General features: G+C 69.8%; 52 protein-coding genes (1 of these 52 running past the window's edge). 28 read left to right on the top strand and 24 right to left on the bottom strand.

What is annotated here, in order from left to right; all coding sequences use genetic code 11:
• The 5 genes from AC3EO4_RS42650 to AC3EO4_RS42630 form a co-directional block, all read left to right on the top strand.
• Window positions 1–1,504, top strand: partial view of a glycoside hydrolase family 3 C-terminal domain-containing protein gene (locus AC3EO4_RS42650; protein ID WP_431901354.1) — the 3' portion only. 815 nt of this gene lie to the left of the window's left edge; 1,504 of the gene's 2,319 nt are visible here — the last part of the coding sequence; its start codon lies beyond the left edge, outside the window; it ends in the stop codon at window positions 1,502–1,504.
• Window positions 1,491–3,557, top strand: a complete 2,067-nt coding sequence (locus tag AC3EO4_RS42645) for a hypothetical protein (protein WP_379577799.1) — start codon at window positions 1,491–1,493, stop codon at window positions 3,555–3,557. Before AC3EO4_RS42650 ends, AC3EO4_RS42645 begins: the two co-directional genes overlap by 14 nt.
• A gap of 10 nt (window positions 3,558–3,567) precedes the next feature.
• Window positions 3,568–4,677 (top strand): PucR family transcriptional regulator, encoded by a 1,110-nt coding sequence (locus tag AC3EO4_RS42640; protein ID WP_431901352.1) that lies wholly within the window; start codon window positions 3,568–3,570, stop codon window positions 4,675–4,677.
• 95 nt (window positions 4,678–4,772) lie between these two features.
• Window positions 4,773–6,173, top strand: coding sequence for a carboxylesterase/lipase family protein (locus AC3EO4_RS42635; RefSeq protein ID WP_431901349.1), 1,401 nt, complete (start codon window positions 4,773–4,775; stop codon window positions 6,171–6,173).
• 1 nt (window position 6,174) lies between these two features.
• Entirely contained in the window at window positions 6,175–7,887 is a 1,713-nt protein-coding gene (locus AC3EO4_RS42630; protein WP_431901347.1) for a glycoside hydrolase family 3 protein, read from the top strand.
• A 41-nt stretch (window positions 7,888–7,928) separates the two neighbouring features.
• Here the strand turns inward: AC3EO4_RS42630 and AC3EO4_RS42625 are convergent, their stop codons facing one another.
• The gene (locus AC3EO4_RS42625; RefSeq protein WP_379577791.1) at window positions 7,929–8,888 is read right to left on the bottom strand and encodes an alpha/beta hydrolase; all 960 of its coding nucleotides are present in this window, start codon (window positions 8,886–8,888) and stop codon (window positions 7,929–7,931) included.
• A 20-nt stretch (window positions 8,889–8,908) separates the two neighbouring features.
• Window positions 8,909–9,517, bottom strand: a complete 609-nt coding sequence (locus tag AC3EO4_RS42620) for a TetR/AcrR family transcriptional regulator (RefSeq protein ID WP_431901345.1) — start codon at window positions 9,515–9,517, stop codon at window positions 8,909–8,911.
• A 50-nt stretch (window positions 9,518–9,567) separates the two neighbouring features.
• Here AC3EO4_RS42620 and AC3EO4_RS42615 point away from each other — a divergent pair, with 50 nt between their 5' ends.
• Window positions 9,568–12,027 carry a family 78 glycoside hydrolase catalytic domain gene (locus tag AC3EO4_RS42615; protein WP_431901343.1) on the top strand — a complete coding sequence of 820 codons (2,460 nt, stop codon included), beginning with the start codon at window positions 9,568–9,570 and terminating at the stop codon, window positions 12,025–12,027.
• A gap of 24 nt (window positions 12,028–12,051) precedes the next feature.
• Here AC3EO4_RS42615 and AC3EO4_RS42610 read toward each other — a convergent pair whose 3' ends face one another.
• Together AC3EO4_RS42610 and AC3EO4_RS42605 are read right to left on the bottom strand one after the other, a co-directional pair.
• Window positions 12,052–12,429 (bottom strand): hypothetical protein, encoded by a 378-nt coding sequence (locus tag AC3EO4_RS42610; protein ID WP_379577786.1) that lies wholly within the window; start codon window positions 12,427–12,429, stop codon window positions 12,052–12,054.
• A 38-nt stretch (window positions 12,430–12,467) separates the two neighbouring features.
• The gene (locus tag AC3EO4_RS42605; protein ID WP_379577784.1) at window positions 12,468–12,866 is read right to left on the bottom strand and encodes a winged helix-turn-helix transcriptional regulator; all 399 of its coding nucleotides are present in this window, start codon (window positions 12,864–12,866) and stop codon (window positions 12,468–12,470) included.
• A 121-nt stretch (window positions 12,867–12,987) separates the two neighbouring features.
• Between AC3EO4_RS42605 and AC3EO4_RS42600 the strand changes: the two genes are divergently transcribed.
• Window positions 12,988–14,373 carry an MFS transporter gene (locus AC3EO4_RS42600; protein ID WP_379577783.1) on the top strand — a complete coding sequence of 462 codons (1,386 nt, stop codon included), beginning with the start codon at window positions 12,988–12,990 and terminating at the stop codon, window positions 14,371–14,373.
• Complete coding sequence (locus tag AC3EO4_RS42595; RefSeq protein ID WP_431901340.1) at window positions 14,370–14,849, top strand: pyridoxamine 5'-phosphate oxidase family protein; 480 nt, start codon at window positions 14,370–14,372, stop codon at window positions 14,847–14,849. The genes AC3EO4_RS42600 and AC3EO4_RS42595 overlap by 4 nt, the downstream gene beginning before the upstream one ends.
• A gap of 169 nt (window positions 14,850–15,018) precedes the next feature.
• Here AC3EO4_RS42595 and AC3EO4_RS42590 read toward each other — a convergent pair whose 3' ends face one another.
• Complete coding sequence (locus tag AC3EO4_RS42590) at window positions 15,019–15,750, bottom strand: hypothetical protein (RefSeq protein WP_431901339.1); 732 nt, start codon at window positions 15,748–15,750, stop codon at window positions 15,019–15,021.
• A gap of 161 nt (window positions 15,751–15,911) precedes the next feature.
• On the opposite strand from AC3EO4_RS42590, the gene AC3EO4_RS42585 reads away from it, so the two are divergent.
• A complete protein-coding gene (locus tag AC3EO4_RS42585; protein ID WP_431901336.1) occupies window positions 15,912–16,736 on the top strand; it encodes an NAD(P)H-binding protein in 825 nt (274 codons plus the stop codon).
• Here AC3EO4_RS42585 and AC3EO4_RS42580 read toward each other — a convergent pair.
• Genes AC3EO4_RS42580 through AC3EO4_RS42560 form a run of 5 tightly spaced genes read right to left on the bottom strand, consistent with a single transcriptional unit; the run spans window position 16,733 to window position 21,065 of the window.
• Window positions 16,733–17,329, bottom strand: coding sequence for an energy-coupling factor transporter transmembrane component T family protein (locus AC3EO4_RS42580; protein WP_379577776.1), 597 nt, complete (start codon window positions 17,327–17,329; stop codon window positions 16,733–16,735). The two genes, AC3EO4_RS42585 and AC3EO4_RS42580, sit on opposite strands and share 4 nt — an antisense overlap.
• Entirely contained in the window at window positions 17,326–18,000 is a 675-nt protein-coding gene (locus AC3EO4_RS42575; RefSeq protein ID WP_379577775.1) for an energy-coupling factor ABC transporter ATP-binding protein, read from the bottom strand. Before AC3EO4_RS42575 ends, AC3EO4_RS42580 begins: the two co-directional genes overlap by 4 nt.
• Window positions 18,001–19,104: a thiolase family protein gene (locus AC3EO4_RS42570; RefSeq protein ID WP_379577773.1), complete on the bottom strand. Its 1,104-nt coding sequence runs from the start codon at window positions 19,102–19,104 to the stop codon at window positions 18,001–18,003. It abuts the gene before it with no gap.
• Window position 19,105: 1 nt separating this feature from the next.
• Window positions 19,106–20,455 carry a class I adenylate-forming enzyme family protein gene (locus tag AC3EO4_RS42565; RefSeq protein WP_379577772.1) on the bottom strand — a complete coding sequence of 450 codons (1,350 nt, stop codon included), beginning with the start codon at window positions 20,453–20,455 and terminating at the stop codon, window positions 19,106–19,108.
• Between the two features lie 7 nt (window positions 20,456–20,462).
• Complete coding sequence (locus AC3EO4_RS42560) at window positions 20,463–21,065, bottom strand: biotin transporter BioY (RefSeq protein WP_379577770.1); 603 nt, start codon at window positions 21,063–21,065, stop codon at window positions 20,463–20,465.
• A 171-nt stretch (window positions 21,066–21,236) separates the two neighbouring features.
• Between AC3EO4_RS42560 and AC3EO4_RS42555 the strand changes: the two genes are divergently transcribed.
• A complete protein-coding gene (locus tag AC3EO4_RS42555; RefSeq protein ID WP_379577768.1) occupies window positions 21,237–21,596 on the top strand; it encodes a hypothetical protein in 360 nt (119 codons plus the stop codon).
• Window positions 21,597–21,839: 243 nt separating this feature from the next.
• Here AC3EO4_RS42555 and AC3EO4_RS42550 read toward each other — a convergent pair whose 3' ends face one another.
• The 3 genes from AC3EO4_RS42550 to AC3EO4_RS42540 all read right to left on the bottom strand — a co-directional run bounded on the left by AC3EO4_RS42550 (window position 21,840) and on the right by AC3EO4_RS42540 (window position 23,329).
• A complete protein-coding gene (locus tag AC3EO4_RS42550) occupies window positions 21,840–22,226 on the bottom strand; it encodes a hypothetical protein (RefSeq protein WP_431901331.1) in 387 nt (128 codons plus the stop codon).
• A 102-nt stretch (window positions 22,227–22,328) separates the two neighbouring features.
• Window positions 22,329–22,733 (bottom strand): DUF4267 domain-containing protein, encoded by a 405-nt coding sequence (locus tag AC3EO4_RS42545; protein WP_431901328.1) that lies wholly within the window; start codon window positions 22,731–22,733, stop codon window positions 22,329–22,331.
• An 80-nt stretch (window positions 22,734–22,813) separates the two neighbouring features.
• On the bottom strand, window positions 22,814–23,329 hold the full coding sequence (locus AC3EO4_RS42540; protein WP_379577762.1) for a TetR/AcrR family transcriptional regulator: 516 nt from the start codon (window positions 23,327–23,329) through the stop codon (window positions 22,814–22,816).
• Between the two features lie 74 nt (window positions 23,330–23,403).
• Here AC3EO4_RS42540 and lpdA point away from each other — a divergent pair, with 74 nt between their 5' ends.
• The 6 genes from lpdA to AC3EO4_RS42510 all read left to right on the top strand — a co-directional run bounded on the left by lpdA (window position 23,404) and on the right by AC3EO4_RS42510 (window position 27,952).
• Window positions 23,404–24,783 (top strand): dihydrolipoyl dehydrogenase, encoded by a 1,380-nt coding sequence (gene lpdA / locus AC3EO4_RS42535; RefSeq protein ID WP_379577760.1) that lies wholly within the window; start codon window positions 23,404–23,406, stop codon window positions 24,781–24,783.
• Window positions 24,784–24,897: 114 nt separating this feature from the next.
• Window positions 24,898–25,230, top strand: a complete 333-nt coding sequence (locus tag AC3EO4_RS42530; protein WP_379577758.1) for an MmcQ/YjbR family DNA-binding protein — start codon at window positions 24,898–24,900, stop codon at window positions 25,228–25,230.
• A gap of 179 nt (window positions 25,231–25,409) precedes the next feature.
• Window positions 25,410–26,207, top strand: coding sequence for a phosphotransferase (locus tag AC3EO4_RS42525; RefSeq protein ID WP_379577756.1), 798 nt, complete (start codon window positions 25,410–25,412; stop codon window positions 26,205–26,207).
• Window positions 26,204–27,064, top strand: a complete 861-nt coding sequence (locus tag AC3EO4_RS42520) for a phosphotransferase enzyme family protein (protein ID WP_379577754.1) — start codon at window positions 26,204–26,206, stop codon at window positions 27,062–27,064. The genes AC3EO4_RS42525 and AC3EO4_RS42520 overlap by 4 nt, the downstream gene beginning before the upstream one ends.
• On the top strand, window positions 27,061–27,537 hold the full coding sequence (locus AC3EO4_RS42515; protein ID WP_431901323.1) for a GNAT family N-acetyltransferase: 477 nt from the start codon (window positions 27,061–27,063) through the stop codon (window positions 27,535–27,537). The genes AC3EO4_RS42520 and AC3EO4_RS42515 overlap by 4 nt, the downstream gene beginning before the upstream one ends.
• 22 nt (window positions 27,538–27,559) lie before the next feature.
• On the top strand, window positions 27,560–27,952 hold the full coding sequence (locus AC3EO4_RS42510; protein WP_379577750.1) for a hypothetical protein: 393 nt from the start codon (window positions 27,560–27,562) through the stop codon (window positions 27,950–27,952).
• A 36-nt stretch (window positions 27,953–27,988) separates the two neighbouring features.
• Here the strand turns inward: AC3EO4_RS42510 and AC3EO4_RS42505 are convergent, their stop codons facing one another.
• The 3 genes from AC3EO4_RS42505 to AC3EO4_RS42495 all read right to left on the bottom strand — a co-directional run bounded on the left by AC3EO4_RS42505 (window position 27,989) and on the right by AC3EO4_RS42495 (window position 29,123).
• Window positions 27,989–28,315, bottom strand: coding sequence for a DUF742 domain-containing protein (locus AC3EO4_RS42505; protein WP_379577748.1), 327 nt, complete (start codon window positions 28,313–28,315; stop codon window positions 27,989–27,991).
• An 89-nt stretch (window positions 28,316–28,404) separates the two neighbouring features.
• The gene (locus AC3EO4_RS42500) at window positions 28,405–28,707 is read right to left on the bottom strand and encodes a barstar family protein (protein ID WP_379577746.1); all 303 of its coding nucleotides are present in this window, start codon (window positions 28,705–28,707) and stop codon (window positions 28,405–28,407) included.
• Complete coding sequence (locus AC3EO4_RS42495; protein ID WP_379577745.1) at window positions 28,704–29,123, bottom strand: guanyl-specific ribonuclease; 420 nt, start codon at window positions 29,121–29,123, stop codon at window positions 28,704–28,706. The genes AC3EO4_RS42500 and AC3EO4_RS42495 overlap by 4 nt, the downstream gene beginning before the upstream one ends.
• A gap of 51 nt (window positions 29,124–29,174) precedes the next feature.
• On the opposite strand from AC3EO4_RS42495, the gene AC3EO4_RS42490 reads away from it, so the two are divergent.
• The gene (locus tag AC3EO4_RS42490; RefSeq protein ID WP_431901318.1) at window positions 29,175–30,062 is read left to right on the top strand and encodes an EamA family transporter; all 888 of its coding nucleotides are present in this window, start codon (window positions 29,175–29,177) and stop codon (window positions 30,060–30,062) included.
• A complete protein-coding gene (locus tag AC3EO4_RS42485; RefSeq protein WP_431901316.1) occupies window positions 30,025–30,636 on the top strand; it encodes a GntR family transcriptional regulator in 612 nt (203 codons plus the stop codon). Before AC3EO4_RS42490 ends, AC3EO4_RS42485 begins: the two co-directional genes overlap by 38 nt.
• On the opposite strand, the gene AC3EO4_RS42480 is transcribed toward AC3EO4_RS42485, so the two are convergent.
• On the bottom strand, window positions 30,633–32,807 hold the full coding sequence (locus AC3EO4_RS42480; protein ID WP_488186376.1) for a right-handed parallel beta-helix repeat-containing protein: 2,175 nt from the start codon (window positions 32,805–32,807) through the stop codon (window positions 30,633–30,635). The genes AC3EO4_RS42485 and AC3EO4_RS42480 overlap by 4 nt on opposite strands.
• Window positions 32,808–33,066: 259 nt before the next feature.
• On the opposite strand from AC3EO4_RS42480, the gene AC3EO4_RS42475 reads away from it, so the two are divergent.
• The 5 genes from AC3EO4_RS42475 (at window position 33,067) to rfbD (ending at window position 38,083) form a co-directional block, all read left to right on the top strand.
• A complete protein-coding gene (locus AC3EO4_RS42475) occupies window positions 33,067–33,417 on the top strand; it encodes a hypothetical protein (RefSeq protein WP_379577738.1) in 351 nt (116 codons plus the stop codon).
• 331 nt (window positions 33,418–33,748) lie between these two features.
• Window positions 33,749–35,197 (top strand): sugar transferase, encoded by a 1,449-nt coding sequence (locus AC3EO4_RS42470; RefSeq protein ID WP_431901310.1) that lies wholly within the window; start codon window positions 33,749–33,751, stop codon window positions 35,195–35,197.
• Complete coding sequence (locus AC3EO4_RS42465) at window positions 35,197–36,264, top strand: glucose-1-phosphate thymidylyltransferase (RefSeq protein WP_431901307.1); 1,068 nt, start codon at window positions 35,197–35,199, stop codon at window positions 36,262–36,264. The genes AC3EO4_RS42470 and AC3EO4_RS42465 overlap by 1 nt, the downstream gene beginning before the upstream one ends.
• Window positions 36,261–37,229: a dTDP-glucose 4,6-dehydratase gene (rfbB, locus tag AC3EO4_RS42460; protein WP_379577733.1), complete on the top strand. Its 969-nt coding sequence runs from the start codon at window positions 36,261–36,263 to the stop codon at window positions 37,227–37,229. Before AC3EO4_RS42465 ends, rfbB begins: the two co-directional genes overlap by 4 nt.
• Window positions 37,226–38,083 (top strand): dTDP-4-dehydrorhamnose reductase, encoded by an 858-nt coding sequence (gene rfbD, locus AC3EO4_RS42455; RefSeq protein ID WP_379577731.1) that lies wholly within the window; start codon window positions 37,226–37,228, stop codon window positions 38,081–38,083. The genes rfbB and rfbD overlap by 4 nt, the downstream gene beginning before the upstream one ends.
• Here rfbD and AC3EO4_RS42450 read toward each other — a convergent pair.
• The 6 genes from AC3EO4_RS42450 to AC3EO4_RS42425 all read right to left on the bottom strand — a co-directional run bounded on the left by AC3EO4_RS42450 (window position 38,073) and on the right by AC3EO4_RS42425 (window position 45,398).
• Window positions 38,073–38,819, bottom strand: a complete 747-nt coding sequence (locus AC3EO4_RS42450) for an FkbM family methyltransferase (RefSeq protein WP_431901304.1) — start codon at window positions 38,817–38,819, stop codon at window positions 38,073–38,075. The genes rfbD and AC3EO4_RS42450 overlap by 11 nt on opposite strands.
• A gap of 316 nt (window positions 38,820–39,135) precedes the next feature.
• On the bottom strand, window positions 39,136–40,770 hold the full coding sequence (locus AC3EO4_RS42445) for an outer membrane protein assembly factor BamB family protein (RefSeq protein ID WP_431901301.1): 1,635 nt from the start codon (window positions 40,768–40,770) through the stop codon (window positions 39,136–39,138).
• Window positions 40,771–40,831: 61 nt separating this feature from the next.
• Window positions 40,832–41,884: a hypothetical protein gene (locus AC3EO4_RS42440; RefSeq protein ID WP_431901299.1), complete on the bottom strand. Its 1,053-nt coding sequence runs from the start codon at window positions 41,882–41,884 to the stop codon at window positions 40,832–40,834.
• Window positions 41,885–41,912: 28 nt separating this feature from the next.
• The gene (locus AC3EO4_RS42435) at window positions 41,913–43,202 is read right to left on the bottom strand and encodes an MATE family efflux transporter (RefSeq protein WP_431901297.1); all 1,290 of its coding nucleotides are present in this window, start codon (window positions 43,200–43,202) and stop codon (window positions 41,913–41,915) included.
• Between the two features lie 2 nt (window positions 43,203–43,204).
• On the bottom strand, window positions 43,205–44,227 hold the full coding sequence (locus tag AC3EO4_RS42430) for a hypothetical protein (RefSeq protein ID WP_379577721.1): 1,023 nt from the start codon (window positions 44,225–44,227) through the stop codon (window positions 43,205–43,207).
• Window positions 44,228–44,288: 61 nt separating this feature from the next.
• Window positions 44,289–45,398, bottom strand: a complete 1,110-nt coding sequence (locus AC3EO4_RS42425; RefSeq protein WP_431901294.1) for a glycosyltransferase family 4 protein — start codon at window positions 45,396–45,398, stop codon at window positions 44,289–44,291.
• 94 nt (window positions 45,399–45,492) lie between these two features.
• On the opposite strand from AC3EO4_RS42425, the gene AC3EO4_RS42420 reads away from it, so the two are divergent.
• Both AC3EO4_RS42420 and AC3EO4_RS42415 read left to right on the top strand, forming a co-directional pair.
• Window positions 45,493–46,578, top strand: a complete 1,086-nt coding sequence (locus tag AC3EO4_RS42420) for a DUF1972 domain-containing protein (protein ID WP_379577717.1) — start codon at window positions 45,493–45,495, stop codon at window positions 46,576–46,578.
• A gap of 86 nt (window positions 46,579–46,664) precedes the next feature.
• The gene (locus tag AC3EO4_RS42415; protein ID WP_431901291.1) at window positions 46,665–47,450 is read left to right on the top strand and encodes a phosphotransferase; all 786 of its coding nucleotides are present in this window, start codon (window positions 46,665–46,667) and stop codon (window positions 47,448–47,450) included.
• Here AC3EO4_RS42415 and AC3EO4_RS42410 read toward each other — a convergent pair whose 3' ends face one another.
• Window positions 47,451–48,359 carry a sulfotransferase gene (locus AC3EO4_RS42410; RefSeq protein ID WP_379577714.1) on the bottom strand — a complete coding sequence of 303 codons (909 nt, stop codon included), beginning with the start codon at window positions 48,357–48,359 and terminating at the stop codon, window positions 47,451–47,453. It lies immediately after the preceding gene.
• 143 nt (window positions 48,360–48,502) lie between these two features.
• On the opposite strand from AC3EO4_RS42410, the gene AC3EO4_RS42405 reads away from it, so the two are divergent.
• The 3 genes from AC3EO4_RS42405 to AC3EO4_RS42395 all read left to right on the top strand — a co-directional run bounded on the left by AC3EO4_RS42405 (window position 48,503) and on the right by AC3EO4_RS42395 (window position 55,900).
• On the top strand, window positions 48,503–49,726 hold the full coding sequence (locus AC3EO4_RS42405; RefSeq protein WP_431901288.1) for an O-antigen ligase family protein: 1,224 nt from the start codon (window positions 48,503–48,505) through the stop codon (window positions 49,724–49,726).
• Between the two features lie 148 nt (window positions 49,727–49,874).
• Entirely contained in the window at window positions 49,875–51,443 is a 1,569-nt protein-coding gene (locus tag AC3EO4_RS42400) for a PQQ-binding-like beta-propeller repeat protein (protein WP_379577710.1), read from the top strand.
• Between the two features lie 320 nt (window positions 51,444–51,763).
• A complete protein-coding gene (locus AC3EO4_RS42395; RefSeq protein ID WP_431901285.1) occupies window positions 51,764–55,900 on the top strand; it encodes a LamG-like jellyroll fold domain-containing protein in 4,137 nt (1,378 codons plus the stop codon).
• Window positions 55,901–55,934 lie beyond the last annotated feature (34 nt).

The raw sequence follows: 55,934 nt of genomic DNA, 5'->3' as shown, positions 1-55,934 counted from the left end.
GCGGGTGATCGCCCTCGTCGAGCGGGCACGCGAAGCCCAGCCCGACGCGGTACGGCCGGCACCCGCGGGCGACTCCCGGTTCCCGCACGCGGGCACGCCGGCCTTCACGAAGGCCTACGCTGACGCGCAGGCGGGAGGCGGCGTCGCGATCGCCGTCGAAGGCGCGGAGGAGCATCACCGGCTGGCGCGCGAGGTCGCGGGACAGTGCGCGGTCCTGCTGAAGAACGACGGCGTGCTGCCGCTCACCCCCTCCGCCTCCGTGGCGGTCGTCGGCGAGCTCGCCCGCACCCCCCGCTACCAGGGCGCGGGCAGCTCGCAGATCATCCCCACCAGGCTCGACGACGCGCTGACCGAGCTGCGCGCCCTCGCCCGGACCGACCTCCCCTTCGCCCCCGGCTACCGCCTCGACGGGGGCGAACCCGACCAGGCGCTCCTGGACGAGGCGCGTGCTGTGGCGGAGGCGGCCGACGTCACCGTGGTCTTCCTCGGCCTGCCCGAGGGCGAGGAGTCGGAAGGCTACGACCGCACCCACCTCGACCTGCCCGCGGGCCAGCGCGCGGTGCTCGACGCGGTGACCGCCACGGCCACCAGGACGGTCGTCGTGCTGTCCAACGGCGGCGTGGTGGCGGTGTCGGAGTGGGACGCGAACGTGGCCGCGATCCTGGAGGGCTGGCTGCTCGGCCAGGCGGGCGGCGGTGCCGTCGCCGACATCCTGTTCGGCGTCGTCAACCCGTCGGGACGGCTCGCCGAGACGATCCCGCTGCGCCTGGAGGACACTCCCAGCTATCTGAACTTCCCCGGCGACCCAGACGAGGTGAGGTACGGCGAAGGCGTCTTCGTCGGCTACCGCTACCACGACGCCGTCAACGGCGAGGTCAGCTACCCGTTCGGCCACGGCCTGTCCTACACGAGCTTCGCCTACTCCGATCTCGCGGTCTCGGTGCGGGGAACCGACGAGGAGATCGAGGTCGAGGTCGCGGCGCTCGTCACCAACACGGGCGGCAGGCACGGGCGCGAGGTGGCGCAGCTGTACGTGTCGGCGCCGAGCGCGACGGTGCGGCGACCGGTGCGCGAGCTGCGCGGGTTCACGAAGGTCGCCCTTGAGCCGGGGGAGAGCGCAGAGGTCCGCTTCACCCTGACGTACCGTGACTTCTCCTTCTTCGACGTCGTCGGGGGCCGGTGGGTGGCCGAGCCGGGCACGGCGCGCGTCCACGTGGGCGCCTCCTCCAGGGACCTGCGGCTGTCGGCCGAGGTCACGCTGGACGTGGCGGGCAGGCGCCCGGTGCTCACGCCCGACTCGCCCCTCGGCGACTGGTTCGCCGACGCGGCCGGCCGTACGGCGCTGCTGGGCTGGATGCGGGAGCCCTCGCGCTTCCTCACCGACGACTACGTCAAGACGATCGGCTCGATCCCGCTGAACCGGCTGGCCAGGTTCCCCGGCTCGAAGATCGACCCCGACGGCCTCGACGAGCTGGCGGCGAGGGTGCGCGATGATCGACCGTGAACGCCTGGTGCGCGGACACAACGTCGTCGTGACCGCGTGGCACCCCTCGTCCACGCTCAGCGTGGGCAACGGCGACTTCGCCTTCAACGTGGACGTCACGGGGTTGCAGACCTTTCCCCGCGAGCACGAGCTGCTGCCGAGGCCGGCCATGGTGACCGACGAGCAGGGGGTCAGGCGGCTGCCGGTGCGGGAGTTCGATCTGGACGACTTCCCCGTTCCGCTGGGCACCCGGTCCACCTGGGGCTGGTACTCCACGGAGCCCGGCGGGCCGTACACGCTGGAGGAGGCTTCCACCGGCTACCGGACCAGGCGCGGCGAGGTGCGCTACCCCGATGGCCTCGGGCCGCGGCCGGAGGCGGCGGCCTGGCTGTACGCCAACCCGCGCAGGCTCGACCTCGGCAGGCTGGGCCTCGACTTCGCCGGCAGGCGAGTGGGGCTCGAGGATCTGGAGGCCACGCGGGTCGAGCTCGACCTGTGGACGGGGTGCGTGCACGCCCGCTTCGAGGTCTTCGGCAGCCCTGTCGAGGTGTGGACGGTCGTCCACCCCGGCCGTGACGTGGTGGCCACCAGGGTGGAGTCGCCGCTGCTGCGTGACGGGGGGCTACGGCTCAGGGTGTCCTTCCCCGAGCAGGGCGACCCGCTGGTGAAGGGCGAGCGGCTGGTCGAGAAGACCGTGTACGGCCGGGCGTCGGCCGAGCGGACGGTCGGCGACGCCCGCTACGTCGTGCGGGTGGCGACGGACGGCGAGGTCGGGCCCGAGCTCGTGATCGGCGCCCAGGGCCCCGCGCTCACCGCCACGGTCGCCTTCGGCACCACGCGCGCCGGCCGTCCGCCCGCCTTCGAGGAGGTCCGGGAGTCGGCCGCCGCGCACTGGCGCGACTTCTGGTCCCGCGGCGCCGCCGTCACCTTCGAGGGCAGCGCCGACCCACGCGCGCACGAGCTGGAGCGCAGGATCATCCTGTCGAGGTACCTCACCGCCGTCCACTGCGCGGGAGTGATGCCGCCGCAGGAGTCGGGGCTGGTCCACAACTCGTGGGGCGGCAAGTTCCACCTGGAGATGCACTGGTGGCACGCCGCGCACTTCGCCGTGTGGGGCAGGCCCGACCTGCTCGAAAGGAGCCTCGGCTGGTACGGGGAGATCCTGGGCGCGGCCCGTGGGACCGCGCGGCGGCAGGGTTACGCGGGAGCCAGATGGCCCAAGCAGGTCGGTCCGGACGGCCGCGAGTCGCCGAGCGACATCGGCGCGTTCATCATCTGGCAGCAGCCGCACCCCATCTACTACGCCGAGCTGCTCAGGCTGAACGGCGACGACCCCGGCGTGCTCGAGCGGTACAAGGAGATCGTCTTCGAGACCGCCGCTTTCATGGCCGACTTCGCCGAGGAGGACGGCGGCGCCTACCATCTGGGCCCTCCGGTCGTGCCCGCGCAGGAGACCTACTACCCGGGCAGGGCCCGCACCGCCGACCCGACGTTCGAGCTGGCCTACTGGCACTGGGCGCTGGGCGTCGCGCAGCGCTGGAGGGAGCGGCTCGGCATGGACAGAAGCCCCGAGTGGGACGCCGTCATCAACGACCTGGCCAGGCCGACGGTGCGCGACGGGGTCTACGCGGCGGTGGCCGTCGAGCCGTACACGGTCACCGACGACCATCCCTCGATGCTGATGGCGCTCGGCTTCGTGCCGTGGACCCCGCTGATCGATCGGGAGACGATGGCCGCGACCTACGACGACGTGCTCGCGCGCTGGGACTTCTCCAGCACCTGGGGCTGGGACTACCCGGTGCTCGCCATGTGCGCCGCCAAGCTCGGACGGCCCGCGGCGGCGGTCGACGCCCTGCTCATGGACACCTACAAGAACCACACGCCGGCCGGCGGGCACGTGCCGCAGTTCCCCGGAGGGCTGAGCGTCTACCTGCCCGCCAACGGCGGCCTGCTCGCCGCCGTGGCGATGATGGTGAAGGAGGACGGCTTTCCACGCGACGGCACCTGGCGGGTGCTCCACGAGGGGTTCGGCGGCTTCCCCGCCGACGCGGCGCCCTGTGCCCCCGCACAGTAGGCTCCCCGCCATGGCGTACCCGTTGATGGCACGGCTCGCCACCGAGCTGTTGCGGGACGTGCCTGGACTGACCGACAGGGTCTTCGCCGCCATCGTGGCCGAGGACGAGACCTACGCCACCCTCGCGCCCGAACGGCTGGCCGAGGTCAAGGAGCACAACAGGCGCAACATCCTGGCGCAGCTCACGGACCTGATCGAGCAGCGCCCGCCGTGCACGGAGGCGTCGAGGGAGACCGCCCGGCTGCGCGCGGCGCAGGGCTTCCCGCTCGGCGCGCTGCTGCACGCCTACAGGATCGGGTTCAGGGTGCTCTGGGAGAGCCTGGTCGAGCGGGCCACGGCCGACCCCGGCTACCCGGTGGACACGCTGGCCACCTCGATGACCACGATCTGGACGCTCGTCGACGCCTACTCGGTGGCCGTGACCGAGAGCTACAGAGAGACCATGGTCGAGCTGACCAGGCACGACGAGAGGCAGCGGCTCGTCCTGCTCGACGTGCTCATCGAGGGAAGGGTGAACGACTGGACGGCGCTCGACGGCAGCGCGCAGGCGCTCGGCCTGCCGGCCAGGGGCCCCTACCTGTGCGTGGTGGCCGACCTGGGCACCACGATGCCGAGGGGGAGCGCGTGGCGGCTGCGCACCGACGACCAGGTGGGCGTGCTGTCGGCGCGCTCGTTCGAGGGGCTGAAGGGCAGGGTGGGGGTCAGCCCGCCGTACGAGCGGCTGACCGAGACGGCGGCGGCGCTGCGGCTGGCCATGCTGGCGCGGGCCAGCCTGCCCGAGGGCGTCGCGGGCGTGGCGACCGTGGACGCACGGCCCGTCGGCGCGCTCCTTGCCGCCAGCCCTGACCTGGCCGAACGGCTGGCCGGCACCGTCCTGGGGCCGCTGCTCGGCAGGCGTGACACCACCCGGCTGCTGGAGGCGCTCGAGACGTGGCTGGAGACCGGCGAGTCCACCGCCGACCTCGCCAGGCGCCTGTACTGCCACCGCAACACCGTGCGCAACAGGCTGGACAGGGTCGAGCAGCTCACCGGCAGGTCGCTGGAGCGTCCCGAAGACGTGGCGGCCCTGTACACGGGCGTGCTCGCGCTGCGGCTGAGCGGTTGTGCCGCCGCACAATAGGGCGGCCGGAAGCGGCGTCGCGCGCCTAGTGACTCCAGAACATCATTTCAGCAGGATCTGGGGCATACCCACGTCCACCGACCGAGGCGCGTCTGATGATCGTTGACACCAGGTACGGCAAGCTGCGCGGGCGGATCGAGGGCGACGTCGCGGTCTTCCGCGGCGTGCCGTACGCGGCGCCGCCCTTCGGCGACCTGCGCTTTCGCGCGCCCCAGCGGCCCGAGCCCTGGGAGGGGGTGCGGGACGCGCTGGAGGACGGCCCGACCGCGCCCAAGCGCCCCTACCCGCCGCCGCTCGACGCGATCCTCCCCGAGGTCCGGATCGAGGGCGAGGACTGCCTCAACCTGAACGTCTGGACCCCCGACCTTTCCGGGCGGCGGCCGGTCATGGTGTGGGTGCACGGCGGGTCCAACCGCAACGGCTCCAACTCCGTGCCCGTCTACGACGGCGGCGCGTTCGCCCGCAGCGGCGTCGTGCTGGTGTCGATCAACTACCGGCTGGGCGTGGAGGGGTTCTGCAGCTTTCCCGACGCGCCGGAGAACCGCGGCCTGCTCGACCAGGTGGCGGCGCTGGAGTGGGTGCGCGACAACATCGCGGCGTTCGGCGGGGACCCCGGCAACGTGACGCTGTTCGGCGAGTCGGCGGGGGCGATCGACATCGCGGCGCTGCTGGCCGCGCCGTCGGTCGCCGGGCTGTTCAGCCGCGCGATTCTGCAGAGCGGCCCGCCCGCGGCCGGCACCCGGGAGGAGGCCAGGAAGACCACCGCGATGATCGCCAAACGGCTCGGCGTGCCTGCCACGGCCGCCGCCTTCGCCGCCGTCGACCCCGAGCGGCTGCTCGACGCGCAGGTGGAGGTGGCGCGCAAGAGCTCGCTGATGGGCGGGCCAGGGTTCGGCCCCGTGCTGGACGGCGAGCTGCTCACCGGGCTCGACCTCGACCCGGACAAGCCAGTGATCTTCGGGCAGACCAGCGAGGAGTACCGGCTCTGGTTCGTGCCGACGGGCCTGGCCGCCCGGCTCAAGCCGTACATGGTGCGATTGGCGCTGCTGAAGCTGCGGGTGCGCGGCGGGGTGCTCAAGGGCTACCGGGCGCTGCACCCGCGGCTGTCGCCCGGCGAGGCCTTCGGCCTGCTCCTGACCGACCACCTGCTGCGCGTGCCGCTCAGGAAGCTGGCCGAGACCCGGCCCGAGGGCCGCACCTGGCTGTACGAGTTCGCCTGGCGCTCGCCGGCCCACGAGCTCGGGGCCGCGCACGCGATGGAGCTGCCCTTCGTGTTCGCCACGACGGACACGCCCGAGGCGCAGCTCATGACCGGACGCGAGACGCCGTCCTCGCTGACCGACGCCATGCACGGGGCGTGGGTGCGCTTCGCCGAGACCGGCGACCCCGGATGGCCCTCCTGGTCCGAGCCGGCCAGGCCGACGATGGTGTTCGACGAGGACAGCCGCGTGGTCGGGGACCACGCGGCCGACGTGCACGCGCTGTGGAGGCGATGAGATGCGTTACAGGGACCCCGACCTCTCGGTCGAGGAGCGGGTCGCCGACCTCCTGCCCAGGATGACGCTGGAGGAGAAGGCAGGGCTCATGTTCCACACGCTCGCGGTCATCGGCGACTATCCCGACGGCGCCCACTTCCCCTCGCTGGAGGAGATGGTCGGCGAGCGGCACATGAACCACTTCAACCTGTACGGCACGCACGCCGCCGGTGACATCGCCCGCTGGCACAACCTGCTGCAGGAACGGGCAAGGGCCACCAGGCTCGGCATCCCCGTGACGCTGTCGACCGACCCCAGGCACGCCTTCACCCAGAGCGCGGCCGCGTCGATGCGGGCGGGCGCGTTCTCGCAGTGGCCCGAGCCGCTCGGCCTGGCCGCGATCGGCGACGCCGCCCTGGTGCGCAGGCACGCCGACATCGTGCGCAGGGAGTACTGCGCGGTGGGCATCAGGGTCGCTCTGCACCCGCAGATCGACCTGGCCACCGAGCCTCGCTGGTCGCGCATCTCCGGCACGTTCGGTGAGGACGCCGCGCTCACCTCCACACTGGTCACCGCCTACCTGGAGGGTCTGCGCGGCGGGCCGCACCTCGGCCCGCGCAGCGTGGCGGCGATGGTGAAGCACTTCCCCGGCGGCGGCCCGCAGAAGGCCGGTCTCGACCCGCACTACGCCGACGGCCGCGAGCAGGTGTATCCGGGTGGCAGGTTCGACCACCACCTGGAGCCGTTCCGCGCCGCGCTGGCGGCGGGCGCGACCCAGGTCATGCCCTACTACGGCATGCCGGTCGGCACCGACTACGAGGAGGTCGGCTTCGGCTTCAACCGCGGCGTCGTCACCGGGCTGCTCAGGGAGCGGCTCGGGTTCGACGGCATCGTCTGCACCGACTGGACGCTGGTCACCGACAGGGTCGTCTTCGGCGAGGCGGTGCCGGCGCGGGCCTGGGGCGTGGAACACCTGAGTCCCGCGGAGCGCGCGCTGAAGATCATCGAAGCGGGCGCCGACCAGCTCGGCGGCGAGCACTGCACAGAGCTGGTCGTCGAGCTGGTCAGGAGCGGCAGGGTCGGCGAGGACAGGATCGACGCCTCGGTACGGCGGTTGCTGCGCGAGAAGTTCACGCTCGGCCTGTTCGACCACCCCTACGTGGACCCGGACGCGGCCGAGGAGATCGTCGGCAACGCCGTCTACCGGGCGGAGGGCGCGGAGGCGCAGCGCGCCGCCGCGACGCTGCTCAAGGGGCCGCTCCCGACCGGCGGGGCGAGCAAGGTCTACGCCGAGGGGCTGGCGGCCGACCTCGCGTCATGGGGTGTGGAGGCGGCCGGGAGTCCCGGCGCGGCCGACCTGGCGGTGCTCAGGCTCGACGCACCGTACGAGCGGCGCTCCGGCTGGTACGAGTCGCTGTTCCGCGGCGGCCGGCTGGACTTCCCCGCGGAGCGGCTGGCCGAGATCCTGGCGCTGCTCGACGCGGTGCCGACCGTGGTCGTGATCGACCTGGACCGGCCCGCGGTCATCCCCGAGATCGCCGAGCGGGCGGCCGCGCTGGTGGCGGTCTACGGAGCAGGCGACGACGCCGTGCTCGACGTCGTCTTCGGGCGGGCCACACCGAGGGGGCGCCTGCCGTTCCAGCTTCCGCGCTCGATGGCGGAGGTGGAGGCGGGCCGCCCTGACGTGCCCCAGGAGAGCACGGATCCGCTGTTCCCCTTCGGCGCGGGCCTGTAGAGGTACCGGAGAGGGACGCCCCGCCCTCCCCGGTACCGGTCCTAACCGGGGACGGGCGCGATCAGCGTGCCCGCGAACGCCCTCCTGAGCACCCCCGCCCGCATCTCGTGCACCAGCGTGGCGGACACGGTGCCGGGCGCCATCCAGCCGCCGTGCGGATGGGCGAGCAGCCGTACGGCGGCCGCCGCCACGCCCGCCTTGTGCAGCCTGGCCAGGTACCGCTCCCCGTGCGCCCGCACCGGGTCGTGCTCGCACACCACCAGGACGGCGGGCGGCAGCCCCGACAGGTCGGGGGCGTGCAGCGGTGAGACGTAGGGATCGCGCGGATCGCCGTCGGCGCCCAGGTAGTAGGCGGCGAACCGCAGCAGGTCCTCGCTCGTCAGGTTCGCGAGCCCGCCGTCCTCCTTGTTGCCCTCGGGCGTGAGGTCGAGCGCGGGCGCGTCGAGCTGCTGGAAGATCGGCAGGGGCAGCCCCCTGTCCCTGAGCAGGAGGCAGAGCGCGGCCGTCAGGTTGCCGCCCGCGCTGGCGCCGCCGAGCGCGACCCTGCGCGCGTCGAGCCCGAGCTCGCTCGCGTGGTCGAGCAGCCACAGGTAGGCCGCCAGGCAGTCCTCCAGCGGGATCGGGTAGGGGTGCTCGGGAGCCAGCCGGTAGTCCACCGACGCCACCGCGCACGGCACCAGGCTCGCCAGCGGGCCGCACTCGACCTCACCGGTGTCGATGTCGCCCTTGAACCAGCCGCCGCCGTGCAGGAACACCAGCAGCGGAGCGGGCTCGGCCAGGCCCTTCGGCCTGGTCAGCCTGACGGTGATCTCGCCGCCCTCGACCGGCACCCTGTGCTCGTCCACCAGGAGCGAGGGGTCGTGCGGCGGCGCGAGCAGCATCATCGTCGCGTTGGACCCGCGGCGCTGCGCGTCGAGGTCGTCGGGAGCGGCGGGTGGTAGACCGGCCGCGAGCGCGGCCAGCCTGGCGTAGACGTGGAGAAGCGGCGGATCGAGGTGCATGGGGGTGCTCCCGTCGTGGTTCACCGGCCGAGGGGGGTTCCCACGGCCGCCAGGTCGCTCTCCAGCGACCTGGCGTAGGACTCGATGGCGTCGACCAGATCGACCTCGTCGGGGTCGAGCAGCCACTGGGTGGCCAGCCCGTCGAGGGTGGCCAGGATCTCCGCCGCCTTGCGGGCGGGCACGATGTCGGCCCTGATCTCGCCGCGCTCCTGGCCGACCGCGAGCGCGTCGGCGAGAAGCGCGCGCATCTCCCTGTAGCGGTCGCGGAAGAATGCGTGGGCGGGGTCGCCCTCGTCCAGGTTCTCGGCGAGCAGCACGGCGAAGAGTTTGGTCAGCCCGCGTTCCGCCCTGTTCCTGTGGGCGTAGGCGGGCATCTCACGGATGGTGCCGAGCCCCCCGATCGAGGTCACCTCGCGCGCGTAGTCCATGCTGCGCGAGTCACGCCACTCGATCACCGCTCTGAGCAGGCCTTCCTTGTTGCGGAAATGGTAAAGGAGGCCGGGCTCCGTGATGCCGACGCGGGCCGCGATCTCCGTCATGCCGGTGCCGCGGAAGCCTTTTCTCGCGAACATCTCGGCGGCGACTCCCGCGATTTCCTCGCGTCGCCCCGAACCTCTTCTCTGTGCCATGTACGGCATCCTAGATTAATCACTTACTAAGTTGTAAGTAAGGAGCAGGTATGAGGGTTTCCCGCATCCGCGCCGAGCATCTCGACGAGCCGTTCGGGATCGGCGTGCCCGACCCGAGGCTGTCGTGGGCCACCGAGGTGGAGGGTCCGTGGCGGCAGACCGCCTACGAGGTCGAGGCGCGGGGCGAGCGGGTGGCGGTCGAGTCTGACGCGTCGGTGCTCGTGCCGTGGCCGTTCGCGCCGCTGGCGTCGAGGGAGCGGGTGACCGTACGGGTGCGCGTGCGCGGAGGGCACGGCTGGTCGGCGTGGAGCGATCCCCAGGTCGTGGAGGCAGGACTGCTGTCCGCGCGGGACTGGTCGGCGCGGTTCGTCGCTCCCGGAGCGGGGCGGGACCTGCTGAGGTGCGAGTTCGACGCCCGGCCTGGCCTGACGCGTGCCCGCCTCTACGTCACCGCGCTCGGCGTCTACGAGGTGGAGCTCAACGGCGAGCGGGTCGGCGCCGACGTGCTCGCGCCCGGCTGGACCAGCTACGGGCACCGGCTGCGCTACCAGACCTTCGACGTGACGGACCTGCTGGCGGAGGGGCGCAACGCGATCGGCGCGATGCTCGGCGAGGGCTGGTACAAGGGCCGTATCGGCTTCGCAGGAGGGAAGGCCGGCTACGGCGACACGGTGGCGCTGCTGGCCCAGCTCGAGCTCGTCCACCCCGGCGGAGAGGTCGAGCGGGTGGTGACGGGCGCGGACTGGCTGGCCGCGAGCGGGCCGATCACCTTCAGCGGCATCTACGACGGGGAGGTCCACGATGCCAGGCGGGAGCGCGACGGCTGGTCGAAGCCGGGGCACGACACCGAGGGCTGGGCCCCCGCCGAGCTCGTCGAGCGCGACCTGGCCACCCTGACCGCGCCCACGGGCCCCGCCGTCCGCCGCGTCGAGACGCTCGCCGGCGAGCGCGACGGCGTGATCGTCGACTTCGGCCAGAACCTCGTCGGCCGCCTCAGGATCACCGCCGAGGGACGCGCGGGCGAGCGGGTCGTGCTCAGGCACGCCGAGGTGCTGGAGAACGGCGAGCTGTGCACGCGCCCGCTGCGGACCGCCGCGTCCGTCGACACCTACACGCTGCGCGGCGGCGGCCAGGAGACGTGGGAGCCGCGCTTCACCTTCCACGGCTTCCGCTACGCCTCCGTCGAAGGCCCCGTCACCGACGTGCGCGCGGCCGTCTGCCACACCGACATGGCGCGCACGGGCTGGTTCGAGTGCTCGGACCCGCTGCTCAACCGCCTGCACGAGAACGTCGTGTGGAGCATGCGCGGCAACTTCCTCGACCTGCCGACCGACTGCCCGCAGCGCGACGAACGCCTCGGCTGGACCGGTGACCTGCAGGTCTTCGCGCCCACCGCGGCCTTCCTCTACGACTGCGCGGGACCGCTCACCTCGTGGCTCGCCGACCTGGCCGCCGAGCAGGCCGAGGACGGCGCGCTGCCGGTCGTCGTGCCGAACGCGCTCGGCCCGAAGGCCGTCTTCGCCGCCGCGGGCTGGTGCGACGCCGCCGTCATCGTGCCGTGGACGCTGTACGAGAGGTACGGCGACGCCGGCATCCTCCAGACCCGGTTCGACAGCATGCGCCGCTGGGTCGACCACGTGGCGGCCCTGGGCGAGGACTACACGAACGGCTACCAGTTCGGCGACTGGCTCGACCCCTCCGCGCCGCCCGACAGGCCCGGCGACGGCAGGACACCCAAGCGGCTGGTCGCCGCTGCCTACCACGTCCGCTCCGCCGATCTGGTCGCCATGGCCGCCGACGTGCTCGGCCGCGACGCCGAGCAGGACCGCTTCGCCACCATGGCGGCCAGGGCGCGCGAGGCCTTCGTCCAGGAGTTCGTCACCGAGGAGGGGCGTATCCTCGGCGACTCGGCCACGGGCTACGCGCTGGCCATCCGCTTCGGCCTGCTGCCCACCAGGGGGCAGCGCGACCGGGCCGGGGCGCGGCTCGCCGCGCTCGTCGAGCGGGAAGGGCACAGGATCCCCACCGGCTTCCTCGGCACGCCGCTGCTGTGCGACGCGCTCGCCGACACCGGCCATCTGGACACCGCCTACCGGCTGCTCACCCAGCGGGAGTGCCCGTCGTGGCTGTACCCCGTCACCATGGGGGCCACCACCGTATGGGAGCGCTGGGACAGCATGCTCCCCGACGGGTCGGTCAACCCAGGCGAGATGACCTCCTTCAACCACTACGCGCTCGGGGCGGTCGCCGACTGGATGCACAGGACCGTCGCGGGGCTGGCCCCCGCGGCGCCCGGCTACCGTAGGCTCGCGGTGGCCCCGCGGCCAGGGGGCGGGCTGACGTGGGCGAGGGCCCGGCTGCGCACGCCGTACGGCATGGCGGAGACGGGCTGGTCGCTGGACGGCGGGCGGCTGGTCGTGGAGGCCGTGGTCCCGCCGAACACGACGGCGCTGGTCACCCTGCCGGGCCGGGCGCCCGTCGAGGTCGGCTCGGGACACCACCGCTGGTGAGCGGGCGCGGGGTGCTCCGCGTGGTCAGGAGGAGGCGCGCTTGTCCTCGACGTGGACGATCGTCAGCTCGTGCCCGTCCTGGTCGCGCTTGCCCCGCCCGAACAGCCCGACCGTGAGGTCGTCGCGGGCGTCGAGCTCGTCCTCCGCGACGTAGGTGAGGATGTCGGGGTGGTGGCTCGTCACGGCCCACCCCGGCGCGTCGTCGAGGTCGATCGTGGTGAAGTTGCCCGCGGGTGTGCCCGCCTGCACGGGGCCGTACCGGCTCAGCAGCTCCTTCGCCTGCTCGGCGAGGTCGTCGGCGGGCTCCATCAGGATCACGCAGGTGCCGTTGGCGAACAGCGCCCAGGACTTGGCGGGGTGCAGGAGCTGCCGCCAGGTCGTGATCACGCTCTCGTGGGTCATGGCGAGCCACACTAGCGATCACCTCCGACAGATTTGATCTAGGAGGCGCCGAGCAGCCGCTCCTCGGCGGCGACCTTCGCGTCGTAGGCGGACCGGGCGGCCGCGATGTGGTTCTGGTGCTCCTCGGTCCAGACGACCAGCGTCTTGATCGCCTCGTGCAGGGTGGTGCCGAGCGGGGTGAGGGCGTAGTCGACGCGCGGCGGGACCACGGGATGGACCGTCCGCTGGACGAGGCCGTCGCGTTCGAGCTGCCGCAGCGTCACGGTCAGCATGCGCTGGCTCACGCCGTCGATCTCGCGGCGGAGCTCGGTGAAGCGCATGGTGCGGCGTTCCAGAAGGGCGATCACGAGCAGCGACCACTTGTCGGCGATCCTGTCGAGGATCTGACGGACCTCGCAGTCGGCCCGCGTGTCCCACTGGATCACCTCGTCGTCCATGGTTCCGCAGCAGTAACTCGGTGCCTTTGAAGTGCCGTCTTCCATGGTTTCCCATGGTGACGCATGATGCTCTCGGTTACAAGAAGGAACCGACATACCTTTCCATACCTAGGGGTTCGTCATGTCTGCCGTCATTCCGTCGCCTCCGCTCGAGCGGATGACACCGCGCGCGTGGGGCATGCTCTTCGTCCTGTGCGGCGCGATCTTCCTTGAAGGCATCAACGTCGCCATGCTCAACGTGGCCCTGCCCGCGATCAGGACCGACCTCGGCCTGTCCACCGGCGAGCTGCAGTGGGTGATGAGCGCCTACGTGCTCGGCTACGGCGGGTTCATGCTGCTGGGCGGGAGAGCCGCCGACCTGTTCGGGCGGCGCAGGATGTTCCTGTCGTGGCTCGCGGTCTTCCTCGTGGTCTCCGCGGTGGGCGGCATGGCCGCCGAGGGGTGGATGCTCATCGCGGCCCGGTTCGTCGCGGGGGTAGCGGCGGCGGTGATGACGCCGGCCGGCTTGTCGATCATCACGACCAGCTTCGAGGAGGGCAGGCAGCGCAACCAGGCGCTGCTGGTCTACTCGGGCACCGCGGCCGGCGGGTTCTCGCTCGGGCTGGTGCTCGGCGGCCTGCTCGCCGAGGTCGACTGGCGGTGGGTGCTGTTCGCGCCTGCCCTGCTGGCGCTGGTGATCCTCGTGGCGGCGGTGCCGATGATCCCGAAGGCCGACCAGCGCAGGCCGCAGGGGCAGCGGGTCGACCTGGCTGGAGCGGTCACGGTCACCGGCGCGATCATGCTGCTGGTCGTCGGCGTCGAGCGCGCCACCCACGTGGGTCCCGGCATGACGGCGGCCACGATCGCCGCGGGGCTGGCGCTGTTCGCGGCCTTCATCGTGATCGAGCGCAGATCCCCCCACCCTCTCGTACGGCTCGGTATCTTCCGCTCGGGGCCGCTGCTGCGCGCCAACCTCGCCGGGCTGCTGTTCTCGGCCGGGTTCTTCGGCTTCCAGTTCGTCGCCGTGCTCTACCTGCAGGAGCTGCGCGGCTGGACCTCGCTCGAGACGAGCCTGGCCATGCTGGCCATCGGCGCCGACGCCGTCCTCGCGCCGACCCTGACGCCCAGGCTGGTCAACCGCTTCGGCAACGCCAAGGTCATCCTGTACGGCCTGCTGCTCGCCGCGCTGTCCTACGCGCTGTTCCTGCCCGTCGGCATGGACTGGACCTACGCCGCCATGTTCCCCACGATGATCATCCTCGGTGTGGCGTTCGCGCTCGCCTACGGCCCGCTGACGATCGTCGCCACCGACGGCATCGACGAGAGCGAGCAGGGACTCGCCGGCGGCCTGCTCTACACCTCCTTCCAGTTCGGGGCCGCGCTCGGCCTGGCCGCCACCACCGCCGTCATCGTCACCTCGCAGGACCTCGCCGACAGCTACAGATCCGCCCTCGTCGTGCCGCTCGTCGCGGCAGGGCTGGCCGCCGCGGTCAGCGCCTTCGGACTCAGGAAGGGAAGCACCCGATGACCACCGCCTTCACCGACATCGAGCAGGAGTTCAACGCCTTCGTCGGCTCGATCGTGTACTCCACCATGGTCACGGTCGACGCCGCCAACCGGCCGCGCACCCGCGTGCTCATCCCCGTCTGGGAGAACGTCGACGGTCAGCCCCTCGGCTGGCTGGCCACCCACAAGACGCCCGTCAAGGCCGCCCACCTGGCGGGGAACCCGAACACGAGCTTCTCCTACTGGTCGCGAGGCAACGACTCCGTCGCCGTCGACGCCGTCGCCGCGTGGGCCGACGACCTGGAGACCAAACGTCACGTGTGGGATCTGTACCGCAGGACCAGTCCCAGGGGAGCGGGCTACGACCTGGGGAACTTCTGGCGCTCGCCGTCCGACCCGAAGCTGCACGTCCTGCGGCTGGAGCCGTACAGAATCCAGGTCATCCGCGGCATGGACCTGCGCGGCAGGATCTGGCGGAAGAGCCCCGCGCTGACCTAGCGCGCGGGTCCTCCACGACCGCCCGGGCCCCGTGGTGCGGGCCGCGGGCCTGGGTTCCTCGGGCACGTCGACCCGAGCCCCGTGCGCCCGGGCCGGGGGCCTGGGTTCCTCGGGATCCCAGGGGATGCGGGCCGGAGCCCTGGTGCACGTCGCGCGGGCCGCGTGGGCGTCAGCCCGAGACGCCCACGAGGAAGGCGACGGGAACCAGCGCGACGGTCAGCACGAGGGCCCACCACTTCGGGGCGGAGGCCTCCCTGAGGACCGTGACGCCGAGAGGGACCAGCGCGACGGCCAGGCCGAGCAGGGCGACCAGGGAGATCGGGTCGCTGCTGCCCTTGAGGACGCCCAGCGGCAGCCCGGCCGCCAGGGCGAGGGCCACGCAGCGGACGACGCCCGCCGCGCCCGCGCCGAACGCCTTCGCCCGGAAGGCGCCGACGGCCAGCACGATCCAGCCGGTCATGATGCAGACGTTGACGGCCTTGAAGACGTGGAAGGCGCCGTAGGTGGTCGCGACCGCCTTCTGGGCGGCGGGCAGGCCCAGCGCGTCGACCAGCTGAAAGGCGAGGTGGCTGACACCGGCGTGGAAGACCCGGCCGAACAGGCCGAGGATCACCAGGGCGGCCCCCCAGCGGGCCCAGCCGGGGTGGGCCGTGCCGATCCTGCGGGCCACGGAGGTGACCGCGGGCCACAGCAGCACGGTCCCTGCGGAGAACAGGCTGTAGGAGAGGACCATCCGGCCCGGCTCGGCGGCGTAGGCGGCGAGCTGGCCGGGGAAGAAATCGGTCTCGCCGAGCCGCGCGAGCACGCCGGCGATGAGCAGCGCCGGCCCGAGCAGGAGGCCGGCGGCCTCGACCCAGGGACCGGGGAGCGTCGGACGGGCGGTGTGGTCGGTCGTCGTCATGGTGGATATTGAATCGGCGCAGGCAGCGGGGCACAGGGGCGCTAGGACGAGAGTCGGGGGTAGACCTGGCACTACCCCGCGGTCCTAGGCCGAAAGTCCGACGGCGGGATCGGTCCGGTGGCCAATGCCCTGGCGGGCGCGGGCACGTAGCGTCCACGGCTATGACGTTTCTCGTAACAGGCGCGACCGGCAAGGCCGGCCGGCACGTGGTCGGCCACCTGCTGCGGGAGGGCGTGCGGGTCAGGGCGCTGACCCGCGACCCTTCGAGGGCGAACCTGCCCGAGCAGGTGGAGGTGGTCCGCGGTGACCTCACCGACCCCGCCACCCTCGGGCCCGCGCTGGACGGCGTGACCGGTGTGCACCTGCTGACCGTGGGCGGCGACGACTACGCCACCCTGACGACCGGCCCCGAGATCGTCGAGCTGGTCAGGAAGGCGGGCGTCCGGCGGGTCGCGCTGCTGTGGAACGGGCAGGTGGGCCCGGTGGAGAAGGCGTTCGAGTCGAGCGACCTTGAGTGGACCAGGCTGGAGGCCGTCGACTTCATGAGCAACACGCTCGGCTGGGCCGAGCACATCAGGACAGAGGGCGTCGTGCGGGAGCCGTTCGCGGACGTGCCCGGCGCCATCGTGCACGAGGCGGACGTCGGCGCGGTCTCCGCGAGGGTGCTGGTCGACGGCGGGCACGGCGGCAGGTCCTACACGCTGACGGGCCCCGAGACGTTCACGGCCCGCCAGCGGCTGCGGGCCATAGCCGACGCGCTCGGCAGGGACCTGGAGTTCGTCGAGCTGACCGAGGAGCAGGCGCGCGAACGCTGGCGGCAGGCGGGCTACGGCGAGGAGCTCATCGAACTGCTGGCGAACTGGCAGGGCAATCCGCCGCCGCAGTCGTACACGGTGGTGCCGACGGTCGAGGAGATCACCGGGCGCCCGCCGCGCACGTTCGCCACGTGGGTGGCCGAGCACGCGGCCCGATTCCGGCCGAACTAGTCGTCCAGGCCGCGGGCGCTCAGGGCCTCGCCCAGGGCGTCCGCGTGCCGCAGGGCGCTGACCACCAGGGGGACGGCGAACGCGCGCATGCTCCACGAGACGCCGCGCGCCCGCTGCGCCTCCCGCACCCTGGTGGCGAGCTCCGAGATGACAGGAACGCTGCGCACGGTCAGCGACAGCAGCAGCGAGACGCGGAACGGGTCGATCCCGAGGGCGCGCAGCGGGCCGAAGCAGCGCTCCAGGAAGGACATCATGTCCGCGAACCTGGTGGTGAGCGTGATCAGCCCCGCCAGGGCCACGGCGAGGACGACGCGCAGCGTGGAGGAGACCGCCCCGTAGAGGTCGACCAGCACGAACTGCATCACGAACAGCACCGCCGCGAACCAGCGCAGCGGTTTGATCTGCGCCCACGCGGCCGCGGGGCCCACCCCCGCGACGGCGTAGAGCAGCACGACCAGCGTCGTGAAGGCGCCGAGCGCGACGGGCGCGCCGAGCAGGAGCAGCGTCGTGCACAGCACGGCCAGGCCCAGCAGCTTCGCGCCCGCGGGCAGCCGGTGCAGAAGGGAATCGCCCGGCACGTAGAGCCCGATCAAGACATGAGCTTCCTGTAGTGGTCGATCGCCGCCTGCGGCGGAGAGTCGGCGACGACGCGGCCCTGGTCCAGCACGATGACGCGATCGAAGGAGTCCAGCAGGCCCAGGTCGTGGGTGACGACGACGACCTGCTGGGGAAGGCGGCCCAGCAGGTCGGCGACCTGGCGGGAGTGGCGCAGGTCCAGCAGCGTGGTCGGCTCGTCCATGATCAGAATCTGCGGGTCGAGCACCAGGACCGCGCACAGGGCCAGCAGCTGCTTCTGCCCGCCGGACAGCTGGTGGGCGGGATGGTCGGCGTGGTCGGCCAGGCCGTACCTGGCCAGGACCTCGCGCACCCGCTCCTCGACCTCGGCGCGGGACAGGCCCTTGCGGCGCAGCGAGAACGCGACGTCCTCCGCGACGGTCGGCATCACGATCTGCGCGTCGGGGTCGGTGAACAGGAACCCCACGTCGCGCCTGATGCGGGCGGCGTGGCGGCGCGTGTCGAGGCCGAGGACGGTGACCTCGCCCGAGGAGGGCAGGGCCAGGCCGTTGATCAGGCGGGCGAGCGTGCTCTTGCCCGAGCCGTTCGCGCCGACGACGCCGATCCTGCGCTCAGGCAGCGTCAGCGTCAGGTCGGACAGCACCTCGCGCTCGCCGAGCGTGACGTTGACACCGGTGAACTGGATCATTCACACCACCTCGAACAGGGCCGCGACGCCCATCCCGCCGCCGACCGCCGCGGTCGCCAGTCCCAGAGTCCCCGAGGGCGCGCCCGAACGCACGAGCCTGGTGAACAGCCTGGTCACCACCACCGCGCCGGTCGCGCCCCACGGGTGGCCGAGAGCGAGGGCGCCGCCGTCGGCGCAGACACGGTCCAGGTCGGCCTCCAGAGCGTCGGTCACCGCGAGGACCTGCGCGGCGAACGCCTCCACGATCTCCACTGCGGCGATCTCCTCCATGGTCACTCCGGTACGGCTGAGCACCCGCCGTACGGCGGGCACCGGACCCCAGCCGGGCAGCGCGGGGTCGCACCCGGTGACCGCGCCTGCCTTCAGCCGCAGCCCCGGCATCCCGGCACGCAGCCGCTCCGGCACGACGGCGACGGCCGCCGCGCCGTCGCTGATGGGCGAGGAGTTGCCCGCGGTGACCGTGCCGCCGGGCACGAAGGCGGCCGGCAGCCGCGCGAGCGTCTCCCTGCGCAGGGCGCGGGGCCGCTGGTCGGCGAGCCTGCCGTCGATCTCGACGAGCTCCTGGTCGAAGCGGGCGGCGACGGCTCTGGCGTGGCTGCGGTGGGCGTAGTCGTCCTGCCGCTCCCTCGGCACGCCGCGCGCGGTGGCGAGGGCTTCCGCGGCAGGCCCCATGTCGGGGTCGGGGTGGCCCGCCGGCGCGAACGGCGCCCGCTGGTACGGCTCGGCCGCGCCGCGCATCGTGCGCAGCGGCGCCGTCGACGCGCTCTCCACGCCACCGGCGATGACCAGGTCCGCCTCGCCCGCGCGTACCGCCTGCCCCGCCAGCAGGATCGCGGCCAGGCCGCTGCCGCACTGGCGGTCCACGGTGACACCGGGCACCTCGTGTCCCAGGCCCGCGGCGAGCGCCGACACGCGGGCGAGATTGCCGCCCGCGCCCATGCAGTTGCCGAGCACGACGTCGTCGACCCGCAGGTGCGGGACCTCTCCCGCGACCGCCGCGATCACGGGCGCGGCGAGCTGGTCGGCCGTCAACGACTTGTAGGCGTGTCCCGCGGTGCCGATGGGGGTACGGCGGGCCGCCACGACGACAGGCTGTTCGATCATCTCAGACGAGCCGCCTGATCTGGGGATCGCCGCCGGCCAGCCGGGCGGCGACCAGGCCGCGCGCGGGCTTGCCCGTGGGGGTGCGAGGCAGATCGCCCACCGCGTACCAGCGTCTCGGCCGCTGCGCCGCGTCGAGCCGGCCGCGCGCGACCGCTTCGAGCGCCGCACGCGGGGGCGGCGACCCCTCCAGCACCGCGGTCACGACCGAGCCGAGCTGGGGGTGTGGCGAACCGATGACCACGATGTCCCTGACGCCGGGCACGTCGCGCAGCACGGCCTCCACATCCTCGGGAACCACGGTCGCGCCACCGGTCTGGATCGCGCCGTCGCCGCGCCCGCGCAGCCGCAGCGGCCGCCCAGGCTCGTACGGCTCGGCGAGGTCGCCGACGCTCATCCAGCCCGCGCCGTCCGTCTTCATCGGGCCCTTCGCCCCCGCCACGTACCCTTCGGCCAGCCACGGCGACCGGGCCCACACCTCGCCGTCGCGTACCTGGATCTCGACCTCGGGAAAGGGCCGCAACCCTGTGCCGTCGGCGTCGGCGGCGACGAACGACATCTCCGTCGCGCCGTAGTACGACACGACCCTGACACCGGCGCGCGCGGCCATCTCGCGCGCGTGGGGAGGCAGCGCCGCGCCGCCGACCATCGCGGTGCGCAGCGGGCCGCCGACCTCCTCCAGCACGTCGAGCACGGCGGGCAGCCGGTGGGGGACGAGATGGACGACCGTGGCCCGCCTGAGCTGGACGGTCAGCGAGCCGGGTGACCACCGTCCTGGGACGACGACCGTCGCCCCGGCCGCCAGCGCGTGGACGGCGGCGAAGCCGTACAGAGAGGAGACCAGCGGGCCGGGCACCAGCACCACGTCGTCGGCGCCGATGCCCGCCAGGGCGCTGACGTGCGGGAAAGAACCCGCCCACGACCTGCGGGTACGCACCACGGCGCGGGGGCTTCCTGTGCTGCCCGAGGTCAGGCACGCCCACACCAGGTCGTCGCCGTCGGGCTCCACGGTGATCCCCGGGGTGATTTCCGCGGTGCCCCCCGCGGCCCCGGTGGCCGGCAGGGGCGTGTCGACGTGCAGGTCGACGGGGAGCGTGGCCGCCACCCTCGCGCGCTGGTCCCCGTCGCACAGCAACGGCGTGGCGCCCGCCAGGTCGGCGGCGAGCACGGCGACGAGCTGGTCGACGGGGTCGCTCAGGGTGATCGCGACCAGTCCCTTGCCCTTGACAGGAAGGGGCCTGGCGAGCACTTCCCGCCAGAGCTCGGCGTAGGTGAGGGAACCTCCTGGGCCGCACAGCGCCGGCTGGTGAGGGCGTTCGAGAGCATGGCGCTGGACCTGTGCGGCGACGGGCATGCTGAGCTCAACCGGCCTTGACGCGCTCGCGGTGGACGGCGGGGATCGCGTCGGGGTAGGCCCGCTGTGTGCCGCGTGTCACGATCGACGCGAGAATCGCCTTGGCCACGTCGCCGGGCACGAACGTCAGGCTGAGCAGCGCCGCCTTGCTGAGCGGCAGCCCCGTGATGGCGGCCTGGACCGGGATGCCGAACAGGTAGATCACGCCGACGCCGCCCGCGAGGCACGCGACGAGCAGCCGGAAGATGCCGGGCGACCTGCCGCCGCGCTCGACGATCCACCCGGTGAGGGCCGCCCCTGGAATCCACCCGAGCAGGAAGCCCACCGAGGGGCTGGTGAACACGCCGAGCCCGCCGCGACCGCCCGCCAGCAGCGGCAGGCCCGCGGCCACCAGCAGGATCAGCACCGCGACCGCGAGAGCGCCGCGCCACGACCCGAGGATCGCTCCCGCGAGCATCACGCCGAACGTCTGCAGCGTGATGGGGACGGCGTTGCCGAAGACGTTGAGCGCGCCCGGCAGACCGAGGACGGCGATCAGCGCGGCGAACACGCTGATCCTGGCGAGGTCCCCGGTCGGGAACCTGCGGCGGCTGGGGGATTCATTCATCATGCGTCTGATCCCACACCAGGACGTCTGGGTTCAAGCATGGAGAGATCCCACAACATTCTTGGTGTTCGTCTGAGCAACAAGGACGTGACAACGGTACCTGGCCCACTGACATGCGTGGTTTCCTCCGGCGTGGGTAGTTGCAGGGTCCCGTCGTCTGGAGGTGTCGCCGTCATGTCCGAACCGAACGGACTCGTCGAGTCCCTCAGGGAGCGCATTGGCAAGGAAGCGGACTCCCAGGCGCACCGGGCCGCGCGGGGCATCCGCCAGTGGGCCGACGAACTGGCCGCGGCGACCGCCGACGGCGAGCCCGGCTCGCCCGTGGACGCGGCGGTCCAGGAGATCGCGGACGCGGGGCAGCGGGCGGCCGACTATCTGGATCGGCGGGGATTCGCCGGAATCGCACAGGATGTGGGGGAGTTCGCCAGGAAGCGCCCCGTGCTCTTCGTGGCCGGGGCGGTCGCCCTGGGCTTCCTCGTCCGGAAGCTGCTCAAGCCCTCCCGGGAGAAGACCACGCCTCCCGAGGAGCCCTGAGAGAGCCCCGGGGCGGACCGCGGCGAGAGCAGCGAGGGAGGCGTTCCTCGCCGGGGCGGACCAGTGCGGCGAGCGGTGGGGGAGGCCTTCTTCCGAGGTCGGTTGGTGCGCGAGAGCGGTGAGGGAGGGTTTCCTGCCGAGGTCGACCGGTGCGGCGAGAGGGTTCTCGCTCGCGGAGATCGGTTCTTCCCCGTCGCCTGCCTGCCCGACGACCTGGAGAACGGCCACGCGAAGCTGATCAGGTCAGCGGTCGAACCAGCCCCTGACGCCCCGCAGCGCTAGGAGCACGAGCACCGCGACCGCCATGAACAGGTGAGGGTTCACCACGTCGCTCGCCCGCACGCCGTACAGGAACGGCGGGAGGACCTGCGCGCCGACGGTGAGCACCTCGACGGTGATCGCGGCGATCCACACCCATTTACGCTGGGAGCGCCACTTCGCCACGAGAAGGATCAGCGTGGCGGTCATCACGAGTGACGGGAGGAAGAGGATCAGCCCGATGCCGGTGCCGAGGAGCCCCGCCAGGAACAGCAGGCCGATGCAGCCCAGGGCGGACTGGACGGCCACGATCGCTCTGGTGACGGCCGCCACGGCGGGCATCCGGTCGGCTAACTGATCGGAGTCGGTCACCTCGACAGCTAAGCATGCCGCCGCCCAGTGGGAAACCCGGTGATCTCAGGCGTCGCGCGGCTGGGTGGGACTGTCAGGTGTTGCGCTGGGCGGGAGCGGGCGTCAGGCGCCACGCGGCTGGGCGGGAGCGGGCTGGGGGCGGGTGGCGCGGAGGAGGAGGGCGCCGGTCAGGGCGACGATCACGGCGGTGCCGCCGTGCATGAGGTACGCCAGGGCGGGCACCCCGTGCCGGCTGAGGACCACGACGGCGTCGCCGAGGGGGATGAAGGCCATCGCGAGCATCGTGAAGCCGAGACCGCGACGCTGGCCGGCGATGAGGAGAGTGAAGATCACGAGCCCGCTGCCCAGGTCGCGGACGCCCTTGACCAGGAGGAACGCGCTGTCCGACGGGACGAGGGGGAGGCCGAAGCCGGCGGCGATGGACTGCGGGTCGATGAGGTAGTTGACGCCGATGTAGCTGATGAACAGGCCGCCGAGGATGGCGAGGACGGTGGCGAGACGCGACATGACGGCACTCCGGTTGTTAGTTATTGGTCACTAAGTTTTATGGGCATGTGCCGGCCCTCCCGTGGGAGGCGGACAGGCGATCAGGGGGCGAAGTCGGACCAGACGCGATGGTCGGGGGGGAAGCCGAGCGACACGAGCGTGTTGATGAGCATGCCGTACGACATGAAGAAGGTGGTCTCGTGCACGTCGGCGCCGAGCAGCAGGTGCATGGAGTCCCACCAGTCCTCCCACACCTTGCGGATCTCCGCGCCGAACTCGTCCTCCATCGAGGCGACGGCCACGTAGACCTGCATCTGCATGAGCAGCATGTCGCGGTCCTTGATGAGCTCCTTGTAGGCGCCGGCCATCGACATGTGCGGGTCGCCGGATTCGCCGGCCTCCTCCAGTGTCCTGCGGGTCTCCGACAGGCAGCGGGTGGCGGCGGCCAGGAAGATGGCCTGCTTGCCGGGGAAGAGCCGGAAGAGGTACGGCTGGCTGACCCCGACGCGGCGGGCGATCGCCTCGGTGGAGGTGCCGTGGTAGCCGCCGCGCGCGAACTCGGAGATCGCGGCGCGGATGACGCTCTCTCGCCGTTCCTCGGCGCTCATCCTGACCATGAGAGAAAGTTAGTGGCCAATCACTAACGGGGTCAAGTTCGGCTCATCCCGTGCCGTCCAATAGTGTCCGGGTCATGAGCACTCACTTCGACGTTGTCGTCCTCGGCGCGGGGCCCGGGGGATACACGGCGGCGGTCCGCGCCGCCCAGCTCGGCCTTCGCACGGCCGTCATCGAGGAGAAGTACTGGGGCGGCGTCTGCCTGAACGTGGGCTGCATCCCCTCCAAGGCGCTGCTGCGCAACGCGGAGCTGGCGCACATCTTCACCAAGGAAGCCAAGACCTTCGGCATCAACGGCGAGGTGACCTTCGACTACGGCGCCGCCTTCGACCGCAGCCGCAAGGTCGCCGACGGCCGCGTCAAGGGCGTCCACTTCCTGATGAAGAAGAACGCGATCACCGAGTTCGACGGTCGTGGCACCTTCAGGGACGCCAGCACCATCGAGGTGAACGGCGAGACTGTCACCTTCGACCACTGCATCATCGCCGCCGGCACCACGACCAAGCTCATCCCCGGCACCACCCTGTCGGAGCGCGTGGTCACCTACGAGGAGCAGATCCTCACCGAGGAACTGCCCGGCAGCATCATCATCGCGGGCGCGGGCGCCATCGGCGTCGAGTTCGCCTACGTGCTGCACAACTACGGCGTCCAGGTGACGATCGTGGAGTTCCTCGACCGGATGGTCCCCCTGGAGGACGAGGAGGTGTCGAAGGAGCTGGCCAAGCGCTACCGCAAGCTCGGCATCGACGTGCTCACCTCGACCAGGGTCGACAGCATCGAGGACACCGGCTCCTCCGTGAAGGTGACGGTCACCAAGGACGGCGCGCAGCAGGTGCTCGAGGCCGACAAGGTGCTGCAGGCGATCGGCTTCCAGCCGCGGGTCGAGGGCTACGGCCTGGAGAACACCGGCGTCAAGCTCACCGACCGCGGCGCCATCGAGGTGGACGGGCGCGGCCGTACCAACGTGCCGCACATCTTCGCCATCGGCGACGTGACGGCCAAGCTGATGCTGGCGCACGCGGCCGAGTCCATGGGCGTCATCGCGGCCGAGACGATCGGCGGCGCGGAGACCATGGAGCTCGACTTCGTGATGATCCCGCGCGCGACCTACTGCCAGCCGCAGATCGCCAGCTTCGGCTTCACCGAAGCGCAGGCGCGCGACCTGGGCTACGACGTGAAGGTCGTCAAGTTCCCCTTCACCGCGAACGGCAAGGCCCACGGGCTCGGCGACCCCCAGGGCTTCGTGAAGATCGTCGCCGACGACACGCACGGCGAGCTGCTCGGCGCCCACCTGATCGGGCCCGAGGTCACCGAGCTGCTGCCCGAGCTGACCCTGGCCCAGCAGTGGGACCTCACCGTCCACGAGGTCGCGCGCAACGTCCACGCGCACCCGACGCTGGGCGAGGCGGTCAAGGAGGCGATCCACGGCCTCGCGGGCCACATGATCAACATGTGACGACCGCGCCGGACGCGTCCCGGGGCTCCGAGGGGCGCGTCTCGCGCTTCGAGGGCGCGCCCCTGGCTTTGAGGGCGCGCCCGAACTGTCGGTGCTGTCTGGTTACATCGGAGCATGGGTGTGAGCGTCGAGGAGTTCCTGCGGATCGTCATGCGGCTGCCCGAGGTGTCGCAGTACGAGAGCGCCGGCTACAGCGGCTTCAAGGTGGCGGGCAAGGGGTTCGGCTACCTGTGGGAGGAGACCGAGACGGTCGGGCTCAAGGCCCTCGTGGAGGAGCAGCTCGCGCTGGTGGCCGAGCGGCCCGAAGTGTTCGAGGTCCAGTTCACCGCGGGTCGGTTCGGCTGGGTCGTGGTGCGGCTGGCCGGCATCGAGGCCGACGAGCTGGCCGAGATGGTCCTCGAGGCCTGGTCGCTGTCGGCCCCCAAGCGCCTGCTGACGTCCGTCTGACGAGCACGGCCATGTGAAGGCCGGAGCTCAGGATCCTGTGGCGCCGGCACGGATGTCGAACGCGCGCCCGCAGGCCACGCCGGTCGTAGCGGGGTCGCGTGGGCACCGCGATGCTGGGGGAGCGTGGACATCGGGTGGCGGCACGGCCCCCTAAACCATTCGCCCCGGTTCCTGATCTCGTGATCTACTTCGAGGCCGTGGAAGTGACGCAGGGCTGGGACAGCGTGGCGGCGTTGGTCGACGACAGGTGGATCGAGCGGCGGCCGCGCAGGCCCGAGGTGGTCGAGCTGCTGATGATGGAGACCGCCGTGATGCCGTGGCTGGCTCCACAGCTCCCGATGAAGGTCCCCGTCCCGTGGGTGGTCTCCGCGGATCCGCTGGTCGTCAGGCACGAGGCGGTTTCCGGCGGCCCGGTGGGCGAGCTGACGGCCGCCCATGGCCGCGCGATCGGCGGGTTCCTGAGGGCCCTCCACCGGGTGGACGTGGCGGAGGCGATCGCACGCGGCCTGCCGGGCAGGGCGACGGTGGAGCGTGAGGCCTTCATGGCGCGCTTTCGCGAGGTGGTGCTGCCGATGGTCGCCGACCGGGACCTGGCGACGGCGTTGCTCGACAGTGTCGGCGGGTTGCCCGCCGACACCGTGGTCCACGGGGACCTCGGCCCTGAGCATCTGCTGGCGGAGGAAGGCGAGCTGACCGGCGTGATCGACTTCTCCGACGCCCATGTGGGGGACAGGGCGCTGGACCTGTCCTGGATCCTGTACGGCACGTCCCGCGTCTTCGCCGACGCCGTCGCCGACGAGTACGGCGTGAGCGAGCAGGAGCGTGACCGCGCGCTCGTCTGGCACCGGCTGGGCCCGTGGCACGAGGTCCTGCACGGCCTCGACACCGGCGATCCTTCGAGCGTCGAGGCCGGGTTGAAGGGAGTGGCGGAGCGTCTCGCGCTCGGATCCCGGTCGGCGGGGCGGGGCGCCCTGTGACGGCCGACCACGCCGCGGTCTTCGAGCGGTTCGGCATCCCGGCGCAGGAGTCGGTCTATCCCTACGCGCCGGTCTTCCAGGGCGTGGTCGGCGGGCGTCCCGTGGCGGTGAAGCGCACCCATGACGCCGAGGCGATGGGCCGGTGGGTGCGCAGGCTCAGGGAGCTGGGGGTGCCCGTGGTGACGCCGGTCGCGGGGCCGTACGAGATCGGGGACGCCACGTGGGTGGCCTACCCGTGGGTGGAGGGCCGCGGCTACGAGGGGACGCGGGCCGATGTGGCTGCGGCGGGCGACCTGCTCGGGCGGCTCCACGCGGCGGGCACCAGGGAGGGGCTCAAGGACTTCGAGTGGCCGGACCATGACGCCGCCTCGGTCCAGGAGGACGTCGACGGGCTCGCGCCGTACACGGACCGGTTCGAGCAACTGCTGCGGGACTTCATGACGACGACGCTGCCCGCCGTCCGGGACGCGGACCTGCCGGTGGCCGAGGTCAGCATGGACTTCAAGGCCGCGAACCTCGTCTACTCCGGCGACGGCCCGGTGCTGGTCGACCCGGACAACGGTGAGCGCGCCCCGCGGCTGCTCGACCTGGCGCTGGCGGCGCTGCTATTCCACAACGACCTGGAGGGCGAGCCCGCCCGGCTGTTCACGGAGCAGGAGTGGGCGGTCTTCCGCGACGCCTACCTGGCCAGGGTGGAGCTCACCGAGCGGGAGCGCGCGGTGTGGCCGACGGCGCTGCTGTACATGATGCTGGAGTGGGGCGTGTGGACGGCGATCAACGGTGAGTGGCAGGTCGGCAGGCATGCGCGCTTCCTCGCCGATCTGCTGAGCACGGATCTGGGGAGGTTCACGCTGTGAGGTTGCGCGGGTGGACGAGCGGTGACGCCGCCGCGGTGCTGGAGGCCTTCAGGGCGGAGGACATGCGTACCCAGTCCGCCGAGCCGATCGCGACGGAGGACGACGCGGTCCGCTGGATGGAGAGCTGGGCGGCAAGAGGTCACGCCTTCGCCGTCGTCCTGGACGACGAGGTGGTGGGCAACGTCGCCGTCACCAGGATCGACGGGCACGGCAACGGGTGGGTCTCCTACTGGACCACCGCCCGCGCCCGTGGCAGGGGTGTGGCCGCGCGGGCCGCGAACCTGCTGGCGGAGTGGGCGTTCGAGGAGCGCGGCCTGTACCGGCTGGAGCTGGGGCACCGGGTGAACAACCCCGCCTCGTGCAGGGTCGCGGTCAAGGCGGGCTTCCTGCCCGAGGGGGTGGAGCGCGGAAAGCTCGTCTACGACGGGGTTCGTCACGACGTCGAGCGGCACGCTCGGCTGGCCACCGACTGATCCGCTCCTCTACCCTCAGGCTGTGGACAGCGAGAGCCGGGCGGCGGCCGGCCTGCTGGCGGCCATGAGCCGGGCGGCGGCCGCGTTCGACGAGCTGCGCCATCCCTTCGTCAGGCGCGAGCCGCTGACCTACTTCCAGCCGGGCGGGTGGACGACGGGCGTGCTGTTCACGCTGCCCGACGGGAGAGCGGTGCGTTTCTCGGTGTCCTTCGCCCACTCCGAGACGTTCTTCCACGTCAGCGGCGAGGCGATGGTGGAGGAGCGGGCGCTGGTCGAGCTGCCGACCAGGAGCGCGGAGAACGTCCACGAGGCGTTGGCGATGCTGGAGGAGCAGGTGGGGGAGGTCGTCTCGCCGGCTCGGTGGCTGCTCGAGCAGCTCATGGAGGAGATCGCGGAAGAGGTCACCGAGTTCTGATGGCGGCGGGCGCGTCTCGGCGGATCGCGGAGGTGGTCACAGGGATCTGAGGCCCTGCAGCACGTCACGCAGCACGTCGACGTCCTCGGCGGCGTGCCGTACGGTGACCAGCTGGCGCTCGCGGAGATCGCCGAGCAGGACGCGGACCACGCCGACCGACAGCCCGGTGGCGGAGGCGACCTCGGCGACGGAGACGGGGTTGCGGCAGGCGGCGAGCACTCTGAGGTATTCGGGGGTGAGGCCCGCCGACGGCGAGGGCACACCGGTGGCGGCCACGATGGCGATGAGGTCGAAATCCTCGCCGGTAGGGCGGGTGCGGCCGCGCGTCATCATGTACGGCCGGACTAACCAGTCTTCACTCATTCCTCGCCTCCGGGAAGCGGTCAACAGTAGCAACCTCTGACCCGTCGGTGACAGTATCGGCGGGCCGTCCGCTCGCCGACAAGCAGGGGTCAGCGGGACCGCAGGACGACGGAGAGATGGGCGTCGCCTTCGGCTCCGTCGGCCACCGCGTCGGCCAGCACGACGGCGATGGCGTCGTAGGCGGTGGCGTCGGCGGCGCGCAACGCGCCGGGGTTCGACCAGATGAGCACGTGCTCGCCGGGGGGAAGCCACGACAGGTCGGTGAGGCTGTCGTAGAGCGCGTCGAGGTTGTAGCCGAAGTAGGAGGGGAACTCCAGGGCGGAGGCGATCGCGGTCATCACCCCGTCGGAGCTGTCGAGTCGCGCTCCGTCGATCCGGTGCTCGAATCTCATCGCTTCACGTCCACGGCGACGAAGGACCGGTAGTGGTCGCCCGTGTAGTAGAGCTCGTCGACCCCGGCTCCGGTGACGAGCCGCCGCGCGCCCCTGCCGGGCGAGCCTGGGGTCGGCACCGTGTACTCGTGGTAGTAGCCGCGTTTCTGCTGCGGCAGGATGCGCTCGCGGTTCTGGAAGACCACGCCGTCGCGCCGGTAGGGGAACGGCCCGTCGCTCTGGATGAGCCGCCAGGTCTTGGTCGCCTCAGGGGGGAGCGAGGAGAGCGCCTTCTCGGGCAGCGCCGCCGGGGCGAGCGAGGGCAGGGACTCCTCGGGCGGTGCCGTGGGTGCGGAGGCGGCGCCGCAGCTCCCGATGAACGTTCCGATGGCGAGCGGGACCGCCGCGATGCCCCTGAGATTCACCTCACGTGACATACCCGGACAAATGACTGGACGAACCTTGTCTAGTTGTCAGACAATCATCCTATGAAGAACGTCCTCGCCGCCGCGGTCCTCTGGGGCACGGCCGGCACGGCAGGATTGCTGATCACCGCCGATCCGATCTCCGTCGCCGCGGCTCGCCTCGTCTTCGGCGGGCTCGTGCTGGCCTTCATGGTCAGAGGAGTGCGGATCACGCCCGCCCTGCTGCTGGGCGCGGTCGCCGTGGCCGCCTACCAGCTGTGCTTCTTCGCCGCGGTCAGCCGTACGGGAGTGGCCATCGGCACGGTCGTCGCGATCGGCAGCGGCCCCGTCTTCACCGGGCTGCTGTCCCGGCAGTTCTCCGCGCGCTGGGCCGCGGCGACGGCCGCCGCCATCGCGGGATGCGCCGCGTTGATCGCCGGCAGCGGTGCCCGGGCGGGTGACCAGGTCGTCGAAGGCGTGCTCCTCGCCCTGCTCGGCGGCCTGATCTACGCCTTCTACGCGGTCACCGCGGCCCGCGCGATCAACGCGGGCGCCCCGTCCGACGGCGTGATGGGCGTCATGTTCGGCGGCGCCGCCGCCGTCATGCTGCCGATCCTGATCGCGACGGGTCCCGGCTGGCTGGCCGAGCCGCGCAGCCTGCTCGCCGCGCTCTACCTCGGCCTCGGCACCACGGCCCTGGCCTACTTCCTGTACGGCAGGGGCCTGCGCACCACCCCCGTCTCCACCGCGGCCACCCTCGCCCTCGCCGAACCCGCGGTGGCCGCGCTGCTCGGCCTGGTCGTGCTGCACGAGACGCTGAGCCCTGTGTCATGGGGCGGGCTGGTGCTCCTGGGCGTTAGCCTCGTGGCGGTGGCCGTCCCGGCGCGTAAGCCGACCAGGGAAGGACGGCCGGTGTCAGAAGGGGAGCCGATCAGTGCTGAGGCCGGTGTCGACGGTCAGCGCGCTCGCTGACGCGCTGCGGCAGCGGGTGCTGTCGGGCGAGATCGATCCGGGCACGCCGCTGCCCGAGCAGGAGCTCGCCGCCCTCTACGGCGTCGCCAGGCCCACGGTCAGGGAGGCGCTGGCCGTGCTCGTGCACGAAGGGCTGCTCAGGCGCGAGCGCAACCGCAGCGCCTACGTCCCCGAGGTGACGATCGACGACCTCGACGACCTGATGTTCGTCCGCAGGCCGCTGGAGGACCTGATGGCGCGCTCGCTCGCCGGTCGCCGGGTGCCCGAGGCGGAGGCGGCGCTGGAGCGGATGGCCGCCCTGCCGGACGACGCGCCGTGGTCGGACGTGGTGGCCGAGCACATGTCACTGCACGCGGCGCTGATCGACGCGGTCGGCAGCCCGCGGCTGGTCAGGCTGTACGGAGCCCTGGCCGCGGAGACGCGGCTGGGGCTCGTCAGGCTGCGCAGGGTGTACGAGGACCGCGACCGGCTGGTGGCCGAGCACCGCGCACTTCTTGACGCGATAGCGGGCGGCGACGCACAGTCTGTTGTCAAGGAGCATCTCGGACATTCCTGGGGCGCCACGACGGACTAGGCGGCGGGTCTCACGTAGAAGGCGATGTCCTCGTAGCGCCAGCCGTCGGCGATCGCGGCGTCGCGAGCGGACGTGTCGGTCGTGTAGTGGTGGTAGGCGCGTTTCTGCAGGCGGTGGACGGCCACGAGTCCGGGTCCTGGCGCGGCCGCGGCGTAGAAGGCGACAGCTCCCGCGTGGTAGCCCCACTGCGCAACCGCGCTCTCACGCTCGGTCGCGCTCGTGGTGAAGAGCAGGTCGCCTGTCGTCGGATGGACGAGGCGGTAGACCGGAGCGAGCGCGGGTCCGCGCCGGTGGGAGGCGAGGAACCCGACGCCGAGGTCTTCGAACCCCTGGAACGTCGCGGCCTGTTCGGCCTCCTTCCTGTCGAGCGTCATCAGCACGCGGCCATCGTCCGGATGGCTGAGGAGGAGCACCGTCCTGTCCAGCACGCCGGTGCCGGAAGAGGTCCTCCTGCCGGAGGAGGGGTCGGTGGGTTCCGGGGTGGCCTCCGGTCTGGTCTCCTCGCCGTTCGAACCTGGCCATCTGAGCGCGCCGAGAGGCGGTCGAGCGCCCGCCTCCACACCCACGGCGGCGGCGACGTCCTCGGGTAGCGGCAGACCGCCGGTGGCCGCCGCACTGTCCGGACGGACCCGGTAGTCGTCCTTGCCGATGAAGTAGGTCTGCGCGCCCTCTTGGTAGTGTCCGTGCCTTTCCCGGCCCGTTTCCGCGAACGCCGGCAACGTCGGATAGCCGGTGTCGCCGCCGTCCTGGAGCGCCCATGTGACCAACTGCGACGGGCTTGCCGCGTCCGCCCTGTAGTAGCCGTTGTGGTCCATCTGGCTGACGGGGATCATGCCGTCGGCCCCCACCCGCTTGCCGGACGATCGCTCGTTGGCGTCGATCGTCTCGACAACGGTCTCGCCGCCCGCCCGCGCGGCGAAGATGTTGTTGACGAGGGTGACATCCGTGGTGTCCCACGTCACTCCGCGGTCGAGAGCCTCCTTGCCGGGACAGTTGTCGGAGCTGCACCGGTCGGCGTGTGGCCGGGGATCCTCGGCGATCAGCAGGGTCTGGGCGTTGTCCGCGAGCGTGTTGTTGTAGACGCGGACCTGGTTGGAGCCGCTGATCTTGAGGCCGTACTGCCCGTTGCCCGTCATCAGGTTGGAGGCGATGAGCCCGCGCGAGGAGACCTCGTAGTACAGGCCGTGCTTGCTGTTGTTCCTGGCCAGGTTCCGCACCATCGTGACGTTCTCGCAGGACAGGTCGCACCAGAACCCGGCGCCGAGGTTGCCGTCGAAGACGTTGTCCCTGATGATCGCGTTGCGCAGGTAGGTCGCCTTCACACCGGCGCCTGCGAGGCTGCGCGCCGATTCCAGGCCGGTGCGTTCCAGGTTGTTGCCGATGACGCGGTTGCCGTCGAAGGTGAGATCGCCGGCCTGGTAGGAGAGCACCCCGTTCGAACCGTTGTAGGAGATCTCGTTCCCGCTGAGTCGCATGCCTGAGGCGTTCGCGACGATGCCTGCGGCCGCGTTCAGTGTGATCGTGTTGTCCTCCAGGATGACACCGTCGGCCTGGGCGATGACGGCCGCAGGTTGCTTCCGGTAGTCCTGGCTGGTGGCGTAGTGCGTGAAACCGAGTCCTCGGACGACGGAGTGCTCGGATCCGGGCAGGAACTGGACGGCGTAGCGCCGATCGGAAACCTCTATCGACTGCCCGGCCGGGTCGCTGCCGACGTAGAGCGCGTTGCGCGCGCTGTCGGAGTAGAACGTTCCCACCCGCAGGTGCTCACGGTCGGCTACCTGCCGCATGGGCTCGCCGTTGAGGAACACCATCGCGGGGTCACCGGCCAGCTCGTTGCCCTGCGTGATGTCGGACGGATAGACGCAGGCCTTGAGATCCGCTCCGGGCCGGCAGATGTCCGGGTTCCAGCCGTCCAGCCGCCAGGCATGGCCGTCCTGAACGAACCGGTGCGGCTCTATCACGGAGCTGCCCTTGAGCCAGACCTCCTCACCGGAGTAGGCCTCCAGCGTCACCGGCTTGGAGATGCCGCCGAGCGACTCGCGGTAGTCGCCGGCGCGTAAGACGATCGTCGTCATCGTGCCGGCCTGGGCCCGGCTGAGGGCCTCGGTGGCGGTGCGGAGGGGCCGTTCGACTGTTCCGGAGTTCGAGTCGTCCCCGTCCACGGCGGACACGAAGATCTTGGTGGCGGCAGACGGTGCCGCGCTCGACGTGCCGGCACAGCTGGAGGCCGTCAGTATGGCAAGAAGGCCTATCGCCACTTTTCTATAACAAAGCGTCATGTCACCCTCATACCTATAAAAGCGGTTGGCCGTGCATGGAAGCGCTGAACCTGTCGGCTCGGAGATGGCAAGCGCCGGGCGAGGTGCTTCCAGACATTCTGCGGTGTTGGTCCCTTGCGGGAAACACCCCGATGTCGCAAGAATCGCGCCCATGCACGGCAATGCAGTGCCGGAGTCCTACGTGTACGTCACTGAGGAGGGCGTGGCCCGCCACTATTCCGACGGCAGCGTCGAGGCGCTGGCGTGGGAAGACGTCGTCGAGGTGCGGGTTGCCTCCGAATCGGAGTCCGAGGTCCTCTACATCCTTCTCGATCGCGACGGGGAAGGGTGCGTCGTGCCGCGATCCGCTACCGATGCCAGTTTCCTGGCGCGTCTCCGCTACTTGCCGGATTTCGATCTCGATCGGTTGCTCATCGCATCTGAGGCGGCCAGGGACGGGGTCGTGATCGTCTGGCGGAGTCCTGAGCCGCCCTCGTCGCTGCCGGACCTGGAGTACGACTAGTCACCATCGAGGCGACTCCCCTGTTGTCAAGGGCGATGATTGCCAGGGCCCGTGATAGGCCTTTCGATGGAGATGCGGCCATCACTGTTGCCCCTGTTGCGGCTGCTGCGGGTGAGGTCGGCGCCCTCGGCTGATCACGCGGTGCGTCCGGGATGTCAAGACCATCACTTATCAACGTACATGGCCAGATCTGGACGCCCACGTTGCCTTCCGATTAACACCGAAGGTCTGGATTCTATGGATGATCCGGATTGAGGGGCATTTGCTGTCAACCGGCGTGGTTTCTGGGACGTCTGTTGTGCATGGGGCGGGGCGAGTGCAGCGAGGGGCAATGGAAACGGCCGTATACGGAACAGTGGTCTCGGCAGAACAGGAGCACGGACGTGCATGGTTTCGTCGCTATGTCAGGACGGCGCTGTTCGGTGATCTCGGGTGCGTGGCAGTCGGGCTGAGTAGCGTATCGGCGATCAGAGGACTCGCCGGGCACCTGACGCCCGCGGAAATCGGGTTGGCCGCGCTCCTGATGGCGTGCTGGCCGGTGGCCATCGCGGCCACCGGCGGTTACGACGAACGCTATCTCGGCGACGCGCCCGACGAGTACCGCAAGGTCTTCCAGGCGGCCGCGGCGCTGGCCTCACTCGTCGCGATCATCGCCTATGCCACGCAGACGCCGGTGGCACGCGGGTACGTCATAGCCGGGCTGCCGCTGGCCGCGGGCGCGAACCTCCTCTTCCGCTACCGGATGAGAAAGCGGCTGCACCAGCGCCGTTACGAGGGCGAGTGCATGCGGCGGGTACTCGTCGTCGGACATTGGACGGCCGCGCTCGAACTCCATCGTCAGCTGAGCAGGGAGCGCTATCACGGGATGCGCATCGTCGGCGCATGCGTGCCCACCCTGGCCGAACCGGAGGTGCCGCACCAGTTCGACGGCTTTCCCGTGCTGGGCGACTTCAAGAACGTTCCCGAGGTGGTAGCCCAGGTGGGCGCCGACACCGTGGCCGTGCTCTCGTGCCCCGAATTCGACGGTATCGCGCTGCGGCAGCTGGCGTGGCGTCTCGAGGAGCGGGACACCGATCTCTACGTCGCCTCCGCGCTCATGGAGGTGGCCGGTCCTCGGATCAACATCCGCCCTGTCGCCGGCCTCCCGTTGTTACACGTCGACCACCCCGATCTTCGAGGCGGCCGATGGCTCGTCAAGAGCGCGTTCGACAAGGTGATCGCCGCTTCGGGTCTTCTGCTCCTGATGCCGATCTTCGCGGTCGTCGCGCTGGTCATCAGGGCCGCGAGTAGGGGGCCTGCGCTGTTCCGGCAGACCAGGGTGGGCAAGGACGGCAAGGAGTTCACCGTTCTGAAGTTCAGAACGATGGTTTCCGACGCGGAGAAGATCAAGGCGAGCCTGCGCGAGCTGAACGAGAGCGACGGCCTGCTTTTCAAGATTAGGAACGATCCAAGGATCACCCCCGTCGGCGCGTGGTTACGACGCTGTTCCCTGGACGAACTCCCGCAGCTGGTCAACGTCTTACGCGGGGACATGTCGCTGGTCGGCCCACGCCCTCCCTTGCCGGAGGAAGTGGCCAAGTACGGGGACGATGTCCGACGCCGGCTGCTGGTCAAGCCTGGCATCACCGGCTTATGGCAGGTGAGCGGACGCTCCGATCTCAGCTGGGAGGAGTCGGTACGGCTCGACCTGCGTTACGTGGAGAACTGGTCACTCATCCTCGATCTTCAGATCCTCTGGAAGACCTGGCCCGCGGTCACCCGCGGTGAAGGGGCGTACTGATGAAAGCTCTGGTGCTGGCCGGAGGATCGGGCACTCGGCTGCGGCCGATCACGCACACGTCCGCCAAGCAACTGGTTCCCGTGGCGAACAAGCCTGTTCTCTACTATGCCCTGGAGTCCCTGGCCCAGGCCGGAATAACCGAGGTCGGCATCGTGGTGGGCGACACGCACGCCGAGATCGAGTCCGCGGTCGGTGACGGCTCGCAGTTCGGCCTGTCGGTCACCTACTTGCGGCAGGAAGCGCCGCTGGGGCTGGCGCACGCGGTGATGACCGCTCGCGAATACCTCGGCGGCGACGACTTCGTCATGTATCTCGGCGACAACTTCATCGTGGGCGGCATCGAGGATCTGGTGAGCAGGTTCAGGGAGGAACGGCCCGCGGTGCAGATCATGCTGACCAAGGTGGCCGAGCCCGAGCAGTTCGGCGTGGCCGAACTCGACGTGGACGGCCGTGTCGTCGGCCTGGAGGAGAAGCCCGCCGTGCCGAAGAGTGACCTGGCGCTGGTGGGTGTCTACCTCTTCACTCCGGCGGTGCACGAAGCGGTGGGCGAGCTGAAGCCGTCATGGCGTGGCGAGCTGGAGATCACTGATGCCATCCAATGGCTCCTCGACAGGGGGCACAGGGTCGAGTCCACGATCATCTCCGGCTACTGGAAGGACACAGGTAACGTCACGGACATGCTGGAAGTGAACCGATTGGTGCTGGAATCTTTGGAACCGGAGGTTGCGGGAAGCGTGGATTCCACCAGCCAGCTCATCGGTCGCGTGGTGGTCGAACCGGGGGCGGTGGTACGCGGATCGCGCATCGTGGGCCCCGTCGTCATCGGGTCGGGCAGCGAGGTGAGCGCCTCCTACATCGGTCCCTACACCTCGATCGCGAGAGACTGCCGGATCTCGAACAGCGAGATCGAGTACTCGATCGTGCTGCCTCGCGCCTCGATCTCAGGAGTGAGACGGATAGAGGCATCGCTCATCGGTCACGACGTCGAGGTCACTCCCGCCCCCCACACCCCCCGAGCGCACCGGCTGGTGCTGGGTGATCACAGCAAGGTGCAGATCAGTTCATGAGAGTTCTCGTCACGGGCGGCGCCGGCTTCATCGGGTCGCACTACGTACGCACGCTTCTGACCGGTGGATATCCGGCCTTCGCCGGCGCCTCGGTGACCGTGCTGGACCGGCTTACCTACGCGGGGAACCCGGCCAACCTGGAGCCGGTCGCGGGAGGCTTCGCGTTCGTGCACGGGGACATCGGGGACGCCGCGCTGCTCGCCGAGACGGTGCCCGGTCATGACCTCGTCGTCAACTTCGCCGCCGAGACACACGTCGACCGATCGATCGACAGCGCGGGGGAGTTCGTCCGTACCAACGTGCTGGGCACACAAGTGCTGCTGCAGGCGTGCCTGGACGCGCGAACGCCCCGAGTCGTCCATGTGTCGACGGACGAGGTCTACGGCTCCATCGCGACGGGTTCGTGGACCGAGGACGCGCCGGTGCGGCCCCGCTCGCCGTACTCCGCGTCGAAGGCCGGTGGCGACCTGATCGCGCAGGCCTTCGCCGTCACGCACGGGCTTGCGGTCAGCATCACCCGATGCGGCAACAACTACGGCCCGTATCAGTTCCCTGAGAAGGTCATCCCGCTGTTCACGACCAACTTGATGGAGGGACGGAACGTCCCTCTCTACGGGGACGGCGAGAACGTCCGCGACTGGATCCACGTGGCCGACCACTGCGCCGGTATCCAGCTCGTCGCGGAGAAGGGGACCGCAGGCGAGATCTACCACATCGCCGGAACGGCAGAGCTGACCAACCGCGAGCTGACCGACCGCCTGCTGCGCGCGTGCGGCGCGGGCTGGGAGCGTGTGGATCGCGTCGAGGACCGCAAGGGCCACGACCGCAGATACTCCCTCGATGACACCAAGTTGAGAAGAATGGGCTACCGGCCCACGGTCGGGTTCGACGAGGGCCTGGCCGCCACGATCCGGTGGTACGCCGACAACCCCTCCTGGTGGAAACCGCTCAAGGAGGGTGCGTGACCACCTGGATGGTGACAGGCGCCACGGGTCTGCTCGGTGCCGAACTCGTGGACCTGCTGAGGGCCGAAGACGAGCATGTCATCCCCGTGAGCAGGTCGGGGCTCGACCTGTGCGACTCCCGCGCGGTGGCCGAGGTCATGAGCCAGGTCAGGCCCTCCGTAGTGATCAACTGCGCCGCGTGGACGGCGGTGGACGACGCGGAGACCCATGAGGAGCAGGCGCGGCAGGTCAACGGTGAGGGACCGAAGGCGCTCGCCCAGGCGTGCGCCGACAGGGGCGCACGGCTCATCCATCTCTCCACCGACTACGTCTTCTCCGGCACGGCGACGCGGCCATACGCGGAAGACGCCCCGCCCGCCCCGCTCAACGCCTATGGCCGTACCAAGCTGGCCGGTGAGCGGGCGGTACTGGAACTGCTGCCGCAGGCGGGCTACGTCGTCAGGACCGCATGGCTGTACGGCGGTGCCGGCGCCAACTTCGTCAAGACCATGGTGAGGCTGGAATCAGAGCGCGAGGTCGTTCCAGTGGTCGACGACCAGCACGGGCAGCCGACCTGGGCAGCCGACCTGGCCAGGCAACTCGTGCTCCTGGCCAGGTCCGAGGCGCCTCCAGGCGTCTATCACGGCACGAATGCCGGACAGACGACCTGGCACGGGCTGGCACGCGAGATCTTCTCGCTGCTGGGAGCCGATCCCGACCGCGTGGCCGCGGTGGGTACCTCGGCTTTTCCCCGACCTGCCGCCAGACCCGCCTACGCGGTTCTCGGACACGCCAGGTGGGAGGAGGCGTCACTGCCGCGCATGCGCGGCTGGCGTGACGCCCTGCGCGCGGCCTGGCCCGAGCTCAAGGGGTGAGACGGCGTACGACGTCGGCCGCGTGCTCGGCCGGAAGCACGACGACGTCGCGGGATCCGTAGCGCGGAAGCGGCGCGTCCGAGGCGAGCTGCTCGTCCGTGACGCGGTGAAGGGCGTCATGGCCGATGGCCCACACCTCGTAGTCTTCTGCGCGCAGATCGAGGAGCACCTTGCGCAGGTCGGGAACGTTCCGCAACACCTCGAGGACGATCGTCGGCCGCCCGGCGAGTATCTGCTGCCACGCGGCCCTCAGGACCTTCGCCTCGTAGCCCTCGATATCGAGTTTGAGCAGGTCCACCCCATCGATGAGGTCGGTGATCCTGACCGTGGGCACGCTGATCGTGCGGGTGGCGGGCCGGTCCGTGATGCCCTCTCCGCCGTGGGTCAGGTAGGCGCCGGTGGGTGCGACGTACTGTTCCTGGTCGGGCAGGGCCAGGTCCAGTGTCTCGGGCGCGTCGTCGCCGACCACCGCGGCCTGGACGACCTTGACGTTGTCGAGGACGTTGGCGGCGATGTTGCGTTCGACGATGGCCGCCGACTCGGGGTTGGCCTCGACGGCCACGTAGCGCGAGGGCCTGGCTGCCCGGGCGCCCTGCACGGTGTAGTAGCCGATATTGGCGCCGAGTTCGAGCACATTGCCGGCGCCGGCGCACAACCGCCGCCAGCATTCCGTTTCCATGCCTTCGTAGCCCCGCTCGCCGTACCAGAAGAGAAGCCGGACCAGTCGCGACTCCACCGCTACCAGTCGAATAGCGGAATTGTCCGGGAGTGAGAACTCCTCGAGGAAATCGAGAGGGCGGTGCCGGAGAAGTCGGACGACCTGCTCGAACGCTTTCCTGGACACGCCACGCGATCGCGCGAATGTGTTTCTGATCCGCAGCGTGAGGCCGCCGGGAACGACGCGGAGGGATTTCGATAAGGCGATTCGCGCCTTAACGCGCGCGCGCAGGACAGGGGGGAGCGATGAGGTCATGACTTCTCTCGGCTCGGCGCGAATAACGGGAAATAATACACCACGGGTGCGTTCGCCACATATCTCGTTCGGGACGCGCCTAACGCGCGGTGAGCGCCAGGTCGAAGCTGACGTCACTGGAGGTCGGTTGAGCCTGATGCACTTCGACGGCAATGGTGTTCTGACCGGCGTTCAGCCGCTCGGGTGCGACGGCCACCGTCTGCCAGGTGTTCTCCGCGTCGCTGTTGACGGTGCTCGGCGCCAGAGTTCCCGAGGTGATCGTGCCCGAGGGCATGTTGCTTCTCATGACCTCCTGGCCGTTGAGATAGACCACCGCCCCGTCGTCGCGTAGGACGCGGAGTGTCACGTCGTGCAGAGCCGCGGGATCCGCGACGGCGAAGGCGTGGCGGAAGTAATAGGTGATGCGCCCTGAGGCCAGGACTCGGCGCTCGTCGCCGTCCCCGAAACCGAGCTGCGCAGGACCGGACGGCCACGAGGAGTCGTCGTAGGCCGGTTGCGACCAGGAGGTGCCGAGATCGGCTCCACTGTCCTGGTAGCGCCAGGTCGCGCTCGAGGCGATCAGCGTGATGTCCGTACTCGGGGGACGGAGGGGGAACTCGTTGTAGTACGGCCGCGCCTCGTCGTTCAGCCGAGAGTAGGCGCCGCCGGCGCGCAGCGCGTCAGGACCAGCGTCCAGGGCGAATATCTGGCCGTTCGCCGTGGGGGCGAAGTCAGGATCGACGGCGCCGGTGGCCGCGTCGACCGCGGCGAAGTCGCATCGCATGAACCCGGAGAAGTCGGGACAGAAGTGGCCCCCGGCGTAGACGCGGCCGTCGCGGACGGCCACGGACTCGACATCACCGTCGGCGAGTCTCTCCCAGCGCCTCACTCCCGTGTCCAGCTGGTAGGCCGCCAGCCTGCCACCGGGCCCCGCGATGGCGGCGTAAGCACTGTCACCCTCGACCGCGAGGTCGGTCACGATGCACTGGTTGCTGGGGACGAGGCAACCGGGAGGTGGCTGCCAGCCGGTCACCGTTCCTGTGCCGGCGTCCACGCTGCCCAGGTAGTTGCGGGCGCTTCCGCCGAGTGTCGTGAACAGCCCTCCCACGAGAAGGGCGGCTCCGTCGGGCCTGGCAGCCAACGTATAGACGGTGGCGTTGGCCGAGGGCGCCCATCCGGCTCTGAGGGCGCCGCTGCCGACGTCGATCGCGGCCAGGCGGCTGCGGCTGTGGCCCGACACGGAACCGAACTGGCCGCCCGCGTAGAGAGTCGCGCCGATGACGGCCAGTGCGCGCACGGACCCGTTCGCCGACGGGTTCCATCCGCCGATCACGGCGCCGGAGGCCTGGTCGAGGGCCACGATCCTGTTGCGGCCGTGCCCGCTCACGATCGTGAAGTCGCCCCCGGCGAAGACCCGGTCACCGCTGACCGACAGCGCTCGAACCGAGCCGTTCGCCGTGGGCGCCCACGTCCTGACGAGGTCGCCGGTCGCCGCGTCGAGCATGGCGATCCTGCCGCGCGCGACGGACTCTCCGGTTACCGGATTGCGCAGGCTGGTGAAGTCGCCGCCAATGACGATCCGCTCGCCGGTATGGGCGATGGCGAATACCCGAGCATTCGGTAACCAGTTGTCTCTGGGGTGGGTGGAGTAGTCCGCCGCATGTGCGGGTGATATCGACGCCAGGACGAGGGCCGGGCTGAGCAGGAGGGCTCCGAGAAATTTCCGGACGTTCATGATTCCCCCCACATGGGAGTGTTTCCCGCTCAGTATGGAGGGGAATCGAGGCCCCAGCTATTCATCTCCTCCGTTGTGATGGAAGCGCAATGACTTTCGCGGCATCGGGCTCCCGCCGCCGTCGCCTGCGGGAGGCCGCAGCCGCCCCGCTCGCACCGATCAGAACGAGAAGGAGAGCTCCTGTCCCCAGGAGCCACAGCATGGGCAGTTCGGGTTGTGCGGACGGCGTTTCCTGCGTGGCGTTCCCGTCCCCTCTGGGGCCGGGCGTGTTCGTCGGAGAAGCGACCAGGGCCTTGGGAAGGGCAAGGGAATAGACGGCGCTTCCCTTTCCTTCGCTGCCCGCCAGGATGGATTTGCCGTCGGCGCTGATGGTGAGGGACTCTCCCTGGGGCTGCTGTGGAGCGGGAATGGTCTCCAGCAGCTTGCCGGTCACGTCCGCGAAGACGCGGATCTTGTTGTACCCGCGCACGAACATCAGGCCGTCGGCGTTGAGGGCCGCGTCCGAGACGACATGCGGGATGGGGCCGATGTAGTCCAGTCGGTTGTTCACATCGGGTACCAGCGCGGAGGGCAGGCCGTACACCGCTCCGCCCGACGTGCCCTTGGTGATCACGTACAGATTGCCGGTCTGCGGATGAACCAGGAGAGCTTCCGCGTCGTGCGGGCCGTCGGGGTAGACCAGTTGGTAGCGCTGAGCGCTGACCTCGCCGTCCGCAAGCACGGGGGGCTCGACGATGGCGAGCACCGAGATGCCGGATGTTCTCTTGGTGGCGTTGTCGCCGATGTCGGCGAGGAAGAGCATGGAGTTGCCGCGGGAGTCGACAGCGCCTCCGACGGCCTCGGTGTCCATGACCGTGGTGCCCTTGATGGAGATCGCCGCGAGCGTCTTTCCCTTGTCGTCCACCGCGTACAGGGTCGGGACGCCTTCGCCGTCGTTGTGGGTCCAGACGACGCCGGGGTGGAGACGGCTGGCGTAGAGGCCGCTCGACTCCGTGATGCGGTCGTCCTCGAAGGCGAACTGCTTGACCCACGGGGCCGCGCTCGCGGTGGGAGCGGGGTCGACGTCACTCGCGGCCAGTGCCGTGGATACGGGAGCGAATGCCGTGAAGAGCACCGCCGCTAACGCTGACCCGATGCGCAGACTAGATGGCATGGGAGCCTTTCTTGGAATCGATGTGACCACTGCTCGCGCTGTCCCTTGTGTTGCGCAGCCGCCACCAGAGAAGGATCCCAGAGATCACACCCCCTAGGCCTATGCAATAAGGGGCGAACTTTGCCATATCGGGGCGCAGGATGAGCAACGTCAGAACCGCTGCAAGCCCGATCACCGTCTCGGCGCCTCGTACCAGGAACACCAGGCGGGACAATTTGTAGGCGGTCGCCATGGACGCGAGCGGCAGGGTGGCCGAGAAGCTGACGGCGTAGACGGCCCACCCTCCCACGGTCAGGGCGTCGACGGTGAACGCACCACCGGTGATCAGCGGCCCCACGAAACCCACTGTCGCGATGGCCGCCACCCCGCAGGCCATGGAGGCGCCCACGAGGACCAACGAACCCACGAGAGCGTTCCGCGGTCGCAGCGGCAGCCCCGCGTTGCGCTGACGCACGAAGGTCGGCAGGAGGTAGCCGCCCGCTCCCGAGATGAGAGTCAGCGCGGGCGTCATCAGCAGTCGTGCGGCCTCCACCACCGCGAGCACGGTTCTCGAAGCGAGGGTGTCGATCGCGACCCGGGTCGCGAGGAGAGCAAGCGGGCGCAGACTCGACTGGGCGGATCGCCAGGCGGCGAACGAGCTCAGCTCCCGCATGCCTGCCCTGCGGGGCCGTACGAGGGCGTACTCCTGCGGGGGAAGCCGTCGGAGGGTGCGGAGCAGAGCGGCGACGCAGCCCACGCACATCGCCAGCAGGATGTCCTCCAAGCCGAATTCGTTGGTCAGCAGCCAGACGCCGCCCAAGGTCACCAGAGTGGTGATGGCGTAGACAAGGTCGTTGGCGAGAAGCGCGCCGAACTCGAGACGGGCGTGGAGCACACGGCGGAAGGTCTCCTGCGCCAGCCACAACACGATCAGCACCGCGAAGAGGCCGACCCCCACAGGGCTGGTCAGTCTCAGCACGACGGCCAGCACGACTCCGACGATCGAGCCCGTCACCGCGAAGAACAGGGCCGAAGCGACCAGCGCGCCGCGAATGGCCGGGTCGAACCGGTCGAGGACGTTGAGCGAGTCGCCCACCCACGAGGTGTACACCGTGGTGGCGCTCACCAGGATCGCTGAGAGCAGCGCGAACGCACCGAGTGCTACGGGGCCGATGAAGCGGACGGCGACGAGTTGGAGCGCGAGACTGCCGAGCGCGGTCACCGCCTGAGACGCCACCGAGCCTCCGGCGGACGTGGCCAGCCTGCGGACGCGGGATAACCCCGTGGTCAGAAAGCCCATCCTCAGCGCTTGCCCGTCGTGGGGCCGGCTCCGGAATCGACAGGGACACCGTTGTCGCTCGGATGCGTCCTGGGGACGTAACCCAACAACTTGTCCCTGTCGTAGACGGCGGTGACGTCGTCCTCCTCCACGCCGGCGTCTTCCACCACGGGAGCGGGTTCAGGCGGAGGAGAAGGCACGCCGGTCGCCGGCTTCGAGGTTCGCTGTCGCTGTCCGGTGCCCGAGGTCACCCGCTGCGCGGCGGAGATCGGGTTGGTCGCCCGCAGGAAGGCGATCACGATCGCCAGCAGCATGCCGACCGCGAGGCCGATGCCGATGTTCTTGGGCGCTTGGCTGGGCGTGACCCTGAGCGGGTTGGCCTGATCGACGAAGCGGACGCCGGAACCGTACTGCGCCAGATCGATGGCGGCGTCGCCCTCCTTGAGCTGGAGCTGCACCAGGGCCTCGCCGAGGGTGACGGCCGTCGTGCTCCTGGGAGGGGCGCGCTTGAGCTCGGCCTCGATGCGGGCACGAGTGCTTCGCACGCTCTTGAGCAGCTTCTGCTGCTCGCGCTGCGCGTCCGCCTCGGTCAGCATCTGGTAGGCCGCTACCACGGCGTTGGCGATCTGCGCCGCCATCCTGTCCGTGCGGGCGGTGACGGTGACCTCGACGATGCCGCCGTTGGTGCCCGGCTTGGCTTCCACCGCTTTCCTGAGGTCCTCGAGACCGATCTGCTGGGAATGCTCGGCCGCGAGCAGTTGCCTGGCCTTGTCGAGCACGCCGGCCGATTCGGTGAAGGCCGCTCGCTGGCTGGTGTAGGCGATGTAGCTGCTGTCAGAGGAGACGCCCTGACGGAGAAAGGTCGTACTGCGTGGGTCTGTCACGGCGAACTTGGCGGTGGCTTCCACACTGGTGAAGACGAAGACTGTGGCGGCGCCGGCGAGCAGGCCCGCCAGCGCGATGATGAGGAGCGACGACCATTTGTACTGCCATAAGGCCTCAAGGAGGCCGATCTCGCGGTCCTCGTCATTTCTATCTGTCGCCACGAAGCCCGCTCTCCCCGCCTGTTTTGTCCACCTTCATGTGATGAAGCGGCCTACCGGGATTCTAGCCATGAGGCAAGATGTCGAAAATGGCGCTTCTGAGTCGATCCTGGTAGTGGGGTACGGCGAATCTCGCTAATGCGTCGGCCTGGCCCTTGGCCGCCACTGCCTGAGCACGGGGCCAGTCGTCCAGGAGGGACTCGATGGCGTCGGCCAGGGCGACGGGATCGTCGGCCGGGACGAGAAGTCCTGTCTCGCCATGCGTGATGATCTCGTTGAGCCCCTGAACATCGCTGGCCACCACGGGCCTTCCGGCCATCATCCCCTCGACCGCGACCAGGCCGAAGGACTCGCCGTGGGAGGGCATGAGGACGACGTCCGCGTCGGCGAGATGCTCCCAGACGGGGTCGGTGAATCCGGCGAAGATCACGTTAGGGCCTGCGAGTTCGCGAAGCTGCCTGTCGAACCATTCGTAGCCGGGGAAGACATCGCCCACGACCCTCAGCACGACGTCGCGGCCGCGTGAGGACAGGATGGCGGTAGCGCGGACGGCCACATCGCTGCCCTTGCGCGGCGAGAGCCTGCCGATCAGCACCAGCGCGCCTTCGGGATGTTCCCGTGGTGGGCCCATCGCCGGAACGGCGACGCCGTTGTGGATCGTAATCGTCGTGGCAGGCGGGGCTCCGTCGGCCACGACACGGGAACGGCAACTGGCGCTGTTGGCGATGGTGATGTGAGCCAGGCGTGTGGGCAGACACAGCGCGCGTCTGATCGGACCGGGTAACTGCGCTTCCGCCTCGTGGACGTGGCAGGCGACGCGACCAACACGGGAGAGCCTGCCCGCGAGCAGCCACCAGGGGATCGTGAGGGTGTTCACGTACAGGACGTCCGGCCTTCGCCGCCTGAGGAAGGCGACCATCGCGGGCAGTCTCGTGGCCAGAAGGACGGTCAGTCGCGCCAGGCCCCAGGGGGAGAAGTAGGCCTTGCGCAGGACCGGGACGTCCAGCACCTCGACATCGGCTCCCTCGGCGCGGAGCCGCTCGGCCAGAGGGCCCTCGGACGGCAGCGTGACCAGGACTTCTGCCTCATCGACGAGCGCGCGAACGGACTGCAGCAGCATCCGGTCCGAGCCATAGAGGTCTGGCGAGGGGTGAGCCATCACCACGCGTTTCATGCTCCTGATGTCCCCCGCCTTTGATTAGTGTTTAAGTTGGCTCGCTTATTTTGTCACTCTGCATGGCATCTGAAGGGATTCAATGCGTATTGCCATGATTGGTACGCGAGGCGTGCCGGCGCGGTACGGGGGGTTCGAGACGGCGATCGAGGAGATCGGCGCACGGCTGGTAGCCGCGGGCCATGACGTGCGCGTCTATTGCAGAGGCGCGGAGAGCCGTCTCCCCGAGCACAAGGGCATGCGGTTGGTCCACCTGCCCGCCGTCCGGCACAAGACACTGGAGACCCTGAGCCACACCGCCCTGTCGGTGGCCCATCTCCTGCGCAGCCCCACCGACGTCGCACTCGTCTTCAACGCCGCGAACGCCCCGCTGCTTCCTCTCATCCGGATGGCCCGCATCCCCGTCGCCACCCACGTCGACGGGCTGGAGTGGAAACGCGCCAAATGGAACGGTACAGGTCAGCGCTACTACCTCATGGCGGAGCGGCTGGCCGTTCGCTGGTCGAGGGAGCTCATCGCCGACGCGGACGCCATCCAGGACTACTACCAGAAGCGCTACCACGCCCCCAGCGTCATGATCCCGTACGGAGCGCCCATCCAGGAGGGTTGCGACCAGGAGCTGCTGTCCGAGGCGGGCTACAAGGCCGGCGGCTTCCACCTGGTGGTGGCCAGGTTCGAGCCGGAAAACCACGTCGACCTGATCGTCGAGGGCTACCTGCGAAGTCGCGCCACCTTGCCACTGATCGTCGTCGGCTCGGCGCCGTACGCCGAGGAGTACAGCAGGCGGATCGCGACGCTTGCCGCAGGCGACGAGCGCGTCAAGCTGGTCGGCGGGGTCTGGGATCAGGACCTGCTGGACGCCATGTACGCGGGCTGTGCGAGCTACCTGCACGGGCATTCCGTCGGCGGTACCAACCCCTCATTGCTCAGGGCGATGGGAGCAGGGGCTCCCGTGGTGGCCTTCGACGTGGTCTTCAATCACGAGGTGCTCGGCGGCAGCGGCGCCTTCTTCGCCGACGCCGGACAAGTGGCCGACGCGATCGAGGCCGTGGAGGCCGCCCCCGAGGCCGCCCGTGACCGGGGCGACAGGGGAAGAGAGCGGGCCAGGAAGCACTACACCTGGGACGACGTCGCCGCCCGCTACGAACGCCTCTGTCTCGACCTCAAGGCCGCAAGGTGACCGGCGGGTTCGTTCGCTACCCGCCAGGCCGTGGCAATGTCTGGATCCCCCTGACCGACGCGCGCTCCGCGGCGGCGGGGCTTTCCTTGCTGACCTTCTCGAAACCGTTGCCGCTTGCCGCGCAGCGGCTCCTCCACACGGCCACGCGCATGGTCGGCCCGTGGGTGCTGCCCGGCCGCCGCGAGAGGTGGGAGGCCGGATCGTGGGCTCCGGTCCTGGAACGCGTGCAGAAGACGGTCGGCTCGTTCGACGGGCACGCTGTCTACCTGCGCCCGCAGGTATCCCGCGAGGGGGCCGCCTTCCTGCTGCTGAGATCGGGCAGGCCGGTGGCGTTCCTCAAGATCCGGGCAGCCGCGGCCGGGCTCGAGCGGGAGTCGGAGGTCCTGCGCCTGCTGGAACGCGGGAGGGGGAGCGGCTTTCGCGTGCCCGAGCTTCTCGGTCACGGCGAAGAGGAGGGCCTGACATGGTTGGCCATGTCGCCGATGGAACCCGTTCCCTGCAGGCCCGCACGGAACGTTCCCGTGGCGGAACTGGCAGGCAGGGTCACCGGCCTGCTGGCGTCACTGCGCCGTCCCGATGGCGTGGCCGCGCACTGGACGCCGATGCACGGTGATCTGACGCCATGGAACCTGCGCCTCACCACGGGCCCCGTCCCCTGGTTGATCGACTGGGAGGACGCCGGATACGGTCCACCCGGTGCCGACGAGGTGTACTACCTGGCCACCCGCGCCGCCGTGTTCGGCGGTCCGGTGGCGCCGACCGGCCATGCGGAGGCGGCGCGGTACTGGCATGCGGTGGTGACAGCTCGCAGGGCCGACGACCACGCCCTCGCGGGCCGCCTGCTCGCCGCGCTCGACCGGCTCGGCGACTAGCTAGGCGGTCGTCCAGTCGGGAAAGGTCCTGCCGAGCATTCGCTCGAGTTCGGCGTTGTGGGGTGCGAAGTGCTCGGCGAGGCGGCGGCGCACCCTCTCGCCCAGGTCAGACTTGGGGGCGGGGTTCCAGACACGCCCTGCGGAGGGAAGCGGGACGGCCGGAAGCCCGAGGAAGGCGGCCGCGTCGTCACACGCCTGCTGCGGGTCCCTGTAGAACTCCTCGCTTGTCAGGATGTGGAAGCGGGACGCGGGGAAGTGCTCGAACCAGCGGCGAAGGCAGCGGGCGTACTCGCTCTGCGCCACGTAGGACTGGTGCTCGTGGGCGTAACTGCAGTACCCGGGCTCGGCCACGATTCTCGCCTCTTCGCCCTCGGTCCTGCCCTTCTCCGCGTCGAGCGCCTCCTCGAAGGTGAGCCTTTCCGCCGCGCTCCTGACCCGTTCCCGGTAGTGGGAGAACGTGCGCTCCACCGGATCGCGCAGGATGAGAAGGATCTTGCTGTCCGGCACGTCGCCGGCCGCCCGCTCGGCGGCCAGCGGGTGATGCAGGTAGTACGGCGAGCCTTCACCGGCGAGGACCTGGCCACCTGCCCTGCGGGCTGCCTTCGACCTGCTGAACCTGCTCGGCAGGTGGGATCGGTACCACCGCATCCCCCGGCCGTAGTTGGAGTCGAAGTAGTGCACACCCTTGGTGTGGTTGGCCTTGGGGATCAGGTTCGCGGACGGGAAGAGCGGGACGACGCGGGGGTGCTCGAGGAGCGCGTAGTAGAACGAGGTAGAGCCGCCTCGCTTGGCGCCGATCAGGAGGAAGTCGGGATCTGGCCGCAAGCCGGCGGTCGCCATGCCGTACAGGCGGAACCCGGCTCTCCCCGCGCCGATTAACGGCTCGGGCAGCAGATCGCGCATCCCCATGTAACGTTCCTCTCCCTACATTTCCCCGCGTTCCACCGGTACCGTCGTATGCTGACACACGCAGTACGGTCGAACGGTCCAATACGGGGTGCCAGGTGGGTACAGCGCGTCACCGTCGATCGCGTACGGCCTGGTGGCCGACCTTGGCCCCGATCGGCCTCATCCTCGCGAGCGAGTACAAGTTACGGTCACGAGGGATCGGCGAAGCCATCGGTGGCGGCGTGGACACCCAGATCCTCCTCGAGATCGGGATCTACGGACTCGTCGCTCTCTACCTCTACCGGAAGTTCGGAATCAGGCCACCGCGCCGGGTGACCTCGGTGCTTCTGGTGCTGGCATGGGTCTTCGCCCTCTACGTCGCCATGTCGGTCCTGTGGACGCCCTATCCACAGTTCGCTGCCGTGCGCGCGGCGCAGCTTCTCGTGACGGCCAGCGTGTGTCAGGTGGTGGCCAGCCGGGCGACCAGGGAGGACATGCACAGGCTTGCCCATGTCTTCATCGGTCTGGTCGTGGTCTCGGTGGGGATCGGGGTCGCGATGCCGCTGCCACGGACCCCGAACACCCAGGACCGGTTCAACTGGCTGTACGTGCATCCCGTGACAGCGGGGATCTTCCTCGGGATCGCGTTGCTGCTGGCCTTCGCCTTTCTGCTGCCCGGCGGTCCTCCACGGCTCTGGCGGAAATCCTTCTACGTCGTCGCGCTGGTCGTCACCGGTGGGGCGCTGGTGGCCACCGGAACCCGCGGGGCCGCGGCGGGCTGCGTCGTCGGCCTGGCGGTACTGCTGTTGTGTTCACGTGGTCCGCGGGGCAGGGCCGAACTGCTCCTCTTCGCGTTGCCGCTCGGCGCTCTCGCGGCGCTCGCGTTCTCTGAGGAGATCATCGGCTTTGCGACCAGAGGCGAGTCCGCCGAGCAGCTCGAATCCCTGAACTCCAGGACGGATCTGTGGACGCTCGCCCTGGACGCCACCATGAAGCAGCCGATCTTCGGTAACGGGGCATCCTCGGCCCGAGGGCTCTTCCTCGAACAGATCGGGCTGGGAGGCGGTCACAACGCCTTCGTGAACGTCATCGTCGAAGGTGGCGCTGTGGGGTTGGTCGCCTTCAGCCTGCTGTGCTTCGTCACCATGACGTTCCAGCTCTCGCTCACCCGGATCAAGGAAGTGCGCGCGGAGGCGGCGCTGCTGCTCTCGTTGATGGCCTTTCTTCTCGTGGACGCGATGACGGCGGACATGATGGCCGCCAGCGCGAATGTGGCGTCGATCTGGTTGTTCCTGATTGTTGCGTGGACTTGTGTGGTCAGCGGTAAACCAGTGCAGCGGCACAAGCGTCATGGTGACGATCAGGTTCCCGTTGCCACGGTGAGCTAGGTCTCGCAGCCGGGAGCTAGGACCGCCTTGCCGTCTGTGACCATGACCTGCGGTCCAGCCCTGAGGGGGGCACATGCGCAAGCGATTCCTAGCCGCCGCGACGGCGTGCTTAGGACTCTCGGTTCTGCTTACTCCACCCCTGTCGGCCATGGCCGACACCACGCCCGGCGCGGGCGAGCCCGCCACGGTCACCGCCGATCCCCTCCCGACCTGGCAGACCGACGGGGTCGTGCTGGCGATGGAGATCGTCGATGGAGTCGCCTACGTCGGCGGTAACTTCGACCACGTCCGCCCGCCAGGCGTGCCCCGAGGTGGCGCCGGTGAGGTGGAGCGGACGGGCCTGGCGGCCTTCGACGCCGCTACGGGAGCCCTCCTGCCTTGGTCACCGGTCGCCACCAGTCCCGTCTTCACTGACGACGTCGTTCAGACGGAGTGCGACAACCTGGGGAACAACCAGTACCGATGCGACACGGTCTGGGAGATCAAGGCCTCGCCTGACGGTTCCACGCTCTACGTCGCCGGCGACTTCGGCAAGATCGACGGTCAGCGACGCAACCGCATCGCCGCGTTCGACACCGCGACGGGGGCGCTGGACCCGGACTTCGCCCCTTCGCCGAACAGCCGCGTCAGGGCGCTGGCGGTCTCGGCGACCACTGTTTTCGCGGGGGGCCACTTCACCGAGGTCAACGACGTGACCAGGACCAGGCTGGCCGCCTTCAACCGTAGTGACGGCGCGCTGCTGTCATGGGCGCCCACCGCGGACAAGCGCGTCATGGCGATGGTGCTCGCCCCGAGCGGAGGCCGGCTCATCGTGGGGGGCGACTTCAACCGCATCAACAACGTGTGGCAGCACGGCCTGTCCGCCGTGAACGTCAGCGACGGCTCCAAGGGCACGTTCCTCAGCAACGACATCCCCTACAACAACGCCAACAACCGCTCCTGGGTGACCGACCTGGTCTCGGACGGAAGTCGCGTCTACGCCAGCGCTGACGGCGTGGGGACCTTCGACGGCCGTCTCGCCGTGAATCCCGACACCGGCGCACGCATCTGGATCAACAACTGCCAGGGCGCGACCCAGTCGATCTCCGTGATGGACGGTGTCCTCTACAGCGGCAGTCACGCGCATCGCTGTGACATGCAGACGTACTACGAGGGCAACGGCTTCCCCGAGACCCGGCCGCATCGCCGTTTCCTCGCCGAGCCCGCGAACACCGCCGCCGGAACGAAGCAGAAGATCCTTCACTGGTTCCCGAACGCTCAGCCTGGAACGCGCTACCCGTTCGTCCAGGGCCCCTGGACGATGGCGAACGACGGCACGTACCTGTGGGCGGGCGGCGACTTCACCGAGGTCAACGATGTTCCGCAGGAGGGTCTGACCCGGTTCACCACCCATGATGTCAGCCCGGACGTGAACGGCCCCGTCCAGACCAACTTCCAGGCGCCCACAGCGGTGGCCAACGGGGGCGGCAAGGTGACCGTCAAGTGGGGTGCCACCTGGGATCTGGACAACCGTAAGGTCCGCTACGAGGTCGTCCGCAGTGACGGGGCGGTGGTCTGTACGGCAGAGGCCAACACCGTGTTCTGGACGTTGCCGAATATGTCGTGTGTGGACTCCAGCGGAGTACCCGGATCGGTTTACAAGTACCGGGTGCGTGCCATCGACCCGCACAATAACCGAATCTCCAGTCCGAGTTCGCCCGACGTCACTGTGACCTGATGGCCGACTATTTGTCATTCTGGCCAGTGGTATCGCTGTCCGTAATTCGTTTGAGATGACCTGAAGGCGGTCGGTCGCGACGCTGTGGCCGGCCGCCGGTCAGGGCTGGTGGACCATCGACGACCTGGTCAAACGTCGAACGCTTCTGTCAGTGGCAATCCGGTATGGATTGTTATCAAATGCCGCAAGAAGTTTTTGTCTACCTATATTACGATTCGCATCCAGCGTGACCCGTGGGGGGCGCGTTATGTCGTTCGGGATGTAGGTAGCTCGTGATCAAAGCACTCTTATCGAGGACCGCCATCGCGGTTGTCTCACTCATGACCGCGACGCTCGTCGCACTGCCCGGCCACGCTGATATCGATCCTGAGCAGGGGACTCCGGCAACGGTGAGCGCCGACGCCCTGCCGACGTGGCAGATCAACGGCGTCGTATGGAAGATGGCGACCGTCGGCAACACCGTCTACGCCGTCGGCAGCTTCTCCAGGGCCCGACCTCCAGGCACCAGCCCCGGCTCGCCGCAGGAAGTGGTCAGGTCGAACATCCTGGCCTTCGACATCACCACCGGGAACCTTCTGCCCTTCAACCCCGCGCTCAACGCACAGGCCAGGACCATCGCGGTGGCACCCGACCAGTCCAAGATCTACGTCGGTGGCGACTTCACCACGGTGAACGGCCAGCCGCGCAACCGCGTGGCCGCCTTCGACGTCGCCACCGGAGCCTTGGACGCGAGCTTCGCGCCGTCGGTGGGCAATGTGGTCAGGGCACTGGCGGTGTCCGCCTCCACGGTGTACATCGGCGGCGCGTTCTTCAACGTCAACGGTGCGACGAGGTCCCGCCTCGCCGCCGTCTCCCGCGCGAATGGCACGCTCCAACCCTGGGCGCCGACGACCGACGACGAGGTCTTCGCCCTCCTGATGTCCCCTGACTCCAGCCGAGTCATCGTGGGCGGCAAGTTCCAGGCGCTGAACGGCGCCACCCGGGTCGGCATCGGGGCGCTCGACCCGGTCACCGCAACGTCACTGCCGTGGAACAGCAATCCGATCCCCGCGCGCCAAGGCAGCAACTACTCGATGACCTACGACTTGGCGACGGACGGGACCAACGTCTACGCGGCGGCCGACGGCGAAGGCTGGCACTGGTTCGACGGGCGCTTCGCGGTCGAGCCCAACACCGGTGACCTGCTCTGGCTGGACAACTGCTACGGCGCGTCCTATAGCGTCTTCCCGATCGACCAGGTGCTCTACAGCGTGGGCCACGCGCACGACTGCGCATCGCTCAGCGGGTTCCCCGAGGTCTCGCCCACGCGCTGGCAGAGGGCGCTCGCCACGACGATCTATCCCACGGGCAACGACCCCACGCCGCCGTCGAACAACAGCCAGTACAGCGGCCAGCCGGTGCCGACGCTTTTGCACTGGTATCCCACCGTCAACGCCGGCAGCTACACAGGGATGAACCAGGGCGGGTGGTCGCTGTCGGGCAACTCGCAGTACCTCGTCATGGGCGGCGAATTCACCACCGTCAACGGCACGGCACAGCAGGGTCTGACCCGCTTCGCCCTCAAGGCCAACGCCCCCAAGGACTCCGGCCCCCTCGCCTCGTCCACGCTGACCCCGACCGCCGTCTCGCTCACCGCCGGCTCCGCCAGAGTGAGCTGGCAGGCCACCTGGGACCGTGACCACGAGAAGCTGAAGTACCAGATCCTGCGAGACGGCGGCTCCACCCCCGTCGGCGAGATCGAGCAGAAGTCGAACTTCTGGACGTTGCCCTCGCTCGGATTCATCGACACCGGCCTGACACCCGGATCCACGCACACCTATCGGATCCGCGTCGTCGACCCGTCGGGCAACACCGTGGGCAGCGCCACCTCCGCGCCCGTGACGATCGCCTCGTCAGGCTCCATGAGCGCCTACGCGCAGGAAGTGGTGGCCGACGGCGCCGCCCACTACTGGCGGATGGGCGAGGCCGGCGGCGCACTGGCCTACGATCACGCGGGATTCCTCGACTCCACAAGAGAGGCAGGAGTCGGCCACAACGTCCCGGGCGCGATCAACGGCGACACCGACACGGCCGCGCCCTTCAACGGCTCGGGAACCGGCTTCACCAAGACGCTGTCCATGGAGAACGCGACGACCAGCTTCACCATCGAAGCCTGGGTCAAGACCACCACGACGAGCGGCGGGAAGATCGTCGGATACGGCAACGCGGCAACAGGAGCGAGCTCCAACTACGACCGTCACGTCTACATGGACAACGCCGGCCGCATCTGGTTCGGCGTCTATCCCGGCGGAGTGCGTACCGTCAACAGCACCTCCGCCTACAACGACGGCCAATGGCATCACGTCGTGGCCACGCAGGGGTCGGGCGGCATCGCCCTCTACGTGGACGGTCGTCGGGTCGGCCAGGACGGCGGCACCACGGGCGCGCAGCCGTACGGCGGATACTGGCGCATCGGCGGAGACAATCTGAACGGCTGGCCCGCACAGCCGGCCAGCAGCTATCTCGCCGGCGAGATCGACGAAGTGGCGATCTACCCGACGGCCCTGTCCATCACCAAGGTCAACGAGCACTACACGCTCAGCGGGCGAACCAGCCCGATCCCCCCGCGACCATCGGACAGCTACGGCAGGGTTGTCTACGACGACGCGCCCAGCCTGTACTGGCGTCTCGGCGAGGCGAACGGCTCGGTGGCGGCCGACGCCGGCCAGAACGTCACCCCGGGCACCTACACCCCGACGGGTGTCAGCTATGGGCAGCCCGGTGCGGTCGCCGGCACGAGCAACACCTCGATCACGGTGAACAACGGCCGGGTCATCTCGACCGCCTCGGTGAGCAACCCGACGACCTACTCGGCCGAACTGTGGTTCAAGACCACCACCACGAGTGGCGGCAAGCTCGTCGGCTTCGGCAACTCGAGCAACGGCACGAGCTCGAATTACGACCGCCACGTCTACATGACGAACAACGGCAAGCTCACCTTCGGCACCTACACCGGCGGGTTCAACCTCATCACCACGCCGGCCGCCTACAACGACGGTCAGTGGCACCATGTGGTCGCCACCCAGGGGTCTGGAGGCATGGTCCTGTACGTCGACGGTGCGTCCGTCGGCACCAATCCGCAGACCAACGCGGAAGGCTACTCCGGCTATTGGCGTGTCGGAGGCGACAACCTGAACGCGTGGCCGTCGCGGCCTTCGAGCGACAACTTCGCCGGTTCCCTGGACGAGGCGGCCGTCTACTCCACGGCGCTCACCGCCGCGCAGGTGGCCGAACACTGGCAGAAGGGGACAGGCTCGGGACCCGCCAACCAGGCGCCAACCGGCTCGTTCACCGTGACCTGCGAAGCCCTGGAGTGCACCTTCGACGGCACCGCATCCAGCGACTCCGACGGCACGGTCGAGGGGTACGCGTGGACCTTCGGCGACGGTCAGAGTGGTACAGGGGCCACCACGACACACACCTATCCGGTCGCGGGCGACTACCCGGTCACGCTCACCGTCACGGACAACGACGGCGCCACCGGACAGGACAGCGATGTGGCGGTTCCCCGCCCAGAGGACAACCCTCCGTCCACTCTCGCCGCTGACGCCTTCACCCGCACGGCCAGCGGCTCGCTGGGCACCGCCGACACCGGAGGCGCCTGGACCCTTCTCGGCGGCACCGCGAACTTCTCGGTCGACGGAACCGCGGCCAAGATCAACCTTCCCGCGACCACGGCAGGTCCCAGGGCCTTCCTCGACGCGGTGTCGAGCGCGGACAGCGATGTCACCTTCAAGGTCGCGGCCGACAAGGCTGGGACCGGCAACGGCACGTACATCTGGGCCGTCGGCAGAAGGGTGAGCGGTCAGGGCGAATATCGAGCCCGCATTCGCCTCCTGCCCACGGGTGTCGGTCTGGCTCTCACGAGAATCGCGGCGCCGAACACGGACAACCTGCTGACCACGGAGCAGACGGTCCCCGGACTGACCTACGCGCCGGGGACCGTGCTGAAGGTCCGTCTCCAGGTGACCGGAACATCGCCCACCACCATCTCGGCGAAGGTCTGGGACCAGGCGACCAGCGAGCCCGGCGCATGGCAGGCGACGGCCACCGATGCCACGGCCGGCATGCAGGCGGCGGGAGGGGTGGGCTTCGCCACCTACCTGTCGGGTACCGCGACGAACCCGCCCGTGCTGCTCACCGTGGACGACTTCTCCGCCGTCAGCACGGCCGCAGCCCCGACCGCGGCGTTCACCGCCGGCTGTACCGGCCTGTCCTGCACGGTCGACGCCTCCGCCTCGACCCAGGGATCTGCGCCCATCAACTCCTACGTCTGGAGCTTCGCCGACGGCCAATCCGGATCAGGAGTCACCGCTCAGCACACCTATGCCCAGGCCGGCACCTACCGGATCACCTTGACGGTGACCGGAACGGACAACCGTACGAGCGTCGCCACACAAACGGTGACCGTCCCCTGACCGACATCCCCGCGTACGGCTTGTGCCTTCGATC

The sequence above is a fragment of the Nonomuraea sp. bgisy101 genome (assembly GCF_057708945.1).
Note: the sequence above shows the minus strand (reverse complement) of the source record. Positions and strands in the feature narration are given on the sequence as shown.

What these genes read in the sequence shown, in the direction of transcription:
- AC3EO4_RS42555 (WP_379577768.1), top strand. Translation starts at nt 21,237, where the DNA reads ATGTCCGAACCGAACGGACTCGTCGAGTCCCTCAGGGAGCGCATTGGC.
- AC3EO4_RS42630 (WP_431901347.1), top strand. Translation starts at nt 6,175, where the DNA reads ATGCGTTACAGGGACCCCGACCTCTCGGTCGAGGAGCGGGTCGCCGAC.
- AC3EO4_RS42595 (WP_431901340.1), top strand. Translation starts at nt 14,370, where the DNA reads ATGACCACCGCCTTCACCGACATCGAGCAGGAGTTCAACGCCTTCGTC.
- AC3EO4_RS42475 (WP_379577738.1), top strand. Translation starts at nt 33,067, where the DNA reads ATGCACGGCAATGCAGTGCCGGAGTCCTACGTGTACGTCACTGAGGAG.
- AC3EO4_RS42490 (WP_431901318.1), top strand. Translation starts at nt 29,175, where the DNA reads ATGAAGAACGTCCTCGCCGCCGCGGTCCTCTGGGGCACGGCCGGCACG.
- AC3EO4_RS42565 (WP_379577772.1), bottom strand. Translation starts at nt 20,455, where the DNA reads ATGCCCGTCGCCGCACAGGTCCAGCGCCATGCTCTCGAACGCCCTCAC.
- AC3EO4_RS42625 (WP_379577791.1), bottom strand. Translation starts at nt 8,888, where the DNA reads ATGCACCTCGATCCGCCGCTTCTCCACGTCTACGCCAGGCTGGCCGCG.
- AC3EO4_RS42585 (WP_431901336.1), top strand. Translation starts at nt 15,912, where the DNA reads ATGACGTTTCTCGTAACAGGCGCGACCGGCAAGGCCGGCCGGCACGTG.
- AC3EO4_RS42575 (WP_379577775.1), bottom strand. Translation starts at nt 18,000, where the DNA reads ATGATCCAGTTCACCGGTGTCAACGTCACGCTCGGCGAGCGCGAGGTG.
- AC3EO4_RS42410 (WP_379577714.1), bottom strand. Translation starts at nt 48,359, where the DNA reads ATGGGGATGCGCGATCTGCTGCCCGAGCCGTTAATCGGCGCGGGGAGA.
- AC3EO4_RS42400 (WP_379577710.1), top strand. Translation starts at nt 49,875, where the DNA reads ATGGCCGACACCACGCCCGGCGCGGGCGAGCCCGCCACGGTCACCGCC.
- AC3EO4_RS42395 (WP_431901285.1), top strand. Translation starts at nt 51,764, where the DNA reads ATGACCGCGACGCTCGTCGCACTGCCCGGCCACGCTGATATCGATCCT.
- AC3EO4_RS42540 (WP_379577762.1), bottom strand. Translation starts at nt 23,329, where the DNA reads ATGGTCAGGATGAGCGCCGAGGAACGGCGAGAGAGCGTCATCCGCGCC.
- AC3EO4_RS42560 (WP_379577770.1), bottom strand. Translation starts at nt 21,065, where the DNA reads ATGATGAATGAATCCCCCAGCCGCCGCAGGTTCCCGACCGGGGACCTC.
- AC3EO4_RS42640 (WP_431901352.1), top strand. Translation starts at nt 3,568, where the DNA reads ATGGCGTACCCGTTGATGGCACGGCTCGCCACCGAGCTGTTGCGGGAC.
- AC3EO4_RS42505 (WP_379577748.1), bottom strand. Translation starts at nt 28,315, where the DNA reads ATGAGTGAAGACTGGTTAGTCCGGCCGTACATGATGACGCGCGGCCGC.
- AC3EO4_RS42420 (WP_379577717.1), top strand. Translation starts at nt 45,493, where the DNA reads ATGATTGGTACGCGAGGCGTGCCGGCGCGGTACGGGGGGTTCGAGACG.
- AC3EO4_RS42570 (WP_379577773.1), bottom strand. Translation starts at nt 19,104, where the DNA reads ATGATCGAACAGCCTGTCGTCGTGGCGGCCCGCCGTACCCCCATCGGC.
- rfbB (WP_379577733.1), top strand. Translation starts at nt 36,261, where the DNA reads ATGAGAGTTCTCGTCACGGGCGGCGCCGGCTTCATCGGGTCGCACTAC.
- AC3EO4_RS42425 (WP_431901294.1), bottom strand. Translation starts at nt 45,398, where the DNA reads ATGAAACGCGTGGTGATGGCTCACCCCTCGCCAGACCTCTATGGCTCG.
- AC3EO4_RS42530 (WP_379577758.1), top strand. Translation starts at nt 24,898, where the DNA reads ATGGGTGTGAGCGTCGAGGAGTTCCTGCGGATCGTCATGCGGCTGCCC.
- AC3EO4_RS42620 (WP_431901345.1), bottom strand. Translation starts at nt 9,517, where the DNA reads ATGGCACAGAGAAGAGGTTCGGGGCGACGCGAGGAAATCGCGGGAGTC.
- AC3EO4_RS42545 (WP_431901328.1), bottom strand. Translation starts at nt 22,733, where the DNA reads ATGTCGCGTCTCGCCACCGTCCTCGCCATCCTCGGCGGCCTGTTCATC.
- AC3EO4_RS42610 (WP_379577786.1), bottom strand. Translation starts at nt 12,429, where the DNA reads ATGACCCACGAGAGCGTGATCACGACCTGGCGGCAGCTCCTGCACCCC.
- AC3EO4_RS42495 (WP_379577745.1), bottom strand. Translation starts at nt 29,123, where the DNA reads ATGTCACGTGAGGTGAATCTCAGGGGCATCGCGGCGGTCCCGCTCGCC.
- lpdA (WP_379577760.1), top strand. Translation starts at nt 23,404, where the DNA reads ATGAGCACTCACTTCGACGTTGTCGTCCTCGGCGCGGGGCCCGGGGGA.
- AC3EO4_RS42445 (WP_431901301.1), bottom strand. Translation starts at nt 40,770, where the DNA reads ATGAACGTCCGGAAATTTCTCGGAGCCCTCCTGCTCAGCCCGGCCCTC.
- AC3EO4_RS42470 (WP_431901310.1), top strand. Translation starts at nt 33,749, where the DNA reads ATGGAAACGGCCGTATACGGAACAGTGGTCTCGGCAGAACAGGAGCAC.
- AC3EO4_RS42635 (WP_431901349.1), top strand. Translation starts at nt 4,773, where the DNA reads ATGATCGTTGACACCAGGTACGGCAAGCTGCGCGGGCGGATCGAGGGC.
- AC3EO4_RS42615 (WP_431901343.1), top strand. Translation starts at nt 9,568, where the DNA reads ATGAGGGTTTCCCGCATCCGCGCCGAGCATCTCGACGAGCCGTTCGGG.
- AC3EO4_RS42435 (WP_431901297.1), bottom strand. Translation starts at nt 43,202, where the DNA reads ATGGGCTTTCTGACCACGGGGTTATCCCGCGTCCGCAGGCTGGCCACG.
- AC3EO4_RS42605 (WP_379577784.1), bottom strand. Translation starts at nt 12,866, where the DNA reads ATGGACGACGAGGTGATCCAGTGGGACACGCGGGCCGACTGCGAGGTC.
- AC3EO4_RS42645 (WP_379577799.1), top strand. Translation starts at nt 1,491, where the DNA reads ATGATCGACCGTGAACGCCTGGTGCGCGGACACAACGTCGTCGTGACC.
- AC3EO4_RS42600 (WP_379577783.1), top strand. Translation starts at nt 12,988, where the DNA reads ATGTCTGCCGTCATTCCGTCGCCTCCGCTCGAGCGGATGACACCGCGC.
- AC3EO4_RS42465 (WP_431901307.1), top strand. Translation starts at nt 35,197, where the DNA reads ATGAAAGCTCTGGTGCTGGCCGGAGGATCGGGCACTCGGCTGCGGCCG.
- AC3EO4_RS42590 (WP_431901339.1), bottom strand. Translation starts at nt 15,750, where the DNA reads ATGACGACGACCGACCACACCGCCCGTCCGACGCTCCCCGGTCCCTGG.
- AC3EO4_RS42500 (WP_379577746.1), bottom strand. Translation starts at nt 28,707, where the DNA reads ATGAGATTCGAGCACCGGATCGACGGAGCGCGACTCGACAGCTCCGAC.